This is a genomic window from Microbulbifer sp. ABH2_005, from assembly GCF_056160005.1.
This window is the reverse complement of the sequence record NZ_JBSWWI010000001.1, coordinates 634,383-692,053: the sequence shown is the minus strand read 5'-3', so window position 1 is coordinate 692,053 and position 57,671 is coordinate 634,383. Positions and strand designations below refer to the sequence as shown.

Here is a 57,671-nt window from a genome sequence, read left to right as displayed (position 1 = left end):
CACCGTGCTGGTACACGGTGAAACCGGTACCGGTAAGGAACTGGTGGCCAAGGCTATCCACGAGGAGAGCCGCCGCGCCGGCAAACCACTCATCTCAGTCAACTGTGCCGCCATTCCCGAGACATTGATCGAATCTGAATTGTTCGGTTATGAAAAAGGCGCCTTTACCGGTGCCCAGAGTGCCCGCGAAGGGCTTGTTGCCGCTGCAGATGGGGGCACACTGTTTCTGGATGAAATCGGGGAACTCCCCTTGGAGGCCCAGGCGCGACTGCTTCGTGTGATACAGGAGGGCGAAGTGCGTCCGATCGGCTCTATTGAGTCCCACAAAGTGGATGTACGCCTGGTTACCGCCACCCACCGCAATCTGCGCCAACTCGCCGCTGAACGCAAATTTCGCGAAGACCTCTACTACCGCATCAACGTGGTGCAGATGACTCTGGCCCCGCTGCGCGAACGCGGTCGCGATGTCCTTGCACTAGCAGAGCACCTTCTGGAAAAGTTCTGCACCAAAATTGAGCGACCCCTGTTGCGCCTCTCTCCTGAAGCCGTCCAGGCTGTCACCACCTACACCTGGCCCGGTAACGTACGTGAACTGGAGAACGCCATACAGCGCGCGGTGATCCTCACCGACCGCGATAGCCGGGAAATCGATCATAGAACCCTGGATATCGATCTAGATTTGGTCCCTGTGGAAGAAGCCATTGGCGAACCCCGCCCACGCAGCCTGCACACAGATCCCCGCGAAGACCTGTCTCTAGAGGATTACTTCGCGCGCTTCGTTATCGAGCACCAGGACACCATGAGCGAGACAGAACTGGCGAAAAAGCTGGGAGTTAGCCGCAAATGTCTGTGGGAAAGACGTCAAAAACTGGGCATTCCCCGCAAGAAGGCCCGCCGCAGCGCCGTTGCCGAAGTCTGATTACCTTATTCTGGGGGCTAAGCCGCCCCCGATCACCTCCACCGGCCGCGCTACCCCGCCGCGGCACTTGAATCCCAAAAAACGCCTCCCCAACGGTGTGCCCTGCATGCTGGCGCCCCCGCGCCCCTTGTACACCTCCGGTAACAAGGGGAAGTGTTACCCAACACCTACCTCAAGTAACAGTTGCCGCACCTTACGTAACGCAATGGCGCTTAGAAAAGTTCCATCAATTTTCGTAAAGATTGTAACTTGTTGATTTATAAGGTTTTTTAAAAGTTGGCACACTAAGTGCTTTACTCTTAGTACAAAAATTAAAAACGGCCAACAATAAAAATAAATGACCGTTAAAAGCCCTATAACTACTCAAAATAAGTGGGCGAAACACAATAAAAATAATGGGGCGGCCGATAACAAAAGCAATGAGTGGCCAAAACCGCAAGAACAACAATAAACAATAACAATAAATTCGAAAGAAGAATAAAAATAACAACAAGCGCGTTGCAAACTGACTGATTTATACCTGGGAGAGGGTGTTTGCTTGATAGCAAATTAAGAGCGCAAGGAAGCCGCTACCTTAATACCTGTAATAATAATTCCCAAACTTTTCCCCAACTTTCCGGCACCCGCAGATTGCGGGCGCATTGCTTTGCGTGTGTTAGAATCGCGCCAGCGAGTCCTCCACACTGACAGCAGATGCCATTGCCGCCCCCTGTTTTGGACTTCGCCCCTGGGCCAGCCCAGGTTCAGAGGCCCCAGTAGTGCAACAACTTACCCTAACTTATATGGGGCAAGGAAAGCGCGGGTGTAAAGCCTGCCGCCACCGAAGATGTGGCCTCAGCACCAACAGGGCATTTTCGGTCACCAACAGATGGCAGCAGTCAAGACAGACAGCCGTATGCTCAATAATTTGATTAGTAGTATCAAACGCTGGCGCAAGCCGGCCAAGAAAGGCCCCAGGATTATCGCCCGCAGCGATCACAATATCTCCCGCCGGGACATCAGCCGCGCGGCCCTAACGGTCATGAAGCGCCTACAAGAGGCGGGTTTCCAAGCGTACATTGTCGGTGGCGGTGTTCGGGACCTAATGCTCGGCGGCCACCCCAAAGACTTCGATGTCGCCACTGACGCTACCCCAGAACAGGCCAAGACACTGTTTCGCGGTGCACGCATCGTCGGGCGGCGTTTTCGAATCCTGCACGCGCGTATCGGCCGTGAGGTCATTGAGGTCACCACTTTCCGCGGTCACCACAACGATGGCGAAGAGCACGAAGCCAAACAGTCCGAACACGGAATGCTGCTGCGTGACAATGTCTATGGCGATCTGGAAAGTGACGCCGTGCGCCGGGACTTCACGGTTAATGCGCTCTACTACACCACCGATGGCTTCGCCATCCACGATTACACCGGCGGTGTGGAGGATATAGAAAAGCGTCTTATCCGCATGATTGGCACACCGGCCACACGCTATAAAGAAGACCCAGTGCGGATGCTACGCGCGGTACGCTTCGCCGCCAAACTGGATTTTGCCATTGAAGCCGGCACCGAAGCCCCTTTGCAGGAGCTGGCCCCCCTACTGCGCAATATTGCCCCCGCGCGCCTATTCGACGAGATTCTCAAGCTGCTGATGAGCGGCCAGGGCGAGCGCACTTTCGAGTTGTTGCGCCGCTACCATCTGTGGCAACACCTGTTCCCCGATAACGCCGCCCAAATTGAAAAGAACCCTTCGGCACTGGAACTGACCCGACGCGCACTGCGCAATACCGATCAGCGTATCCAGGCCGATATGCGTGTCACCCCCGCCTTTTTGTACGCGGCCCTGTTGTGGCCGGCGGTGAATGAAGAACAGAAGAAACTCATAGAAAAAGGGGTGCCGCCGGCACCAGCATTGGCCCAGGCGGCACAAAAAATCACAAGCAACCAGCTGGCCCACACCGCGATTCCCAAGCGTTTCTCTATCCCCATGCGCGAAATCTGGGACCTGCAGCACCGCCTGCCACAGCGCGGCGGCAGCCGCGCACAGCGTCAAATGGAGCACCCCCGCTTCCGCGCCGCTTACGACTTCCTGCTATTGCGCGAAGAGTGTGGTGAGCTCGAGCCCGGCTTGGGCAACTGGTGGACCGAATTCCAGCAGGCCGACGACGAACAGCGCCAACAGATGGTACGCAAGCTCCAGCGCAGCGGTGGCGGCAACCGCCGTGGCCGCAACTCCCGCGGCGGGCGCCGGCGCAGGCCAAAGGCTGCCGAATAATGGAAAGAGTTTTTATCGGGCTCGGCAGTAACCTGGCTGAGCCCCAGAAACAGCTGCGCGGTGCCCTGAAAGCCATCGAAGAAATTCCCCACAGCCGCCTGCTGCACTGCTCCAGCTTTTATCACAGTGCCCCTATAGGCCCTGGGGAGCAACCGGATTATGTCAATGCTGTAGCGGAACTGGAGAGCGCGCTGCGACCCATCGAGCTACTTAACCAACTCCAGTTGATTGAGCAGGCCCACGGGCGCGAGCGCTCGGTGCGCTGGGGAGCACGAACCCTCGACCTGGATATCCTGCTGTTCGGCGAGCTCCAGTTAGACGAAGCACGCCTGCAGGTGCCGCACCCGCGCATGGCAGAGCGCAACTTCGTGCTGCTGCCACTGGCCGAGCTAGCCCCCAACCTGCAATTGCCAACTGGGGAATCACTGCAACAGCTGCTGCAGAATTGCCCCCAAAATCGCCTGGAGAAAATCTAACCAGCCTACAGTGCAGCGCCAAAAGTGCTCGACTGGCCGCCCCGCTTAATAGTATTTTTGCGCCTGCAGCCCATCAGGGAAGACCCCCAACCAAAGGAGTCAAACACGTGGTTATCGACAACAGCGAAACCAATCTGTGTGAATTTGACCAACCGGAAAGAACCCCACCGAAATTCATTGCTGTTGAAGGCAATATCGGTGTGGGTAAAACCACGCTGGCCAAGAAACTGGCCACCACTTTCAATTACGACACCCTCTTGGAGCTGCCCGAGGAAAACCCCTTTCTCGAGCGCTTCTACCGCGATCCCAAGAACGCCGCACTCCCAACCCAGTTACATTTTTTGTTGCAGCGCTCCCAACAAATCCAGGCCCTACGCCAGGATGATCTGTTTGAACCTGTGCGAGTGGCGGACTTCCTTATCGAGAAGGATCAGCTGTTTGCCCAGGTCACCCTGGACGCGGATGAACTCGCACTCTATCAACAGGTGTTCCAGCACCTTACCTTAGAGGCGCCTAAACCCGACTTGGTGATTTATCTGCAGGCGCCGCTGGAAGTCCTGCAGACCCGCATCCGCAATCGAGGCATCCCCGCAGAGTGCGCAATCAGCAATGAATACCTGGCCACACTCAACGATGCCTACACCCAATTTTTCCATTTCTACGACAGCTCACCGCTGCTGATTGTCAACAGTGAGGATATCGATATTGTCGATAGCCCCGAGGATTACCAGCAACTGGTGGAGTACATGCTCACAGTGACCAAGGGCCGTCATTACTACAACCCGGGAAGTTAACCGCTATGTATGCACCCTCAGAATTAGAAAAGCTCGTTACCGTGCAAACCCTGCGCAAAATGAAAGCGAACGGCGAGAAATTTATTACCGTCGCTCTCTACGATGCGCCCATGGCAGCTATGGCGCAGAAAACCGGCGTAGAAACCGTATTGGTGGGTGACTCTCTCGGCATGACCGTGCTGGGTTACGACAGCACAGTACCGGTCACTATGGAGCAGATGATCTACCACGTGGAAGCGGTGGCGCGGGGCAATAAAAAATCCCTGATCATGGGTGATATGCCATTCATGACATACGCCACACCGGAGCAAGCACTCACAAACGCCACCCGTATCATGCAGGCCGGTGCCCATATGGTGAAGATTGAGGGTGGTGCCTGGCTTGCCGACACAGTCAAAATGCTCACAGATCGCGGTATCCCTGTCTGTGCCCACTTGGGGCTCACCCCCCAGTCCGTTCATAAGCTCGGCGGCTACCGGGTTCAGGGGCGCGACGAAAAACACGCCGAGCAAATGCTGGAAGATGCGATCCTGCTGGATCAGGCCGGTGCCGACCTTTTGGTGCTGGAATGTGTACCCAGCGCCCTGGCCAAGCGCATTACCGAGTCCGTGTCCATGCCGACTATCGGCATCGGCGCGGGGCGTGATACCGATGCCCAGGTTCTGGTCATCAACGATATCCTCGGCCTTACCGAGCAACCACCGAAGTTCTCCAAAAACTTCCTGGTGGAAGCCGGCGATATCCCCGGCGCCCTGCGTAAGTACGCAGCAGACGTCAAACTCGGCGTATTCCCCGAAGACAGCCACACTTTCAATTAGTCTTCTATTTGGGGCCAGTTAACACCAGCTAAATGGCCCCGACATCTCCTCGGCGGACTGCACAACGTCCGCCTGTCCAGCGGTAACACTATGACCTTTGATGAACTTCTCCTTGAGTGGCGCAACAACCAGGGCGCAAATACAGTCCCCACAGGCTGGAGCCAGGGTCGAGCCACTTTTGGCGGCTTGGTTGCGGCCATGCTCTACGAAAAAATGGCCACGGAGGTTGCTGAGGTAGCAAGGGAAAGCAGCCTGCGCTCGCTAACCCTCTCCTTTGTCGGCCCGGTTAGCGCCGATGCCTTAGAGGTTAATGCGCAAGTATTACGCGCTGGCCGCTCAGTAACACAAGCACAAGGCCAGCTGCTGCAGAGCGAATCAGTCATGCTCGCGGCGCTCGGCAGTTTTGGCAACGGCAGGGACTCCTCCGTAAAAGCTGCCCCCCCTGCCGCCCCCGAATTTACCGAACCGGAGAAATGCATCGCCCTGCCGTATATTGAGGGTGTCGTTCCGGAGTTCACGCAAAAATATGACTACCGCATTGCCCGTGGCCAAATGCCTTTCAGTGGCACCTCGGAGCGGCAACTGGGCGGTTGGGTACGCTTTAAGGACGGCAGTGAAAATACTGTAGGTATCAGCCATCTGCTCGCACTGATCGACGCCTGGCCTCCAGCCACTTTACCGATGCTAAAAGCGCCAGCACCGGCCAGCTCTCTCACCTGGACGGTGGAGCTCATGGAGCCCCTACCCGAGCGCAGCGCGTCGGATTGGTGGCAATACCTGGCTGAAGTGGAGCAAGCGGAAGATGGCTATGCCGTGATTCAGGCGCGCCTTTGGGACAGCGGGGGCAGACTCGTCGCTTTATCCCGGCAGATGGTGACTATTTTTGGTTGAGTAGAATAACGGCCGCTCTTTTTTCAAAGCATCCGAAATATATCCACAGTACTCATTTTTTACTCCTTAGCCCATCCACCCACAGAGTCATACCCAAGTAATACAGTGGATATGGCTCTACCATTCGGCTCACCTTAACAAGCCGCCAAAAGATAAAATAAAACGTAAAAATAACCTGCAATTAAGTCAGCGGCTTTTACTTGATAAAAGTCAGGATAATCTCAACTGACTGACAGCTAAATAATTTTCCTATCATCAAAGGCTGATATCCCCAGCTAAACACACAAGCCCACACCATTTACTAAAAAAATAAAATAAAAAAAATCTTTCTTACTCCAATTTGTAATCTACGCTATCCATCATCCCAACCTCAAAAATAAAAAGTCCAAACATAAGAGGCTTGCTATTTCTGACCCCCTGCACCCACCAGTGATAAAACTATGGAGAATAAAAAAATGATAAAAAGAATCTGTATTTCCCTTGCCCTATTGATCAGCCATCCCGCCAGCGCTGCAGACTTCGAAGATGTCTGGGACGCTATTACCTCATGCAACTGGTTCGAATTTATCGATGATGTGGATGAGAGCGGATCAAAAGATCTGGATGGTTACGAATATGGTGACACTAGCTTTGAAGATGCCAACTCAGGCAGCTTTGACATGATGGTGTACAACATGGATGGTTTTTTACAATGTATCGGCGGCAACAGTAAGTCAGACTTCAAACAGATTATTCGCACTTTCAATGAAGACCCCAAGGATCTCTGGCTGATGCAGGAGGTTTGGAATAAAACCAAGGCCAATTATCTGGATGATGATGACAAACTCAGTAACGATACTGTCCCCTATCGCTCAAAACACTGGAAGGGAGGTGGTACCTCTTTTGGTAATGGTCTACTCACTTTTTCCAAATTTCCTTTTGACCGGGACAATCGCAATGATAACGACTATTCCTTTGCCACTTATGAAGAGGAAACCTTTAATAAATGCTCAGGTAATGATTGTGATACCGAGAAAGGCTTTACCGTAGCAAAAGTTGAAGTGACTGAAAATTATCATGTGCATATCTATAACACCCATATGGATGCGGGCCACAAGGACGCGGACCTGACAGCCAAAGCAAAGCAACTAGATCAAATCGCCGATATGATTGTCTCCCACTCAAACAATGCCACCGTTATTTTGGCGGGCGACTTCAATATGGCATTTGATGAAAATGATGACGACTGGCGCGGCGTTAATTACCAAACCTGGAAAGCCTTCTTCGAGAAAACCGGTGGTAAGCACGCCTGCCAATATATGCTTTCTGGCAACGATACCAGCCTCGAGGCCTGTGCCGATGAGCTACAGAATGACACAGACCATGTAGTGGTGATTAACAACAACCCCAACTACACACTGGAGGTCACCAATTATTTTATCGGCTCTCCAAGTTACTCTGGGTTAAGCGACCACGATCCAGTTTTTGTGGATTTCTCCTGGGTTAAACACTAAATCCACTCAACGGTTCCTTCCAGGGCATATGGTGGGATATGGAAGGAGCCCTATAACCACTTTTTCCAAAAGAAAAATGCAATCTGCCCGCCAAGCGCAATAATTAGCAGCGCGCAGAATGTTAGAAAACCCTCTTGCGATTGGGCCCAGGGCATACCACCGACATTGATACCAAATAAGCCAGTCAAAAAACTAAGTGGCAAAAATACTGCGGCCACCACCGACAACATATACATACGGCTATTCAGCTGCTCGGAGTTATAACTCAATAACTCCTCCTGGGTGACTGAAGCACGCTCTCGCACCACATCAATATCTTCAATATGCCGTTGCAGGCGATCGCTGACTTCGCGCAAATGCAATATATTGGTTTCGTGAAACCAAGGCATTTCTGCAGCCATAATGCCAGATAGGGCCTCCCGTTGCGGGGATAAATAACGCCGTAGGGTAATAGCCTGCTTGCGAAGATGCGCCAGCTCTGAACGCAACTCCCCACCAGATTCATCCAAAGCCAGGCTCTCCAACTCGTCAATTTTTTCCTCGAGCTGATCCACGGTATCGCTCATACGGCGCACCAACAAATCCACCAGGGAGACGATAAAGTTTGAAGGGCCGCTGGGGCCACGACCAGCGCGTAGACGTCCGAGTAGATCCTCTACCGACAACAAGCGGCGCTTACGGGTGCTGATAATACGATCTGCCTCTATCCACAGGCGGATCGAAACCATATCTTCAGGCTGCGAGGCCGGGTTTAAATTCACACCACGCAGGGCAATCAACAAGTTATCGCCTATCGGCGTGGTGCGGGGACGGGACTCCTCTGATAGAAGAGCCTCCACCACCAAGCGATCCAAACCGCTCTCTGTACGCAACCATTGGGCCGCGGTCTCATCGGTATAATCCATGTGTAACCACAACACGCCCTGCCCGGGTTGCCAGCCACCTACCTCTGCCCAGCTCAGCTCCCTGCCGCCACCACGGTGATCGAGAAGATAGGCGTGAATCAGCCCAGATTGCATTTTCCCACTCCCTCGCCGGCTGCGGACAAAGCACCAATAATCCGGCATTCAAAAACTGAAAGAAAAAAGACTGGCGCAGATACGCGAGTCTATAGGTCTATAGATATCCCACCTGCCCCCTCTTTGGAATCCCAGCAACCATTCACTGGCCGGTTAGGTAAGGATTATTACTCTGCGGCGCTCAGGTGTGCCAAGCCCGCAGCATTCTGCTCCCAGTTTTGCCCGTCGAATGGCTTAACCTCCAACTCCGGTGGAACGCTATCAAAGCAACGCACATTAAGGCTGTAACCATCGGGATTGGAGCGGGGTATGTAGAAAGGCTTAACGCCGCAATGACGACAAAAATAGTGTTTCGCCACTCCACTGTTAAAGGTGTAACAGCTGAGATCCCCCTCACCCTGCTCCAACTGAAAGTTTGCCGCCGGTATAATCAGGTGTAAGTAGCCAACCTTCTCGCACATAGAGCAATTACAGGCGTGTGCCACCAATGGCTCATCATTGTGACGTTGATGCACTGCGCTAAAGCGCACGGCACCGCAGTGGCAGCCGCCCTGCAGTTTGGTGGTTATTTTATTCATTTGCGATTCGATCCAGATTGAATAGTGGGCGAGCCCACAATAGGGAAAAAACAGAGAGCGCGAGGAGCAGGTGGAACCAATTTGTACGGGCCAGGCCCAGCAGCCGTGAAGCACCGGTGCCAATAAATAGCCCGTTGATCACCACTAACAGCGCACCCGCACCAATGATCAGGGCCTGGTTTCGCTGGAGGCGTCTCGGTGCTATCAACTCCAGCAAGGCCACCGACAGCCACAATAAAATCCCCACAGTAGAAAAGAGGTCAACTACAGTCTGGGTAGACATCCAGCTACTCTGCGCGAGTCCAATCGCTCCTGCCAATAACAATACAAGGACCAGGTACGCCGGTGTACGATTATCCTGCCCCCAAGGTAGCTCCAGCCGCGCCCATATAAGGGCTATACCGATCAACAGGAAAGAGACAAAACCGGAAATCTGCGTAAGTGCCCGGTGCAGATCAGTTACTCCGGGATCGATCCCATAGCGATAGGCTCCCACCAGGGCGGCCAGGGCCATAATCATCAGGGCGGCCACGATGATTAGAGCCGCCGATTGAAAGCGCGCGCGGGTGAGATACCAGTACTGGTTGGCGACGAGCAGACAGGTTAGCCCGAGGAGCGTCTCGAGAAGCCAGTAATTGTGCAAAATTTTCCCTCTTTTCGCAGAATTCTAACCGAAAAAACGCCGGCAAAAATGCCTTTGTGCACTTAGCAACAGCCAATATAAGCCATAAAAAAACCCGGCACTTGGCCGGGTTTTTTCAGGCTTGATCAGCTCGAGAGGTTTAGGCCTCTTCGGAACCTTGTTTCGCCTCTTCGGAAGCGGCTTGCTCAGCCTTTACTTCCTTAATGGACAGCTTGATGCGTCCGCGCTGGTCAACGTCGAGCACCTTAACCTTAACCTTCTCACCTTCGCTCAGGTAATCGGTCACGGCATTTACGCGTTCTTCCGCGATCTGGGAGATGTGCACCAGACCATCTTTACCCGGCAGGAAGTTTACAAATGCACCGAAGTCTACGATGCGCACCACAGTGCCCTCGTAGATAGCGCCGATCTCGGCTTCTGCGGTGATTTCCTCGATACGGGTAACCGCCGCTTCGAGGCTCTCGCCATCTTCCCCAAAGACTTTGATAGTGCCGTCATCTTCGATATCGATGGAGGCGCCGGTCTCTTCAGTGATGGAACGGATAGTCGCACCGCCCTTACCGATCACGTCGCGGATCTTATCCGGATGGATCTTCAGGGTCGCATAGCGCGGTGCGTTCTCGTTCACAGTGGTGCGCGAGGAATCGATCACCTTGTTCATTTCCGCCAGGATGTGCAGACGCGCGTGCAGGGCCTGCTCCAGAGCGGTTTCCATGATCTCTTCGGTAATACCCTCGATCTTGATGTCCATCTGCAGCGCGGTTACACCAGAGGCAGTACCCGCTACTTTGAAGTCCATATCGCCGAGATGGTCTTCGTCACCGAGGATATCGGTCAGAACCGCATAGCCTTCGTCTTCCTTCACCAGGCCCATAGCGATACCGGCAACCGGCGACTTCAGCGGAACACCCGCATCCATCAGCGCCAGGCTGGAACCACATACGGAAGCCATGGAGCTGGAACCGTTGGACTCAGTGATCTCGGAGACCACACGCACGGTGTAGGGGAAGCTGTCCGGGCTCGGCAGAACTGCCGCGATACCGCGACGCGCCAGGCGGCCGTGACCGATTTCGCGACGACCAGTTGCACCTACACGACCCGCTTCACCGACAGAGTAGGGAGGGAAGTTGTAGTGCAGCATAAAGTAGTCTTTACGCTCGCCTTCCAGGGCGTCGATGATCTGCGCATCGCCAGTGGAACCGAGGGTAGCCACTACCAGGGCCTGGGTCTCACCGCGGGTGAACAGCGCAGAGCCGTGGGACTTGGGCAGAGCGCCAACTTCCACAGCGATCGAACGTACAGTTTTGCTGTCACGACCGTCGATACGGGGCTCGCCACGCACTACAGCGCCGCGCACCAGCTTCTTCTCCAGCTTGCCGAAGTAGCTTTTTACCAGATCGGCGCTAATTTCTTCAGTAGCCAGGGCTTCAGCGGCTTCGCTGCGCAGTTCCGCCAGGCGGGTACTGCGCTCCTGCTTGTTGGTAATACGGTAGGCTTCTGCAACTTTCTCGCCGAACTGACCTTCCAGAGCCGATTTCAGCTCGGTGTTTTCCGCCGGTGCCTGCCAATCCCACTGGGGCTTGCCAGCTTCGGCTTTCAGCTCTTCGCACACTTTGATGATCGCTTGCATTTCCTGGTGCGCGTACAGCACGGCGCCCAGCATGATGTCCTCCGGCAGCTCTTGCGCTTCGGATTCCACCATCAGTACGGCGTCTTTGGTACCGGCAACGACCATGTCCAGCTCGGAGGTCTTCAGAGCCTGGTAGCCCGGATTCAGCAGGTAACCGTCTTGCTGGGTGTAACCCACACGTGCGGCGCCGATGGGGCCTGCGAAGGGAATACCGGAAACAGACAATGCTGCGGAGGTACCGATCATGGCAGCGATATCCGGGTCCATATCCTTCTCGGCAGAAAGTACAGTACACATTACCTGTACTTCATTCATAAAGCCGTTGGGGAAAAGAGGACGGATCGGGCGATCGATCAGACGGGAAGTCAGAGTTTCTTTTTCAGACGGGCGGCCTTCACGCTTGAAGAAGCCACCGGGAATTTTGCCAGCCGCGTAGGCTTTTTCCTGATAGTGCACGGACAGCGGGAAGAAGCCTTGATCGGGCTTGGCTTCCTTGGCACCGACAACGGTACACAGAACAACGGTCTCACCCATGGTAACCAGAGCGGAGCCCGTCGCCTGACGTGCGATGCGGCCGGTTTCGATGGTGACTTGGTGTTGTCCGTATTGGAAGGTTTTGCTTACTGGATTCACTAGTTTTTTTCCTATTTCCTTACGGTTACTGGCCCATTCCAGTAACCCCTACAGTGGTTGCCCGGGAGAGAAATCCAAACGCCTCTCTCAGGGCGGCACGGGGATGTGCCGCCACCGACCAGGGGTGGCCGGTGCAAACACTGCACATCCAGGTCGGGTTCTTTTCCGCTGGCCTGTGCAGTGCAACTTCTGAAAAATGACAGCATGGCCACTTTTCAGCAAGCATTAAAAAAGAATGCCCGCCAGAGGCGGGCATTCCAGGGTCTTAGCGACGCAGGCCGAGCTTAGCGATCAGCTGTGCGTAGCGGTTCAGATCCTTGCGCTTGAGGTAGTCCAGCAGCTTGCGGCGCTGGTTTACCATGCGGATCAGACCACGACGGGAGTGGTGATCCTGCTTGTGCGCAGAGAAGTGACCCTGCAGTTTGTTGATGTTGGCGGTCAGCAGGGCTACCTGGACTTCCGGAGAACCGGTATCGCCTTCGGTTTGGCCGTGCTCTTTCAGGATGGCTGCTTTTTCAACGGCAGTCAGTGCCATAACGAATTACCTCGTCGTAATATGCTTTAAAAGATTCGGCTGGCCCGTGCATATTTACAGACCAGCTAATCGTGAATGCGGCTGTGCCGCGCGGGCACTTTCAAGTTCACCTTATATTAGCTTTCACCAATATTGCGGTTTCCACTCAAGTGCCACTTACCAGACGCCGCGGTGCTACGCACCCCTCGTCGGTAATTTCTCCTACGCCCAGAAAATCACCATTTTCCAGGAAGAGGCGCACCATATCACCTTCCGCACCGATACGATAGACCTGCAAATCCATTACCGACTGTCCCTGACGCACATAGTAACCAGAGTCATCCGGCAGGACGAGTTTGGGCAAAGATGACGCCGGAGAGTCCATCGGCAACAAGTGGTGATCCAGTACTTCCGCCTTGTCCTCTCCGCGCTCTTCGGTGAGTTCATCCAGAGTGACCGAGTCCGCTTCATCGAAGGGGCCGGCGGCGCTGCGGTGCAATACTTCCACATAGGCGCCCACACCCAGGGCTTGTCCCAGGTCTTCGGCGATACTGCGAATATAGGTGCCCTTGGAGCAGTGCACCTCAACTTCCGCACGGGGTTGTGGGCCCGGCGTAAAGCTCAGCAGTTCAAATTCAAAAATTTCCACTTCGCGCGCTTCGCGCTCCACTTCCAAGCCCTGGCGCGCCAACTTATAGAGCGGCTGCCCCTTGTGCTTGAGAGCGGAGTACATGGAGGGCACCTGCTTGATGCGGCCACGGAAGGCTTCCATCGCTTTCAGCACCGCTTTTTCAGTCAAACCGGAAGCATCTTTAGTTTCCAGTACATCGCCATCGGCATCACCACTGGCTGTAGTCATGCCGAACACGAAAGTGCTGCGGTAACGCTTGTCGGCATCGAGCAGGTACTGGGAAAACTTGGTGGCCTCACCGAAACAGATCGGCAGAACACCGGTCGCCAGCGGGTCCAGGGCGCCGGTGTGTCCCGCGCGATTGGCAAAAAAGAGGCGTTTGGCTTTTTGCAGGGCGTCGTTGGCGGTAATGCCGGCGGGCTTGTTCAATAACAGCACGCCGTGAACCGGCCGGCCCCATTTTGGTCTGCGGCCCATAGATCAATCTTCGTCAGAGTCGCTGTCGTCTTGGTGCTTGCGATCGGCACGCACCGCTTTGTCGATCAATGCGGAAAGCTCCTGGCCGCGCACCGAGGTCTCGTCGTAGCGGAAATACAGACGCGGGATGGTGCGTATCTGAATCGCACGGGCCAGCTGGCTGCGCAGAAAACCGGCGGCCTTGTTTAGCACTTCCATCGAGGTATTAATCTTGCTGCGGTCATCTTCACCCACAAAGGTGACAAACACTTTTGCAGTGGTCAGATCGCGGCTGACTTCAACATCGTTGATATTGACCATGCCCAAGCGCGGGTCTCGCACTTCCTGCTGAATCAGCTGGGCCAGTTCGCGGCGCATGGCGTCGGCGACGCGGTCGGCGCGGTGGAATTCTCTTGCCATTGTTTACCTATTGAGAATGGCGGTTTAAAGACAGGAAAACCCGCACGGCCAAGCCGCGCGGGTTTCTCCTTTACCCGGTCCGGAACGCTTTACAGTTCGCGGGCAACTTTGACGATATCGTAAACTTCAATCTGGTCACCGGGCTTCACATCGTTGTAGTCCTTCACCCCGATACCACACTCCATGCCGTTGCGCACGTCCTGCACATCATCTTTGAAGCGACGCAGGGATTCCAGTTCACCCTGATAGATTACAACGTTGTCGCGCAGTACGCGGATCGGCTTGTTGCGGTATACGGTACCCTCGGTAACCATACAGCCGGCAATAGCGCCAAACTTCGGCGAGCGGAAAACATCGCGCACCTGGGCGATACCCACAATCTCTTCGCGCACTTCCGGGTCCAGCATGCCGGACAGGGCCTTCTTCACTTCGTCGAGCAGGTTGTAGATCACGCTGTAGTAGCGAATCTCCACCCCTTCGGTCTCAGCGGTCTTGCGTGCAGCAACATCCGCACGAGTATTGAAGCCTAATACGATCGCACCGGAAGTCAGTGCCAGGTTGATATCGTTTTCGGCAATACCACCGACACCGCTGGATACTACGTTGACGGAAACTTCTTCGTTGCCGATATCCGCCAGCGCACCCAGGATAGCTTCCAGGGAGCCGCGCACGTCGGCCTTGATGACAACCGGCAGCACCTTGCGCTCACCAGCTTCCATATCCGCAAACATGTTTTCCAGCTTGGCGGCCTGCTGACGCTGCATACGCTCGCGACGCTCACTATCAGCGCGCTGCTCAGCAACTTCACGGGCCTTGCGCTCATCGGCAACCACCATGAACTCATCACCGGCGTTCGGCGTGGAGTCCAGACCCAGCAACTCTACCGGAGTAGACGGGCCGGCTTCTTTAACTTGCTTACCGTGCTCGTTGGTCATGGCACGCACGCGGCCATAGCTCTGGCCAGCCAGGATAATATCGCCGCGCTTCAGTTCGCCATTCTGCACCAGCAGGGTGGCAACTACGCCGCGACCTTTTTCCAGACGGGACTCAATCACAACGCCGGTGGCCGGTACATTCACTTTGGCCTTCAGTTCAAGCATTTCCGCCTGCAGGGAAACTGCTTCCAGCAACTCATCGATACCCTGGCCAGTGTGCGCAGATACGTTGATGAACTGAGTATCACCACCCCAATCCTCCGGGATCACATCTTTTGCGGCCAGCTCATTTTTCACGCGATCGGGATCAGCGGCTTCTTTGTCGCACTTGTTCACAGCGACAACCAGCGGCACACCAGCAGCGCGAGCGTGATTCACAGCTTCTTCAGTCTGCGGCATCACACCGTCATCGGCAGCCACTACCAGAATAACGACGTCGGTAGCTTGGGCACCGCGGGCACGCATGGCGGTAAAGGCGGCGTGTCCCGGAGTATCCAGGAAAGCAATCTCGCCCTGGCTGGTTTTCACTCGATAGGCACCGATGTGCTGGGTAATACCACCAGCCTCGCCAGAGGCGACTTTGGTCTTGCGGATATAGTCGAGCAGAGAGGTTTTACCGTGGTCAACGTGACCCATCACGGTTACTACCGGCGCGCGGGAAACCTCGGTGCCCTCTTGAGCTTTGGATTGCGCTACCAGGCTGTCTTCCAGCTCGGTCTCAGAGCGCAATACCACCTTGTGACCCATTTCTTCGACGATCAACTGGGCAGTTTCACGATCCAGGGGCTGGTTGATGGTGGCCATCTCACCCATTTTCATTAGGCGCTTGATCAGCTCACCAGCCTTCACATTCATCTGCTTGGCCAGTTCTGCAACGGTGATGGTTTCCCCCAACTGGACTTCGTACACCTGCTTCTCCGTAGGCCGTTTAAAGACGTGTGTCGGCTTCACCTTCACATTCGGACGAGACAGGGAGCGCGTGCTGCGCTTACTGGCTTCATCTTCCTCGAATACTTCCAGCGCCTGTTCATATAGGGCTGTTTTGCTGGATTTCTTCGGGCCGGATTTGGAGCGGCGACCGCGACGTTTACGCGGCTCATCATCGTTGCGATCTTCACTCGGGGTCGTTTCCAGCTTGCGACGCAGAGAGGGTTTAACCTCTTCGGTTTTCTCTGCAGGCTTCGCGGGCTTGGCAGGCTTCGCCTTGGCTGCCTGGGCAGCTTTCTCTTTTTTCTCCTGAGCGGCGCGTCGGTCAGCTTCTAATTTAGCCTTCTTCTCTTCTAGCTCACGCTCTTCTTGCTCTGCCTGCTGCTTGCGACGTTCCATCGCGGCGATACGCATCGCCTCAATATCATCTACATACGTTGAGCGGATGGGTGCGGCGGGTTGCGCCTTTTTCGCTACATTTTCTACGGGTTTACCCTCTGCCTTTTTATCGGCTGTCTCTGCTTCTTTAGCGGCTTCTGCTGCGGCAGCTTCCGCACGAGCCTTCTCTTCCGCTTCGGCAGCGGCTTTCGCCTCTGCTTCAGCCTTTAATCGCGCTTCCTCTTCTTCAGCGGCACGACGAGCGGCCTCCGCTTCAGCTGCGGCTTTAGCCTCAGCTGCCGCTTTGGCTTCAGCTTCTGCTATTGCAGTAGCATCAACGCCTGTGCGCACTTCTTCCGCTTCGGTAGCGCTTTCGTTACCTGCTTCCGCTTCAAGCTCAGCCTGTGGACGCTTCACATAAGTGCGCTTCTTGCGTACTTCCACGTTTACAGTTTTGCGGCCGGTGCCAGAGCCGGTTTTCAGCGTGGTTGTGGTCTTGCGTTTCAAGGTGATCTTGCGCGGGCTCGCGCCCTGCTCCCCGTGACTGCTTTTCAGGAAACTGAGCAGGACCTGCTTTTCTTCATCTGACACCACTGCATTCGCAGAGGTGTGAGGCAAACCCGCTTCTTTCATCTGCTTGAGCAGACGGTCTTCGGTGGCACCAACCGATTTGGCGAGTTCGCTAACTGTTACTTCGGCCATTCTCTCTCCTAAAAGTCACTTGGTCGGAGGGGGTTACTTATACGTAATACTTGTTGCTGTGTGTTTAAGCCTGTTCGCCGCTATCATCGGCAAACCAAGGCTCACGCGCTTTCATAATCAGCGCAGCGGCGCGTTCCTGATCGAGACCCTCGATGTCGAGCAGGTCATCCACCGCCTGTTCCGCCAGGTCTTCCATAGTCGCAATACCGCGACTGGCCAGCTGGAAGGCCAGGTGGCGCTCCATACCATCCATATTCAGCAGGTCTTCCTGGGGCTCCGAGGCATCCAGCTTCTCTTCAGAAGCCAGGGCCTGGGTGAGCAGGGAGTCCTTGGCACGGGCGCGCAGCTCTTCAGCGATATCCTCGTCGAAACCCTCGATTGCGAGCATTTCTTCGATGGGCACGTAAGCGACTTCCTCCAGGGAGGTGAAGCCCTCGTCCACCAGAATGCTGGCCACATCCTCGTCGATATCCAGGCGATCGATAAACACCTGCATAATGGAGCTGGACTCGGCTTCCTGTTTATTCTGCCACTCGTCGGAGCTCATGACATTAATCTGCCACTGAGTCAGCTCTGACGCGAGACGAACATTCTGGCCACTGCGGCCAATAGCCATAGCGAGGTTCTCCTCGGCTACCGCCACGTCCATTGAGCCGGCGTCTTCATCCACAACGATGGATTCGATTTCCGCCGGCGCCATGGCATTGATCACGAACTGGGCCGGGTTCTCATCCCACAGTACGATATCCACACGCTCGCCAGACAGCTCGTTAGACACAGCCTGCACACGCGCGCCGCGCATGCCCACACAAGCTCCAACTGGATCGATACGGCCGTCGTTGGTGTTTACGGCGATCTTGGCACGCAGGCCGGGATCTCGGGCAGCGCCCTTGATTTCAATGACCTGCTCGGAGATTTCCGGCACTTCGATGCGGAACAGCTCGATAATCATTTCCGGGCAGGAGCGGCTCAACATCAACTGAGGGCCGCGAGCTTCCGGTTGAATTTCCAGCAGGATGGCACGGACGCGGTCACCGAGACGGAAAATCTCCCGGCCAACCAGTTGATCGCGGGGCAGGCGCGCCTCGGCGTTGTTGCCCAGGTCCACGGCGATAAAGTCGCGGGTAACCTTCTTAACCGTGCCGCTCACCATCTCGCCAACGCGGTCGCGGTATTCGTCGACAACCTTGGCACGCTCGGCTTCACGCACTTTTTGCACGATCACTTGTTTAGCGGTCTGTGCGGCGATACGGCCGAATTCTACATTTTCCACCTGTTCGCGGTAGATATCACCGGCTTTCAGCTCGGTGTCTTTCTCGTGGGCTTCTTCCAGGGTGAACTGAGTGCCCAGCTCCGCCAGGGTATCATCATCCACCACTTCCCAGCTGCGGAAAGTCTCGTAGTCGCCACTGCGGCGATCGATGATAACCTCAATGGTTGAATCTTCGTCGTAGCGTTTCTTCGTGGCCGTTGCCAATGCCGCTTCGATGGCCTGGAAAATAATCTCCTGGTCAACGCCCTTCTCGTTGGATACCGCCTCGGCTACCAGCAAGATTTCTTTGTTCATGCAACTGTGCCTCAAAATCGCCTGAGTTCAGGCGCCTACAGGTTACTTGGTAAATTGGGGGATAATATTTGCTTTCTCGATGCTGTCGATCGGCAGCAGGTATTCATTTTCGCCATCCACGCGCAGAACAACCTCATCCCCTTCCACGCCGGCCAGCAGGCCGCGCCATTTGCGCTGGCCGTCGAGCGGCATACGCAGGCGTACCTCTATCTGGGCGCCGACAAAACGCTCGTATTGTTCCAGCTTATACAGGGGGCGATCGAGACCTGGGGAGGAGACCTCCAGGGTATATCTACCGCTAATGGGGTCTTCCACATCCAGCACGGCACTCGCCTGGCGACTGACTTTCTCGCAGTCCTCCACGCCTATGCCATTTTCAGAATCGATATAGATGCGCAGCAGCGCGTTGCGGCCGTGGGTCTGATAATCGATCCCCCACAGCTCACACCCCAGCGATGCCACCACCGGCGCCAGAAGTTCTTCCAGCAATTCGCGTTTGCTCGCCATTTACGTCACCACATACAAAAAATGGGCCTGCGGCCCACTTCGAAAAATATCTGCAACTTTTTTTGCAGATACGAAAAAGCCCCTGACGGGGCTTTGACCGCACATCCATGCAGCCAGTATGCATGAATGCAATTTGGTAGCGAAAGCAGATAACAATCTGAGACTTTCACTCGGCAATGCCGGCCAGAGAGGAAAAGGGAGCCTAAATCATCGGGCATCGACCTAAGTATCACTGGCACCTGAATTTTGGTAGCGGGGGCAGGATTTGAACCTACGACCTTCGGGTTATGAGCCCGACGAGCTACCAGGCTGCTCCACCCCGCAACAACACATGCGCATCAAAGCTTTTACATAAAAGCAAAATTGGTAGCGGGGGCAGGATTTGAACCTACGACCTTCGGGTTATGAGCCCGACGAGCTACCAGGCTGCTCCACCCCGCAACAACAAATGCACATCAAAGTTTTTGCATAAAAGCAAAATTGGTAGCGGGGGCAGGATTTGAACCTACGACCTTCGGGTTATGAGCCCGACGAGCTACCAGGCTGCTCCACCCCGCAACAACTCCAAGAAACAAAGCCTGGTTGATCTTTGTTTCCCTGCGGTGGGACCAGCCCAACCACTCAAGAGGCTGCGCATTCTATGGTTAGCGTCCCGATGAGTCAAGCCACAATTGGCATTTGTTTTCCCTTGCGGCGGAGAACAGCTCTGAATGTACCTCGCTGATCAGTATAGAAAAGGAAGAAAATCCCGCAAACATGACTCCCCGCATATGCAGGTTTTTATCTCAATGCTTACCGCGTATCTCTCTTTAGCCCTACTTCACAGCCATATATCCCAACAGCAAGCCGCCGCTTAACGGGTAAGCTGATGCACTATGGCCCGACGCACCGGCGGGAAATGCTCACTGATACGCAATACAGCTTTGCGCAGCAATTTCGCCGGCAGACGATCATCGGTAAAGAGGTCCACCAGCCGATTGGTGCCCGTATATATTGGATGCGACTCCAGGCGATGCTGAACCTGATAGCAAGACAGGGCGCGGGAGAGCGCTGCCGACTGATATAGACGCGTTACATTGTGTAGCTGATTGGTCAGACTTTTCGCTCCGGCCAACCCCAGGTTAAACCCGTGAGCCGTGACTGGATGCATCCCCACAGCCGCATCCCCCGCCAGGGCAAAGCGTTCCGCGTAAAATCGATGGGCATAGACGGCCACCAGCGGATAGCTATGTCGCCGGCCGAACGCCTCTACAGCCCCCAGCGCCCCAGCACTCTCCCTCTGCACGTGCGCTGCAAATGCCTCATCGCCATAGGCCATAATTTCCTCGGCGCAACTTGCGGATACTGTTACCACCGCCGAGCAGGTATAAGCATCGGACATAGGCAATAGAGCCAGCGTGGAACCATAGCGGAAGCACTCGCGGGCTATGCCACCGTGCTCCCGCTCTGTACGCACCGCCCCCAGTATCGCGACCCTACCGAAATCACGCATGTCCGCACCGATCCCCGCCATGCGGCGCACCTCTGAAAAGCGGCTGTCTGCTGCCACCAACAGGGCTGCGGCAATATCCTGCCCACTATCCAGCTGCACCAGTCGCCGCGCCGTCTCGCAGCGCGTGCCAACAACCGCACTATTCGTCTGCAGCTGAATATTGCCGTCCTCACGTACCGCTTCATAGAGAGCCCGCCGGATTGCATAATTGGGCGCAATAAATCCCAGCGGCCCCCGCCCACGCGTGTCGAAATCCAGATAAGTGGGAGCGTTGCCATCCACCACCTGCGCAGAGTGCAGCGGGCCCTGCTCGCCGGACTTGAGCCGCTGCCAGACCCCCAAGGACTGCAGCAACCTTACAGACTGATGGGTGAGCGCAATTTCCCGTCCATCGTTCGCAGGACTCGCCAATATTTCTTCACCCTGACGCTCCAACAAGGTGACTCTGCAATCCCGAGCAGCCAGCATAAGCGCCAGTGCCATACCGGCGGGGCCTGCCCCCACAATCGCGACATCTGTGTGTAGCATCCCAAACTCCCTAAACCACCCCAAACCATTTACGACTCGCGATGAAAAACTCTTGTTATCCACCGCTCGACATGCACTGTATGCTGGAACAGTGGCCGCTCGACTGATACAAATCAGGAAAGCGCAAGGCAGAAAAAAGAGTAGATGCACAGACAAGGAATCGTATATGCAGCTCGAAATCGACATCATCAACGCCTTCACCGACACCCAGTTTGGCGGCAACTCCGCAGCAGTGATCATCACTAAAGAGTGGCTCAGCGAGCCCTTGATGCAGTCCATTGCCGCGCAAAACAATCTCTCGGAAACCGCATTTTTGCGCAGACGCAGCGACAGCGAATACCAAATCCGCTGGTTTTCTCCATTAACAGAAATCGATTTTTGCGGTCACGCCACCCTGGCCGCAGCTTTTGTCGTGTTTCGCAGGCATCCACACTTAAAAGGACTGAAATTCTTTGCCGAGGCAGTAGGTGATATGCACATCAGGCGCAATAGCGACGGCCTGATCTCCATGGACTTTCCCTCTCGCCCCCCACAACCACTAGCCAGTATTCCCGGTGACCTGCTCGAAGGGCTATCCATCACACCCACAGAGGTTCTGCGCAACAATCAAGCCTACTTTGCTGTTTACAGCGCAGAAGAAGATATTTTGCGGTTACAACAGGATGCTGCCAAGCTGGCTAGGCTCGCTCCCTATGATGTAGTAGTAACCGCACAATCAAAGAAGTACGATTTTATTTCCAGATATTTCTGGCCCGCTAATGGTGGCGCCGAGGACCCAGTAATCGGGTCTATCCACACTGGTCTGGCGCCCTACTGGGGAGAAAAGCTGGGCAAACCCAACTTGACCGCCTACCAAGCTTCCTGGCGCGGCGGCCTACTACACTGCCAGCTAGAGGAAGAGCGAGTGATCATCTCCGGCAACGCCATGCCATACCTTAACGGCATCATCGATGTAGCCGAATAATTTTTATAATTCGGCATGTTTGTGGCATCTCCAGCGAAACCACAACCATATGTCATATGTAGGGCCCCCAAATAACCCCGAATAAAAAAAGGAGTAGAAATGAACCACAAAGGCTCATGTCTCTGTGACGAAGTGCACTTTGAGGTAGAGGGGGAGTTTGAAAGCTTCTTTCTTTGCCACTGCGACCACTGCCGCAAAGACACCGGCTCCGCTCACGCTGCAAACCTGTTTTCTTCCTCGGCAAAACTGCAGTGGTTAAGCGGGGAAGAGTACATTAGGGTGTTTAGGCTCCCCTCGACCCGGCACGTAAAAAGCTTTTGTAGGCAGTGCGGCTCCGCACTGCCCTACGCGGATAAAGAAACAGGGCTAGTGGCCGTGCCCGCAGGCAGCCTCAACAGCCCCATCACCATCAAGCCCACAGGACATATCTTTATGGCCAGCAAAGCGGATTGGGACAAGGACCTGAGCAAAGCCCCAAAATTCGGCAGCTTTCCCCAGGAAGATAATGTTGATATTTCCTGAAAGAGACACGGTGCCGCTCACAAATAAGTAAAACTGCACCGCATGCTGTTTATAGGCTTAGCCGGGATGACCATCCACTCTGGGCTGAAATAATACTGGGGTGTAGTAAATCAGAAACAGGGAGTAGCCAAGCACCCAGGCAATAATCGCGGCGAGGAAGCCGCTGGGGGCCGGCGCCCAAAAAATACGGGCCAGAGCGGATAGGGCCAGCGCGGCAAACGCCAGCGGCATCAAACGCGGCGCCTGTAGAATACGACCGGTGTGCCCCAAACTCACTCGACTGGTCATGGCCAAAATCAAGCCACCGATGCCACCCACTGCAAAAGCGTGTAGCGCAGGACTTTGCCAGGCGGGAGCCATTCCACTCCAAGCCAGGGCGGCGAGAAAACACCCCAAAATTACCAGCCAATAGCTCAGGTGCAGAGACCAGACCATAGGCTCAGCCCAGATTTTAGTGGGGTGCCAACGCAGCACTCTTATTAGCTGCAAAACACCTAGAGACAAAGCAAGCAGTGCCCAGACTATTCTGGGTAAATCCAAGGCAACACTGAGAAGCAGCAGTACTACCGCGATATGCGTGCCCCATTCAACTAGAGGTAATTTTTCCCGGGGGCTCAAGTGGAAGCGTCGCGCAGTAAAGAATGGAATAACTCTGCCACCAATGACCAGAATGATACCAGTCACCAAAAGCAGAGCCATCAGTGCTACTCGGCTCTGTGCACCGGGCAATAGCCAATGACAGGCCGCTAGCCCGGCAAAGGCCAGCATAGCCGGCAGCACAAACAGATTGCGCCATTGTTTTGTACGCAGCACTCGTGCCCCCAGCAGGAATGCGGCCAACAGGAAGAAGGATACTTCAGCTACTACCGGCATCCACAGGGGCACTGCCGCGACCAGATACCCCAGGCGCGCTAGTAACCACAAGCCCACCAGGCTCATTAACTGGGGCCCCTTGGGCGAAGGGATTCCGGTCCAGGTTTGCATTGCAGTGCCAAGAAAACCCACCACCACCGCTGCCGCGAAGCCAAATAGCATTTCATGGGAATGCCAGGCGATCCCCACGCGCAGCGCGGGCAATTGCCAGCCGGACAAAGAAGCCTGCCAGATCAACAGAGCAACCATGCTCCACAGGGCGCCACCCCAGAAGAAAGGCCGAAAAGGCATGCGCCAAAATGGAGCGATGGATTCCGCGCTCGCGCGGTCGACAATGGGTATCACAGTCTGTTCTCCTTATAAAAAGGGAGGTTAATTCTCCCGGGACAATTGCCTGCCTTCACAATGGTTCTCTCCGCAGTTATCACTTACTGCACAATGCCAGTATCACTGCCTCGACATCGGCCATAAAAACGAACGAAGGGTCACAGGAAGCAGCACCAATAAGTCCCGCATCTACTCAATGCTCGGCATAGAGCCGACCCGATGATTCATCACAACGCGAATTAACGCCTGAGAGTCCATTCCAAGGATTGAGCATGCCGCTTATTTTCCCCCAATCAATCCCATTAGTTAATAGGAAATGATCATAGTTTTTTAATTTTATAACCCTATTTAAAAATAGGGTATTACCCGGCCCGTTAACTTAAAGTTGCACTTTAAGTTAAATTAAATTGAGCCAGATAAAATTGAGCTGCTAGATTTTTTATTAAAAAAACAAAAACTGGTTATCTATAAAACCAATAACCATTGGGACCTAATCAGTGAAACACACCCAAGCCAAAGGTTTATCCTTTCTGAACAATGCGCTCTCCACGCACAAACAAAATACACACCAGCAGTGCCAACAATGCTAGATAAGCATTTACTAAAAATGCACGATCAATTCCCGCAGATAAGCTCGGAGCCAGAGAGACAATGGTAGTATTCATTGCGAGGCCAATCGCTCCACCAATGATCTGAAACATAAAAACCAACGCTGCAGCAAGACTGGCCCTGCCAGGGCCAACTGCTGTAACGGCAGCCGTTGTGATAGTAGGAAAAAAAAGACCCAGTCCAATCCCCAGTGATATCAGACCCGGTACTAAGTGCATATAGCGTGTATGTTCCAGTAAACTCGATAACAAGAACATTCCGCCCCCAAGAAAGATGGCCGCAGCAGATAAGATCACTTTTGCCCCCAGCAAGGCATAGAGCCTACCGGCAATATAAGAGACAACCCCATAAGTCATCATAACTGGCAGCAGCCCAGCGCCTGACCAGGCTGCGGAAAACTTTAACTCTTTTATCAAAAACTGAGGGACATAGAGCAACATTGAGACAAAAATAACCGAGAGTAAAAGCGTTGTAATGCCCACGGTAAGAAAGCGCCAATTAGTAGCCACATCCGCGGGAATAAGAGGATTGCGCTCGGTGTGTGCCTCGGCCCAGGCGAACATGCAAAATGCAAGCACAGAAACAAAAAAGAGCCCAATAATTAAAGAACTCCCCAACCCCATATCCACAACAAGATCCAGCGCCAGCAATAGTGCCAACAAGCAAACAGATAGGAAAGTTATCCCTGCATAGTCCACCTGCTCATCGGCATTCTCTGGAGTGTCATCATCAATCACTCGCCAACTAATCAGCATTGCCAAAAGTGCAATGGGAAAATTAATAAAAAATATCCAGCGCCAACTTAAAAAATCTGTTAGAAAACCTCCTAGTAGAGGACCCACCGAATTAGCAAACCCGCACACTGTCATAATCAACCCCCCAGCCTGCCCAGCCCTGCTCTCAGGCATTATCTGGTAGGTCATACCAAGGATCGCTGGCCACATCAGGGCCCCACCCACCCCCATCAATGCACGGCTGCCCAACAACATCCAGGTATTGGCCGCAAAGCCACCTAGCAGGGAAAACAAAATAAATATACTGGTACCAATAAAAAAGAGCCGGCGACGCCCAAACATATCCGCCAGGCGACCGCCGGTTACAATCAATACGCCAAAGACTAAGGCATAACCATTGATCACCCACTGCATTGTGGAAATATCTGCATGAAAATGCTTCTGCATAGCCGGTATTGCCACAGAAAAGGCTGTAAAGTCATTGGCAATCAGAAATATCGCGAAAGTTAATGCGGTTAATGCAACAATCTGCTTTCGGGAAAGTGCATCTTTTGCCACCGCCATAAATACTCCAATCTTTCGACACCTGGATACACCAGCCCCATATATTCATAATTTTAGTGGGCAATCATTCCTGGCTCTGGACAATAATTGCAATTGGCAATGGTGGGCTTAGGCTAAAAATTGAGAGTTTAATACCGCATTACCAGGAAATATTTCTCATAAGCCAAGCTGTTCATCATCAAGTCAGAAAACTTTATTCCCAGGACTTTCATACTTCTTTCTCATACCGGCTCCTCCATTTATCGTCAACACTTACCAATGTAATCAAACTGAAACAGGCAAGTAACCCCTTAAAATCAAGAAGTTTACCCTTGCATAGCAGTGAGCGTAAGACTACAAAGAATTAGCATTTGCACACTAAATAATTCTGGTGAAGATGCAAATATTCTAGACTTGCAGCCATTAACGTAGTGAATACTTAATGTTGAGGATGGAAATGGTAAAATTCACTTCGTTGAAAAAATCCGCCAACGACCGGCATCCAGGTAGAGACAAGTAGTAATGCCATTAACAGTGGCTTGGAAAAGGTTCTTTGTGCAGTTCTGAAACTTATCCTCCATTCAGAGCCGATCCAATGCAGTAACCCGACTTCGGCGCCAGGCATAGGCGGAAGCAGTAGCCAGTGCTTGAAGTCGGACTTTCTATTACAGAACCAATAACAAAGAACGCTCTTCCCTCAATATACTTGAAGAATAAATACACTAGTAGCCAACCCCAATATTTCAAACAAAACCAAGCACAGTACATACTCCTTTCCAACTCTTAAGTTTCTCATGAAAGAATGGCGGAGCCGCAACCATCCTCTATAAAACAAGATCTAAAATTTAGTGAATGCCCCATCAATAATGGGGTATCTAATAGCTGATTTTCACCAGGGATTTAGCATTACCCAGAGATCTTTGTAGTAAAGGAGCATCTCATGAAAATCTCTCCTCTTGTCACCACCGCACTGGCTATCGCCATCAGCGGGGGGGCTCTCGCCGACAATAACTTTGTTATCCTCAATCAATTTGGCACCGGGAATAGCGCCACCGCTAATAATGGCGACTCCGATGTCAATAACAGTTTGATCATACAGACCCAGATTGGGGTAAATAACACCGTGGACGCCCTGCAAATTGATGGCACCAGCAACAGTGTTATCAGCCAGACGCAAGTAGGCGTGACCAACAACAGCGAAGCCGCTCAGGAAAACACCACCGCTAGCAGCATCAGCACCGAGCAAACTGGGGACAATAACCAAGTCAATGCCGGCCAGGGAACGACAAGCGATAGCAGCAACTCAGTAATTCAGCTGGGAGCAGCTAATAATGCTAATGCGCAGCAAGTAATTGTCACTGCCAGTAGCCAACAGGTACAACAGACAGGCGAGCACAATACGGCGGGATTCCTTCAGGAAAATACCAGTGACAGCAGCGGCATCCTCCGTCAGTTTGGTAGTGCCAACAGCGCTAACATCCTGCAATTCCTAAGTTCAGAGAGCAGTGCCGATATTTTTCAGGTGGGCTCCGAGAACAGCAGCCGCGTGGACCAGTTGGATAGTACTTCCGTTGTGGGCTCGATCATCCAGGTCGGCAGCAACAACTTCGCAAAAATTTTCCAACTTGACGGAAACACAGATACCTCTCGAATAGAACAGGCAGGATCGCAAAACTCTGCGGAAACCAGCCAGTGGGTGAGCAGATCCAACTCGGTTAGTATCACTCAGTTGGGCATACTTAACTCTGCCACCAGCAATCAAAACTTCTCCAGGGATGGCGTTATTAATATTAACCAAGAAGGGGGCGATAACAGCGCAATGGCAAACCAGAATGCCCTGCTAAGCAGCGCTCTTATCAGTCAGGCCGGCAATCACAACGCGGTCACTTCCACTCAGCTGGGTATCGATGTGCGTTTTTCCGCTTTCCAGGTGGGAGAGAGTAATAGTCTTACACTAGAACAAAATGGCAGCCTACTTACCATTACCTCCGCGCAGATCGGCAGCTTGAATACTGCAGAGATCAACCAAAGTGGGTCGCGCAATAACCTGGAATTACTGCAAGTCGGCAGCGCCAATTTTAATCAGGTCACACAGTCAGGAACTGATGGCAACTCTATTGTAATTCAAATTGGCAACGCCAATACCCTGCATATTTTCCAGTGAGTGAATCAGCGTAATTTTGTCAGTATTGACTCTAAAAGTTATCCACAGGTGGGGAAAACGGAAAAGCGCGAGAAAGGAGTAGTAAAAAGGTGACCCGGCGTTGGGGATGGTACCGGGTCACTTTGCAAGCGGGTAAGGGTTTGACAGGGGCGTTAACACACCCCTCTTTTTTTAATTTTGGTAATCGATTGTCATATCAAAGTTACCTTCCACACACTTGGCATAGTCGCCTTCATTCAGTGCTGAGTAGGCCGTTTGGTAGTTCACCAGCTGACAAGCGAAACTCTCATTATTGGGGTTATCGGCAGACCAGCCCCAATCTTTATCCCAGTAAATATTCAGGGAGGCAGCACCGCCCGTCTCGAACTGGCCCATATTGGCACACCCCAACTCTTCATCCGCAGGAATATCCACACCCAGGTACTCGGTGAAGCTTTGGTAGTAATCTATACGATTCTGGGAGCGGGAATCCTCTGAGCCCTTACTACACTCGATAGCGCCGTTCACAATATTGGTGGTCACACCAAAACCGGAGGTCAGGTTATTCGCCAAATCAACGCTATTGGGCTCCCAGGTACCATCAACGACATGCAACATGCTCGGCTTGGGAGGCTGTGGATATACGAAGAAGAAGATGGCACTGGCCAAGTTCAACCAGGTATCCGCAACTAGCTCCGGGTTCTCCAACAGGGTGTAAATATCACCGTACATGGCCTGAGAGAAGGGACCGTAGTTATAGTTCCAGCTCAGCTGTTTGGCGCCGCGACCAAAGTAACTCTTGTAGCCACCATCCGCATTGATGGCGCAGGGCCATACATCTGCCGCCCAGCTGCTGCTGGATTCACAGGCACCATAGCCACCAGAAGTCTCTTCGGTCCAACCGATTTCTCGAATCCAGTAAAGGCCCTGGCGCCATTCCGGCTCATCCCAGGCAGCTGCATGGGCACCGGTCTCCTGGCCGAAGTGGGCAAACATCACCGCCAGTACCTTGCGACAGATGGCATCGGAATCGCGGCCATCGGTGTACTCACCACAGAAGGCTGGAAACTTGGCCACCGCGCGCAGGAAATTGGTGTAGGTATATTCCTCGGCCCGCAACGGGAACAGATAATTCCAGGTATCTTCGGAAATAACACTTTCAACGCGCTGCACGTTTTCCGGATTGGCATTGCGACCAGGCTGAACCGCTTCCACAATACTGTTATCACGGGTCTCAACGGTATGCTTCACCTCTTGCAGAAGCGAATCGCTGGTACGGGCAGTCTCCTCCGCCTCGAGTTCACTCAGGCCCATCACATGACCACTGGCAGAGCCACAACCGGTTTGGTTGATGCTCACTTCCGCAACATCACTGGCCGCTGAGGAATCGGTAGCCGTCAACTGGAAGGTGTAAGTCACATTGCTGTACACCTCAGACAGGATCGCCTGGGTGGAACTACCCACGTAGTTGGAGAGCTTGATAGAGGGGCCACCGGTCTGGCTCCAGATATAGCTCATGCCACTGCCGCCGGTGGATTCGGAACCATCCAAAGTGATACTGCCTGAACAACCCACACTATTGGCGGAAGCGGATATCACCGCATTCACTGCCCCACCGGAGTTGTCGTTATCGGTGGAATCGTCATCATCGCCAGTATCGACAGCGAAATTCTGCACAGTAATCTGTGCCTCTTCGGTGGTCTCGCCATCACTGACTATCAGGCTGAAGACATAACCCACATCATAGGTCGTAGCCGGCAGGGTCACAGAAGTGGAGGCACTGGCACCTGAGGCAATACTCGCTTCGGGGGAGCTCGGTGAGAGCTGCGCCCAACTATAGCTAAGCGTGTTATCGCCACCGGATGCGCTGGCACTAAGTTGAACAGTACCGCCACCAGTCAGCTGCGATTGCGAGGAGGATATGTTTAGGGAGATCGGCGTGGAGCCTGAATTGCCATCGTTGCTGTCGCCGGTATCACCGTCATCGTCGTTGTCATTGCTTCCGCCATCGGCACAACCATCGGCCTCTTTGAGGATCCAGGGGGAGTCCCATGTATTTTGTGCGGTCAATGCATTAGAAGGTAAGTCGTTCCCATTGGCCCACCACTGAGCAAGGAAAACATCACCGGCATAGCAAACTTCACTGCCCTTGCGGTAGCTTTGTCCGGATTGATAAGTGGCAACATCACTGGAACCGGAGCTACCAGAGCCACCCGTACTACCGGAATTGTCGGAGTCTGAGCCTGAACTATTACTGTCATCGTTGCTGCCAGATTCACCGTTGTCGGCACTATCGCCGGAATCGCCAGTATTACCACTATCTCCCGAGTCCCCGCCGGAAGCATCACAAGCTCCCGCCTCTTCCAAAACCCAAGGGGAGTCCCAAGTATTTTGCGCAGTTAGCGCCTCGGCTGGACGCTGTTCAGCAGTAGCCCACCACTGAGCTTTAAAAAGGTCGCCGCCATAACAGACTTGACTGCCCCCTTGGTAGTGTTGGCCTTCCACATAGTCTTCAGCAGGCTGATCGGCAGCCGCGCTCTGGGCACCAATCACCAGTGCCGAAGCAATGGCAGTGCGAATAAAAAGGTGGTTCATAGAATCTCCGCTATTCGTTTTTAGGCTTCTATTAAAAACGCTGATATATGCGATGAGGTGGCTTAGCCGGCTGGCGCTATTTTAGGAACAATGAATTAAGAATTCGTAGATAAAATCTACAACGGTTTTTTTATCAATAATATATGACCCGAACGTCTCATATTTTCAGTCGAGCCTTCATTTACTGACAGGAATAATATTCCTAAACCCCGCTTACACTTATTTCGGCACAAATAGCTGCACCAGTTAATATTTTCGACAAATACTTAAAATTGTTCTGTGCCCTAGCAAAAGCCCCATACAAGCACTGCAGATTCGATTGAGGCATGATGGAATGGTTCCCATAATGAAAAACAATTCTTTACAAAACGGAAAACCTAGAAAAGCCAAAAGTACCCTAAAAGACTCCAAGTGAAGAACTTTAATACCGTTTAAAAACCCAGAAAACTGACAAATCGCCAGCCTTGCCCAAACAAAATAGAAATTTAATTTAAATAAATAAATCCAGAACCAAGAAAGCCAGCAATTTCAATAGAAAAATTTCTTGAATTAGAGCAGGAGAAAAACTTTTTCCATATTTCCTCCACATTTATAGGTTAACGGGCGTCACTTAAAGCCAATTTACAAGGGCGCGGGGTAAGGAAAGGAGCATCATAAGCTCTATCCAAGAGCAAATCCCAGTACTCATATTTAGTTCATAGAGCTAATACTTCGAAGGAAGAGCTGCCGACAAGGAACACTAAGTTTGGAAAATAAAAAAGTTTTCAGTATTAAGCTACAATAGCGGTGCTTTATTTTAGCAATACAAAAATCCAGATAGGCATCTCCTCTTCAAGCTTGCCAAAAATAAGAGATACAAAATCTAACTTTCAAACACAAAAGATTCGACCCCCAAGAAAATCTGCCTTATCTAAACAGCAACTAAGCTAGTAAATTAGCAATCAGGCAGAAAAATGAATATTAATTATCCTCCGGTACTCATTGGCAGGTCTAAGCTAAAGAAGTAAAGGTAAGTCTCTTAACTGTTGTTTTGCAAACCATACTCTACCCCCTAGCCAATAAGACATTGCATTAAAGGCTTGCCAGGGAGAGCAGCGAAAACTAGGATACAACTTCTAGTCTGCTTGAGGTTGTTACAGATGGGTGATCCACAAGAAATTGATATTCGCCAAGTGTCGAAGCTTAGCGGGCTTCCCTCTTCGACCCTTAGATATTATGAAGAAAAGGGTCTGATTCAATCCATTAGCAGACGAGGTATCGCCAGAGTCTTTCATGCTAGTGTACTTGAGCAGCTCTCCTTGATTTCCTTAGCACGCTATGCCGGCTTCTCACTTGACGAAATTGCCTGCATGTTCACTTATAGTGACAAACCCAATATCGACCGTGATCAGCTGCTTCAAAAGGTAGATGCTCTGGATAAAAATATCCAACGCCTAGTAGCTATGCGCGATGGCTTTAAGCATTTAGCCAATTGCCCCGAAGACAACCAGCTAGAGTGTTCTAACTTCCAAAATCTTGTGAAGGGGGCAATGGATCTGCAACATGAGGATGAGCAAACTGTAAATCCGGGCAGCTGTGTAAAAAAGACAAGGATAAAATAAGGCCCACGGTAAATATCACTAAATCCCAGATTTACTTCTCCCCGTCAGTCAAGCATCCTAGTTGATTAGTTATTTAGTTACTAGCGAATGAGAAGTAGAGTGATGTTTTGATAATTATATTCTTTCAAGGATATTTGCTCTAAGATCTATCCACTCCAGAGTGTATACCCTCTTAGATCGACCTTGATTAGGTACTCATAGCCACAAAAGGATTGATACAGAAACCCATTCGCACTCTTCAAGATCAATCCTACTCCCGTACAACACTATTTGACTAGGATAACGATTCTAGTCGATTCATTGCTGATTTTACGCCCCCCCACTAACCACGAATAAAGGGTCGGTGGCAGCTACCACTCCTGATTACTGTACTATTGTTGTAAATAAGAGAGAAAGCATCTGGTTTCTATGAAGGTACTAATTGTCGGTGCGGGGCCAACGGGTCTTACTCTTGCCGTGGAATTAGCACGTCGAAAAATATTCGCCAAGATTATAGATAAACGCGATAGCGCCTCGACTCTGAGCAGGGCTGTTGGAATTACCTCTAAAAGTTTGGAATTACTCTCCCATTCAGGGGTATCCAAAAAATTGATTGAAGAGGGGGTACCCATTCAAACAGCTTGCATCTATCGAGGTAGTCACCTTGCCTTGACTATGCCCCTGCACTCCAGCTCCTCTTATTTTCCAACCATCTTAGGTCTACCCCAGGATCGTACCGAAACCATCCTAGCAGAATCACTGGCTTCAAAGGGTGTGCAGGTCGAATATAAACTTGCGCTCAATACCTTTCGTGAGGAAGCGCAATACGTTGTGGCCCAGTTTTCTAACGGCGAGGAGGAAAACTTCGATCTTATTATCGGCGCCGATGGTGTTCATAGCGTAGTTCGACAGAATGCCAACATCCCCTATCCCGGATTCGATTTAAAAGAACCCTGGTCAATAGCCGATGTAGAGATTGATGATTGGCCTCACCCTCAAACATTCACGTTAGCCCAGATTAAGTCTGGAGTTGTAGTAGTTTCAGTACCTATAGGCAAAAATCGATACCGCTTTGTAGCTAGCTGCGAAAAGGCATTGGAGGCATTTCCCCTCCCTCTAAGGATCCACAAAGTACGGCGGGAGGGCATTTTCAAAATCTCTATCCGCCAAGCAAGGAGCTACTCCAAAGGAAGAGTGCACCTAGCAGGCGATGCAGCACACTGCCATTCTCCAGTTGGGGGGCGGGGCATGAATCTGGGGATTGCGGATGCGGCCGAGTTAGCCCGGTGTATCACAGAAGGTCAACTGGATGGATATTCTGCGCTTCGTCATCGAGAAGATAGGAAGGTCATCGATATCACTGAACATGGAAGAAAAATTGTCACTGAGCAATCTTTCCTCAGCAAAATTGAATTTAGCGCCCTCTTGGCTGCCGCCAATCATCTGCCTTTTATTAAAAGGAGAATTAGCAGGTTTGTGGTGGAGTTTTAATAAAAGGAAATTCTCCCCAAACAAACTCACCTCAAGTCACACTAAATTCTGTCATCATGCCAGAATCCTCATGCTCGAGAACGTGGCAGTGCACCATGTAGGGCATATCCGGCATTGCCTCAAGGGGAAAGCGAACATAGATCTCCGCACTGGCAGCATTGGATATGGGTACCGTATCTTTCCAGCCACGCATATATGGGGGCGGAGTGGCGTCGTTAAGCTTGATCAGGCGAAACTGGCAACCATGAATATGTACAGGGTGCAGCATTGTGTCGCTGCCTTCTGAAATACGCCAGCGCAAATCCTTGTTAATGGGGACCTTAAAGCCCGGCTCAGTAAATGAAAAGGAAACACCACTGACCGCATTGGCTGTCAGCTGGGCTTTCAGTGGCAAAGCCGGTGCCTCAGTTATCAATTTGAGAACCTTAGCTACCACTGCAGGATCAGTTTTCCCTGAGTCAACCATTTTCTCCAGGCCTGTGGCATCAATCAGCTTATCGGAGATCTTTCGGCGGTTCATCTGCATAACCAACTGCTGACTGACCGGAGGCAATGTTGTGGGTATGTCTGGCATTGAGACCAACTGCTCAGGCAGGGTTCCCTGCCCCTCCGAATTACTAGGCAAGACACTGAGAAACACCACTGGTCCATCGAATGGAGGCAGGCGCATCACCTGCTGTGGCACCGGCAAGGTTAAAAAATCAAAAGGCTGGCCATTGCGGGCATCCACCATCACCTCATAGCGCTCCCCAGCAGCAATTGGTAGTTCTTTCACCTCTACCGGTTCCGGCAAAAATCCACCATCAGTGGCAATCACATATAGGGGCCGTTGATCACTAGTGGAAAGCCGGTAGTTGCGACCATTTGAGCCATCCAGGATTCTGAAACGCAGCCACCCTTTGGGAGGTTTAACCACCGGATTGATCACGCCATTAGTGAGTAGGTGGTCACCACAATAACCGGCGGCAACAGTAATTTCATTAAAGCGATGAAAGAAACTGCCATCTTTATTGAAGCGTCGATCCTGGATAATCACGGGGATATCATCCACGCCCCAGCGCTTAGGTAGAGGCAACGCATCACTATTTTCATCATCGATAATAATAAGCCCTGCCAATCCCTTGAGTACGAGCTCGGCAGTAGTGGGATAGAGATGGGGATGAAACCAAAGTGTCGCCGCCTGCTGGATAATAGGCAGTTTTGCAGTCCAAGTCTGACCTGGCTTGATGGGCATATAGGGGCCACCATCGGCATGACCAGGTACAATTAACCCGTGCCAGTGTGCAGTTACATTTTGAGTTAGCAGGTTATGTACATTAGCAATCACCGTTTCACCTTTGCGTAAGCGCAAAGCCGGCCCCAAAAAGGGCCCATTAAATCCATAGGTTGGCGTTGTTACTCCTTTCAGGAAAGTCTGCTTGGCTGGCTTAGCCACTAGATCAATTTTGCCCGATGAGTCAGCTCTCAATTCAGGGGGAATTGGCAGCAAGGGCCTTGTAGAAGAGTCTGCGGGGCCAGTGGATTGGGCCTTCGTATGGGCTCCAGTCAATAGAGAAGCCGCCAAGGTACCTAAACAGAAGTCCCGACGCGATAAACGAGACACGAATAACACCTCCTTGTAAACCCGGCATTAGCAGTTAGATCTTTTATAGTGCTGCTTGAACAGTTTGTTTACAGTAACCGCATCAAGCCTTAAGGCAGCATAGACCTTAAAAAACAACCAGTGAAATGGAAAATGAAATCGAAGCGCCAGATACTAAAGAAGCAAATGCAAAATCCAAAATCCAAAATCCAAAATCCAAAATTGACACTACGAAAAAACCATTGAGGTAGGCAATATATTTTCATCTCTAGCGAGCGAAGAAACCACATAACTAAAAGGATTATACGGAATCCAATTTACTGGATATCCTGCAGTTTTCCTACAAGCAAAGATATCTAGCCCCTTAGATAAAAACGGCTCTATATTGATGAAGACAAACATAAAACATGAGAAATTTTTCTCGTATGCGAATCTCTTAAATTATCGATACTGGCAGGGAAAACTTCTGTGTAATCTTAATTAAATGATCAGAACTTTCACTTTGATGCAGGTGGCAATCCCAAAGATGGCACACAAGAAAACAATAAAAATGGTTTGGCCGCCGACCTATCATTTATCACAGTTTCTCAATCTACCAACTACCCAAATTAAAAAATCGATGTCAATGAAGGACCTTCGTGAAAACGGATGCCAACACCATACTTTCTTCTCATATAATTAGTACTTATCTCTTATGGCGTGAAATCTGGCCTACTCTGATACTTTATGAGAAGTTTTACCCACATGCATGAAGGGGACTCAAAGTGAAGAATCTGGCCTCACAACATCTGGTTACTCAATAAATGGTTGAGTGCAATTAGTCCTTCAACACAAAGCCTCTATCTTTTTTGGATTTTTACAACCTGTTAAATAAGGTCATAGGTTTCCAAAAGCCGACCTCGGGTACTGACGATTTCCTTAGATTTAAGCAGTAAAGGAGACACTAATGCCCCCGTATATCAATTTTATTCCTGGGGTGCTTATTTTTCTCAGCGCCACGACTCTTGCGGTAGACAACTCTATTCCACGGAACCAATTAGTCTCGAAAAACAGCCTTAACAGTAATCAATTATCACTGGAAATCAACAACTCTATCGAGGAAATTCAGTCAGGTCATAACAATAAGACCATTATTGAACAAAAACCTGAAACTATTGATAGCAGTATTCAAACCACCCAAACTGGCCAGAGAAACCAAGCCACCATTTACCAGATTGGCAGTATCTCATCGTCTATTACAGCCCAACAATTTGGTAACGCCAACATAGTATCTGCTAGCCAGAATAATAGCCTCGATAGCAAAATATCCATATTACAGATAGGCAACCAAAACTCATCTAATGCCACTCAAAATGCAGGGGAAAACAATAGAGTCACAAACATTCAAGAAGGAGATGACAATATATTTATTTCCAATCAAGAATCCAGCACTTCCAGTAATATAGAAGCTACTCAAAATGGGTATAAACATCAAATTGTTGTAAAGGAAAATGAAACGAGTTTCTCCAACACCATATCGTTCCTTCAATATAACAAAGAAAACTTTGCCTCTATTTATTTGGCTGATGTTAACAATAGCAACATTGACCTACTCCAGGATGGCAGTAAGAATTTCATTGAGATATCTCAATCTTTGTCTACCGAAAGCAGGTTAGAAGTCCGGCAGTATGATGGATTTAACCGCGTACTGATTAGTCAGGAAAAAAGCTTTTTTAGCAATATTACGATGTTGCAAAGGGGCGAAGCCAACCAGGCCTCAGTTATGCAGTCTGGGACATACAATACCATTGAGCTCAACCAGAGGGGGAAAGATAACGATGCCCTCCTAAAGCAAGATTCTGATCAAAGTACAATGAAAATCCAGCAATCCAAATTGGGGAATCAGATCACCGCTAACCAACTCACTACAGAGCTAAGCACACTAAAATCTAACCAATTTGGCTCAGACAATATACTCACAGCGAATCAGAGTGGTCTCTCCATCAACATCTCCAGCGAACAGCTTGGTGCTAAAAATACTAGCGAAATTGAACAAGCTGGAGGATATCTTAGTATTATCACACACCAGATAGGCTCTAAAAATTTTGCAAATATTATCCAGATAGGGGAAGATCTGAGCATATCTGCTAGTCAAGTTGATGACCGAAATAACCTCTCTATTACCCAAAAAGGAACTTCAAATTATATAAAAAGCAAACAAATCGGCCATGAAAACAGACAGGATATCGTGCAAAACAGCCAAAACAATTACATCATGGTTATTCAGGTTGGCCAAAATAATAGCAGCGTGATACGACAATAAATTATTGATAAACTCAAATTCTAATACTGCGAAATACGTTAAATAAATCATCAATAAAATTAGCATTATGTATCAACCACAAATATAATACTATTATTTAAGTGAACTTTTAGAGTCAAATAATTCCAGACTATCACCATAAGCAAAACACGTTTACCTACCAGAAATTCCAGTGGACCAATGAAAATTGGCCCTTCACTGATAAAGCATTCATACGAAATACCTCATCATCAATAAGAATCTTTAGCACCTTGCTAATTTTCACTCCTTTCATAAAGGAATGTTTTAAAAAATTTTGGTTTCGGATAATAAATGCAATTGGTAATAGATCGCCTGAACAACAGGCCTAGAGCTAGCCGAAGAGAAAGCTTATCGAATGAATTTATTAAGGGCTGCAAGACAAACTATCTGCAAAATAAGAGAACTCCAGTTATTACTTGGAGCCAAAGGAGCTATAAGATGGCCTCTTTGCAGCATAAGGGATTTGCAGCTATTACTCAAAACCAATCGACGCTGATTAACCAGAGATAAACCCTTTATCTATTAATGTAGCCACTCACTATTTAATAGCAAAACTAGCACCTCGTAGAGTTCTGGCTAATTATTCTAGCAAGCATAAAGATTGAGAAACGTGGTGATCTAATGTTTTAGGACTCACTTTTATATAGATATGTAGATCGACTAAAGTAGTGCCGATAATTTTTACCGACACCACCACGCTACTAACTAAAACTTTTCGTAAGTAAAGACTTTTAAATCCACATCGTTAATCACACCCAAGTCACCTTGGATATCGATGGTTAAGGTTTCACACTTTTCGCCAGAAATTGATGCGTTGTCTATAGTTAAGACCACCTCACTACGAAAATCTGAAATAGGTACATTGGTGTAAACATTCTTATTATCCCTATCAGCTCCTATTGCCGTTCTACTACCATCTTTAGCAAGACAGTTTGCGGTGACCCTAACATCATAAACAAAATCGAAAATCCTGGGATGATTTCTAGTGTAGCAATTATCCCTTCCGTATGTATAACGACAAATAACATCGGAGTTAAGCCGACCTAAACCTGAAATGATTGCGGTAATATCAAAGATAATTTCCTGCCCCTCATCACCTAGGATATCAATATCAGCAACTCGCTGAGTATCTGAACTATGAGAATAATCTGTGACACTATGCTTAACTCCGCTAATAAAAACCATTTCAGCAAACGATTGACTCACGAACAGTAAAGCCAGTGCGGGTAGCATATACTTCAAAAACTTCATTTTTCATCCTTAAAAAAATATATACGAGTAGGCAGTATAAATACTCTATTATTAACTAACAAGAAACACCAAACTCACTCAGAAAAACTGTTAAGATTCCCTAGCCACAAGAATCCCTGCACCGCAGTCATTTTAGGAGGCTGTAAATATACTTCGAGCTTTAAAACAGCCAACATGCTTCTGAGAATGTACCAAGGTGCCACTAGCTGACAAAAAAATTGAGTAGCGATAGGTCTAGCAGATAAGCTTCTTATATGAAGCTCGAAAACCCTTCTCAAGGGACCAAGAACATCGACAATTCCTCTTTCTATTTCGAGAGTAGCTTTAGGCTTCGCACATCAATTTTGTACTCTTATGCTGAATTGTAAAGTGTAATGTTCTACTAAATCCGGACACCAATTTCGATGGTAAAGTTGCCACCGAAGATAGAGGTGTTAAATTAGCAAGCAACTTCGATTTTTTTCTCCTGAATTTACACTAGCTAATCGTAGAAGAAAGCTATTCGGCCCTGGAACCAGCCCCATCAACGGGTGTTGTGCAACGGATATCCGGCATTGGGTGAAGCAACTAGAGGCTGAGCGTCGTGGATAGACGCCTACAAGTAAAGTGCTGATCACCAAGTAACAGAAAATTAAGGAGCATGAAGCTCGTATCAGTCGCTTAGAAAAGGAGAAAGAAATCCGAAAAAAGGCTACCGCATCTTGGTGTCTGACGAGATGAGTCGTATGTGTTGATTGACCAATTAAGTAAACAGGAGTTCGTGGAACTGGTCCGCGAAGCGTTTGAAATATTTCAACCAAGTTACCACGAATATAGGAAACAAAAGAACCCCGCTGATTTACCCAGAGTGTAACTCTGCTCCAAAATCATTGAGGCCTTCGAGCGCGGTCGTAGCTCTGCCAGAAACCGTACAATCGTAGCTTTACTCTGCGAGCAGGGGTACCAATCGGGCACTTTAAAGCTCGAAGGCTCATGTATGAAACGAACTTTGTGTGTAAGTTAAGCAACCTGGTCCTCATAAGTAAAAGAGAGCAATCGTAGAGCGCTTAGATATACCAAATAAACTTGACCGTCAGTTAATCGTAGATAAGCCCATCCAATTTTGATGAGGTGATATTACCTATAATCAAGCTGGTGTTATCTAGCTACGGTTATAGCGCCGTATCGTTGGGTAAGCCTTCTCCGGGCAACCAAATGGATCATTAGCTATAAAAGGCCTGGAAGCAGTGAGGAAAGCCCGATGGAGTTATGCTCCACCCGGATCATGATAGCCAGTATGCCAGCCATCCGTTCCGCCAACGGCTGTGACGCTACCGAATGATTCAGAGTATGAGCCGGCATAGAAATTACTGGGATAATGCACCAACGGAAAGACTGTTTCGGAGCCTAAAAAGTGAATGGATACCGTCTCTCGGTTACACATCCATCACAGAAGCAAGGCGAGACATCAGTATTACCTGATGACTTACTACAATTGGGAGCGTCCCTACCAACACAATGACGGAATACCGCCTGCGAAAGCGGAAGAAAACCTTAACAAATTATCCGGAAATAGTTGATCACTATAAGTGATCGCTTTACTTCTTCCCTCTTGAGAGTCATCCCACCCCATTTTAAAAATTGCCCTACGCATAGTGTTATCAGCCCTTTCCCGCTCAGAGGGGAAAAGAAGAGAGTACTGGCCAGTTATAGACTTTAACTCTTCAAGTGCACCAAGAGCTTGTGAAGACAGCGGGACAATATGATCCGTGCCCATCTTCATACGCTCACCGGGGATTCGCCAAAGAGAGGATTCAAAGTCAAACTGTTCCGAACGTGCAGAACGTAATTCGCCCGGTCGAACAAAGGTGAGTAACAATAACTGGATAGCGAGCTTGGTTAATATCCGCCCTCGCTCCTAATAAAGCTCTAACTCTTTCAGGAAGCAAGGTAACTCTTCTCGTGGGAGGGAAGCCCGGTGGTTACTTTTTCGGCCACGCAAAATACCCGTTAACTCAATCGCTGGATTGTGAGTAAGTTTGCCAACCTGAACGGCATTGCGACAAACGCGGCGAATATCCTGTAAAACCCGTTGCGCAACATCCATCGCATCCCGCTCCTCAATATCGCGGACAATGGCTATTACATCTTGGGGATGAAGATCGGCAATGGGCCTTTGGCCAATTCGAAGGAAGGTATTATCTCGTAACCTAGTCCATACACGGTTGGCATGGTCCTCTGTCCAAGTTCCTTTCTGGTGGTTCCACCACTCTTCAGCAACAGCAGCAAAACTCAGGTCAATATTGACTCTGGCTTGGTGCTTCTCAACTCGTTTCTGTGCTGAAGGGTCGCGGTCCTCTGCTAGCAGCTGTTTTGCTTCAGTTACTTTTTGCCTCGCCTGTTTGAGACTTACAGAGGGGTAAACTCCCAAGGCCAGCGTTTTCTGCCTTCCTTTGAATCGGTACTTTAGCCGCCAATACTTGGAACCATTGGGTTTGATCAATAGGCGTAATCCCTGCTGATCTGTAAGCCACTGATCCTTGTCGCTTGGTTTGGCCTGTTTGATTTGTATATCTGTAAGGGCCATTGGTGGTGCTACCTGTTTCTAAATTGAACCGAGGTAGCACCAAATGTAGCACCGGATGACAATGAACTAGAGCGGAGGACTGTGTAACGTCCAGATAGCAAAAAGCCCCGATTTACGAGGCTTTCTGGATGATTCCGAACTTCTTCGGATCTTGATGTGGTGCCCAGGGCGGGACTTGAACCCGCACGAGCATAGCTCACTACCCCCTCAAGATAGCGTGTCTACCAATTCCACCACCTGGGCTAAAACTTTACTGTTGTTCCTCGTCACCATCTTGACCAGCGGCTGGCTCTTGAGATTCGCCGCTTTCTGCTGGAGCCTGAGGAACATCACCGGCTTCCAGATCTGTTTCAAGTTGCGGTATATCGCTTTCGATTTGTGGCAACTCATTGGCCGGTCCATCTTGCTCTACTGCAGCAGGTACTTGCGGCAAATTAGGGTCGATGTTGGCATCTGCGTTTTGGCGAGCCAGGAAGGCCAGCCCCAAACTGGTGACGAAGAATACCGTCGCCAAAATTGCTGTCAAGCGGGAAAAGAAATTTCCGCCACCTTGACTGCCAAAAACAGTCTGAGAAGCTCCTGCACCAAAGGAAGCACCAGCCTCAGCACCTTTACCCTGCTGCAATAAAATCAGGCCAATGATACCTAATGCAACCAGAACATGTATACCTAAAACAATTTTTTCCATTTTCTGGAAACTCTCTGCCGGGGTTATACTAACCCGTTTTCAGTATTCCCTAATTCGCTCGCTGAATATTATCCAGCAGCGCGACAAATTGCGGCGAACTCTTTCGCATCAAGCGAAGCGCCACCCACAAGGGCGCCGTCAATATCAGCCTGCGCAAATAACGCGCTGGCATTAGCGGATTTTACACTACCGCCATATAAAATCTGTACTTCATCGCCCACATCTCCGAGTTCTCCTCGAATAAACTGGTGGACGTCCTGAGCCTCTTCAGGAGTTGCGGTCTCACCGGTGCCAATGGCCCAAACTGGTTCATAGGCCACAACCGAACGCTTCCAGACATCACTCCCTGTGATATCGCCGACAGCTTTAAGCTGGCCTGCGACTACCTCGAGAGTTCGCCCTTGCTCGCGCTCTTGCAAGGTTTCCCCCACACAGAGGATCGGAATCAAACCCGCCTCTTGAGCAGCCACAAATTTCTTGGCTACCAGCTCGCTTGTCTCCCCATAGAGACTGCGGCGTTCGGAATGCCCGACAATGACATAGCGGACATTCCAGTCGAGCAACATTTCAGCAGATATTTCACCGGTGTAAGCACCACTGGACTTCTGACTGAGGTTTTGCGCACCGACACTAAAGCGTTCCTTATTCTCTCCAACCTGGGAAACCAAGGGGATATAAGGAAACGGTGGACATACAACAACCTGAGCGGCAATAGCCTGCAAGTCGAAGTCAGAAAAAAAACGCTCGGCAAATGCTTTACTGCCGTTCATTTTCCAGTTTGCTGCTACCAGCGGTATTCGCATGTGTGCTCCTTCAAGGGGCGCAAATCTTAGCGACATTGCCGCCAACATACAACCAAAAATATACGAGTTTGTTTAAGTCTCTGGTGGCGCCCTATAGAACACAGCAAAGGCGACCCGAATAAAGGGCTCAGCCGCCCCCAACCCTTTGCACTACAGAGGAAATTTGCTGTGCCAGTTGCTCTACTTGAGCGCTATCACGACCTTCCACCATCACGCGAATCAGGGGCTCCGTGCCTGAGGGGCGCAACAACACGCGACCATTCTCAGCGAGCTGAAGCTCCGCATCGCTGACTGCGGCCACCACCTCTGGGTGATCGAGTATACCATCGCGATGCCCAAGTCGCACATTGATCATGTGCTGGGGAAGCATCTGCATACGCGCCTTGAGTTGGTGCAGTGGTTGATCAAACTCTGATAGGGCACGAAGTACCTGGAGGGCAGCAACAATACCATCTCCAGTTGTGGAGGCATCAGCACAGATAATATGACCGGAAGACTCGCCCCCCAGCATCCAGCCATTTGCCTTCATTTTTTCAAGCACATAGCGGTCGCCAACTTTCGCTCGCTCAAATGGGATCTTGCGCTCGCGCAGAGCCAGCTCAAAGCCATAATTGCTCATCAGGGTGCCGACAATGCCTTTACAACCGCCGAGATGCTCCTGTTGATATAAGCCGATGATAAAGAGCAGTTGGTCACCATCGACAAGCTCACCATTGCGGTCAACAAACAAGACTCTGTCGCCATCACCATCAAAGGCAATTCCCAGGTCAGCACCCTGCTCCACTACCGCGCGCTGTAGCTGCTTGGGTTTGGTGGAACCGCACTCCAGGTTGATATTCAGTCCGTCGGGGCTTGCGCTCAGGGCTGTAACTTCCGCCCCCAACTCGCGAAAGACCTTCGGCGCTATGTGATAAGTGGCCCCATTTGCACAATCAAGGACAACCTTCAACCCACCCAGGGAGAAGTTCCAGGGTGTCGACGCTTTGCTAAATTCGATATAGCGTGAGGCAGCATCGTCGACTCGATAAGCCTTGCCAAGGTTTTCAGCCGCTTCCATAGGAAGCTCCAGAGCGGCTTCGATCTCGCGCTCTACTTCGTCGGGAAGTTTATAACCTTCGTCACAAAAGAACTTGATGCCATTATCATGGAAAGGATTATGGGAGGCACTGATAACTATTCCCGCTCGAGCATGGAAAGTGCGGGTGAGGTAGGCAATAGCGGGGGTAGGCATGGGGCCAAGTAAACCCACATCGACTCCGGAATAGATCAACCCCGCCTCCAGGGCCGCTTCAAACATATAACCGGAAACACGAGTGTCCTTCCCAATTAAAATGTAGGGGCGATTGGACCGTTTTCCCGCAGACATTTTCCCTAGCACTTTACCGGTGGCGTATCCCAACCGCAGCATAAAGTCTGGGGTAATTACCCCCTCTCCCACATGACCACGAATTCCGTCAGTGCCAAAGTACTTTCTTTCCATATCTTTTCTCTATAGACGTTAGTTGCACCGCATTATTTGAATGGTATAGGGCAGATTGCGCCCATAACTTGAAATCGTTAAAGATTGTGAGAGTTAAGCGTTAAAACCATCAATGATTTGCTGCAAACGCAAAACATCTACCGTCTCGGCAACATCGTGCACCCGTAAAATCTTTGCCCCTCGTTGGGCTGCCAGCACAGCCAGTGCCAGACTGCCAGGCAATCGATCTTCGACCTCTCGCTGCAAAAGACGCCCGATCAACGACTTGCGCGATAAGCCAGCCAGTATAGGGATTTCCGCTGGTCCCAGTTGGGGCAAAGCCCTCAAGAGCGCCAGATTATGGGCGTCAGTCTTCCCAAAACCAAAACCTGGATCCAATAGGAGGTGTTCTCGGCTAATACCCGCAGCCTCGCAGGCCTCGATGCGCCCTGCCAGGTAATTTGCGACTTCTGCAACGACATCTCCATAAGCGGGAGCGCTTTGCATAGTATTGGGCTGTCCCTGCATATGCATCAGGCATACTGGCAGACCTGTTTGAGCAGCAGCCTCAAGAGCTCCATCTCGCTCTAGCGCGCGAACATCATTAATAAGCCCTGCGCCCACTACAGCAGCTTCACGCATAACCGCTGGTGTACTGGTATCGACCGAGACGACAACATCCAGCCTAGCGCAAATAGCATCCACTACAGGCAGTACCCTGTCGAGTTCCTCCTGCTCGGAAACGGGATCGGCTCCGGGGCGAGTGGACTCACCGCCTACATCAATAATTGCGGCTCCCTCTAATAGCATTTGCTCGGCCCGATGCAAGACAAGGGATAGATCTAGCATGCCGGCCTGATAGTAACTACCGCCATCAGAAAAGGAATCAGGGGTGGTATTTAGAACCCCCATCACCACAGGTGAGGAGAGATCCAGGATGTGCTTTCCACAGGTAATTTTCATATACAGAGATAAAAAAACGGAATGTCGAATCGGGTTGGATTGACACCATCCCGATCCACATTCCGTTTATGTCCTTTGAACTTTTGCTGAGAATCAGTGCTCGTTTAACGGGCCACCAACCGAGTTACTTTTGTCAGCCTCGGTGGAAGCTTCAGAAGTATCGGTTTTATCCGTTTCGTCGGTTGAACTGTTGCCACCGGAGCCGAAGTTGTTGTCTTCCCAGTCTTTAGGTGGGCGCACCTTGCGGCGAGCCATCAGGTCGTCCACCTGTTCCGCATCCAAGGTTTCGTATTCCATTAAGGCATCTTTCATTGCCTCGAGAATATCGCGGTTTTCCTCCAGCAACTTACTAGCACGCTCGTAGCAGCTATCAATGATACGGCGAACTTCCTCATCGATATCATTAGAGGTCTTGCCGGAAACCGGGTTACCTTGCCCCGGCTGACCACTCTCATCTTCCCCATAGTGTAAGGGGCCTAGCTTTTCAGAGAGTCCCCATTTGGTCACCATACTACGTGCCAGGTCGGTAGCGCGCTCGATATCGTTGGACGCACCAGTTGTCACACCATCTATACCCAGGGTCATCTCTTCGGCAATGCGACCACCAAACAGTGAGCACAACTGGGATTCAATCGCACGTTTGGAAAGGCTGTACTTATCCTCTTCCGGCAAGAACTGGGTGACACCCAGAGCCCGGCCACGAGGGATAATGGTAACCTTGTGCACCGGGTCATGCTCAGGCACCAAGCGGCCAATAATCGCGTGGCCAGCCTCGTGATAAGCGGTATTCACCTTCTCCTTCTCATTCATCACCATGGACTTGCGCTCGGCACCCATCATGATCTTGTCACGGGCGCGTTCAAACTCTTCCATGGTCACCGTACGTTTGTTGGCACGGGCAGCAAACAATGCGGCTTCATTGACCAGGTTGGCCAAATCGGCACCGGAGAAACCTGGCGTGCCCCGAGCAATGGTCTGGGCATTAACCTTGTCATCCAGCGGTACTTTGCGCATATGCACAGTCAGAATCTGCTCGCGCCCACGGATATCCGGCAGGCCGACAAATACCTGGCGGTCGAAACGCCCCGGGCGTAGTAAAGCGTGATCGAGCACATCCGGGCGGTTAGTGGCGGCGATCACGATCACCCCTTCACTGCCTTCAAAACCATCCATCTCTACCAATAACTGGTTGAGGGTCTGTTCACGCTCGTCGTGACCACCGCCAACACCGGCGCCACGATGACGGCCTACGGCATCGATCTCATCAATAAAGATAATGCAGGGAGCTTGTTTCTTGGCCTGATCAAACATGTCACGCACGCGGGAAGCACCCACGCCGACAAACATCTCTACGAAGTCGGAACCTGAAATAGAGAAGAAAGGTACTTTTGCCTCACCAGCAATGGCCTTAGCCAGCAGGGTCTTACCTGTTCCGGGAGGACCACACATCAGCACACCGCGGGGGATATTCCCCCCTAGGCGCTGGAACTTGGTGGGATCTCTTAGAAACTCTACCAGCTCCTGTACTTCTTCCTTTGCTTCATCCACACCCGCAACATCGGCGAAAGTGGTTTTGATCTGGTCTTCGCCCAGCAGGCGCGCCTTGCTCTTGCCAAAGGCCATAGGCCCGGAGCGACCACCAGCACCACCCTGCATCTGGCGCATGAAAAACATAAAGACGGCAATAATAATGAGGATCGGGAAGCTCGCTACCAGCAGCTGCTGCCAGATACTGGGGGACTCAGGTTCACGGCCAACGAACTGGGTATTACTGCGCACCAGCTCATTAGTGAGCTCATCGTCAATAATCTGTGGCTGGATAGTCTTGAAGCGGCTGCCATCGGCTTTTTCACCAGTGATCACCAGACCGTCCACAACGACACTTTTCACCTGTCCCGACTGCACATCCTGAACAAAGTCGGAATAACTGAGAGCCTCATCCCGTGTCTGCGGCTTAAAGTTCTGAAACACCATCAGCAGCACTGCCGCGATGATCAACCACAGTACCAGGTTCTTTGCCATATCATTCAAAGGGATAGCCCTCTCGCTTTCGCACTCAAAATCCGTTCATTTTGCTGTGCCGATCCTATCTATACCCATCAAATCAGTATAGGTGTAGGAGACAACAGCCCTGCCGCCTTATGGAATAATGCTTATACCATATCCAGCCGACAGACTAGAAATACGCCGCGGCGCTTAACCGCCCTTAAAGCCCCTGGCCACCAGGTAGACTTCGCGAGAGCGAGGCCTGGATGCGCCCGGCTTTCGAGTCACAACACTGTTGTAACTCGCGCGCAAGTCGCGGATCAGCTCGTCGAACCCTTCGCCCTGGAAGACTTTGGCCACAAAGGCACCGCCGGGCTTTAAAACCTGCCGGGCCATGTCTACCGCCAGCTCTACCAAATACATGGAGGCGGGCTGATCAACATCGCGTATCCCACTCATATTGGGGGCCATATCGGAAATCACAAGGTCTGCCATCTCATCGCCTAGATGTTGCAGCAGCTCATTGAGCACTGACTCCTCAGTAAAGTCACCTTGCACAAAGTCCACACCGGCCAGGGGGTCCATCGGCAATATATCTGACGCCAAAACCCGGCCTTTGTGCCCTACCAGCTCCATCGCCACCTGAGACCAGCCTCCCGGTGCTGCGCCCAGATCGACCACGGTCATGCCCGGTTTGAACAGACGGTCCTTATCCTGCAACTCCTGCAGCTTATAGCTGGCACGGGAGCGATAGCCCTCTTTTTGGGACTGTTTGACGTAATGGTCATTAAAATGTTCACGCAGCCAGCGGTGGCTGCTCTTAGATCGGCCCATCGGGTACAATGCCTACAATCACTACAGCTTAATTGTAAGAGCGACCATAGGCCGCGATCGAACACGCCGAACAACTAATAAGTGTTGGCTACGATCACGGCTAGCTTGCCGCTCCCATATCGATATCCACAAAGTGGTAATGGAGTATTGTATGCCTTTAACCGCCGACCGCAAAAAAGCACTTCGCTCTCTCGGTCACAATCTCAAACCTGTCGTGACCGTAGCGGGCAATGGGCTCAGCGAGGGCGTGATGGAAGAGCTGGAACGTGCACTGGAGGATCACGAGCTGATCAAGGTGAAGCTTATGATCGCCGACCGTGAAGTCCGCCACCAGGTTGTGGCGGAGCTCTGTGAGAAATCTTCCTCGGAGCTGATCCAGGAGATCGGCAAGATTGCTTTGATTTATCGGGCAGCGCAGAAGCCGGATGTGCGCAAGTCCAACTTGCTACGTTGAAGCCATGACAAGAAGCGGCCTTAGCCGCTTCTTGTCAACTCCGTCAGCCGTCTGTATCAGCAGCAAACTTACAAGGCACAGGTAGTTCCCAAGACTCACCACTAGACAATCTAGTGAGCCAACACCTCTTCCCATCAGTAAGCAGCTGGAACTTGATTGGCTTCGCTATATTTCGCCCAATTAATGCCATATGCTGCCGATCACTCTCTACTACCAAAAGACTCTTTTCCAAAAATACATCAGGGCCTAGAGTAATTTTAATTCCACCCATAGCTTCTGATACCAAGGCTCGAATCTTCTCCCTAACTTCCGGACTAGTATCTTCTAGCAGCGCCGGCTGAGCACTTTGAATATTTGACTGAGAAGCGCAGCCAAGACATATCAATGCGAGACAACACAAACCTATCAGGGCTGCAGTTTTCATTCTATCTCACCATTATCCTATTGCTGCGAGAAATTTCCTTTGGCACTTGAGCATTCGATAATGGAATACGTGTATTGACCCCAGATTCAGAAAATGCACTCACCGCAATTTCTCCACAATCCCCAGTTTCAATATAGTTAAGAGCCGTAGCAAAACGCGCCTCGTTAACATCGCCCAGTACATGATTAAAATCATCGCCGATGTTACAACCTGGCAAATCAGCTTCTGTGCCGTAGGTGCCATTTGGTACAAAGCCATCAGAATAATCGCCAAATCCTTTGGCATTTACACCAGAAAACTGAATTGTGAAATAAGTAGTACCGCAATTATCCAGTGGATAAAAACCATAGGGCTTACCGCAAGTTGTTTCACCAATCTGAATAACCTCTACATCTATTCCACGCAAACCATTAATAATAGCTTCACTGGCCGAGCAAGTATTTTCACTGGTCAAAACAAATACGCGTGGAAGATTTAGTGTAGGTAGAGAAAATCCTTTCAAAGACTCATCTATAAGGCCGAGAGCAGAAGTATGGAACGGAGTTGGATCAATTGGCTCACCCGTAATTGGATTTGTTTCTGGGTGCTTGTCATTGAACTCAGCTCGTTCGAAGGGCTGGCCAATTGAAGCTGAACCAGCAATCATATAAGCCAACTCCGCAGCGATATCCAAATAGCCACCACCGTTGTAGCGTAAATCCAGCACCAAATCTTCAACTGCAGCAGATTCCAGCTGGGTAACGGCATTAATTAGTTCCGCCTCTGCTGTTGCAATATGATCATTGAAAAGCATATAGCCAACTTTACGACCAGAGTCTGTCACCTCAGCTTTTACATACTGAACAGGGTCAGATTTCACTGCCGAGGCAACAAGAGTAACTTTTTCAATGGTAGATGAGCCCAATGGCCTAATTTCAAAGGTGTGGGATTCACCTTCATTCTCAGGCCACATGCCATAGTTTAAAGTGTCTACATCTTCGCCATTGGCCAAGTCGACACCATCCACGCTGATTACCTCAGCACCTCTGGTAATAATACCCGGCAGATTTCCTCCATCTTCTTCATCCAGATAGGCAACTACCGCTTTTCGCGGCGGCTTACTCGACAGAAGCGCCCATTGCAGGCCATAGCCAACGTATACTCCAGACTCAGTTTGTGAAAGCCACTCATTAGTCGGGACTGTGTAGTGAAAACGGTCCTTATCCTGGCCGGAAGGTGTTTTCGCAAAGGTTTTTAGCTCATCAAAATAAGCCAATGAGTCATCAAAGCTTGCTGGGTTCTTATCTGTGATTTCATCGTACCAAAGATAGATCTCATTACTCATTGAGCGAAGCCAGTTGTTCTCATCTTCTCGCGTCCCTAGCTGATCGATATATTCATAACCGGTTGCTGGGTCAGTACCAGTTCTTGGAGAAACACATCTGCCAATAAAAGTTGAGGATAAAAGGAAATTATTCTCTACCCAATTACCTCCAACTGGAGACGGCTTCTCGGTATCACCGGAGCCGCCATCCGCATTCGCGCTTTCAGGCGTATCACCGTTACTGCCACCGCCACCGCCACCGCATGCAGCCAAGCTGAACACACTAAGCGCAATCAATCCCCGAAGGACAAGCTCACGAAAATGGGTCCCCATCCCCCAACTCCTTTAATTTTATTAAAAACTGTAAAGGCCGGGAGATTATCACTATTGACAAAGGCGAGCGACAGTCAATTAAGCTTGAAAAGAATTATACCTACCGAAAAATAAACGGGCCTGGAGTGTTTAATGCCAATCTGGCACCAACGCCCCAAGCCCGAACGAAGCTACCTGACAATTCATTGTCAGGTATTGTTTAATCAGTCGCACACTTTACCAAGTACACCCTGCAAACTATCTTTGGCATCGCCAAATAGCATACGCGCGTTCTCCTTATAGAAAAGGGGGTTTGCCACACCCGCATAACCGGAAGCCATGGAACGTTTAAGCACCACTACTCTACGCGCTTTCCAAACCTCCAATACTGGCATTCCGGCAATTGGCGAGCCCGGCTTTTCTACGGCATCGGGGTTAACCGTGTCATTGGCTCCGATCACCAGTACCAGGTCTGTACTGGGAAAGTCGGGATTGATTTCATCCATCTCCAGAACAATGTCGTAAGGCACATTGGCTTCGGCTAACAAGACATTCATATGGCCTGGCAGCCGTCCCGCAACAGGATGGATACCAAAACGCACCGTTTTACCCATACCGCGCAGGCGATCGGTCAAGTCACTGACCGCTTGTTGGGCATGGGCAACAGCCATTCCGAATCCAGGCACAATGATAATACTATCCGCAGCCTTGAGATCATCGGCCAGCTCCTGCTGGTCAATAGCAATAGCCTCACCATCAACTTCCTCATCGGAGACCTCTCCACCGTCGGAGCCAAAACCACCGAGAATCACGCTAACAAATGACCGGTTCATGCCACGACACATGATATAGCTAAGGATCGCACCAGAAGAACCGACCAGTGCACCCACGACAATAAGCAGATCGTTACCCAGCATAAACCCGGTTGCCGCCGCGGCCCATCCTGAGTAGCTATTTAACATGGAAATAACCACCGGCATATCGGCACCGCCAATTGCAGCCACCAGGTGAATGCCGAGCAATAACGCAATAGCTGTCATTACTAACAAATTGAGAACCGTGTCCGCATTTACTTGCGCAGGCACAAAGAGCACACCCAATACAATACAGGCCAAAATAGCAATCAGGTTGAGCCAGTGGCGGGCCGGCAACATCAGCGGCTTACCGGAAACCAGTCCCTGCAACTTACAGAAAGCGACTAAAGAACCCGTTAACGTAATGGCCCCAATAAAAACGCCGAGGTAAATTTCGGTGCTGTGTACAACATGCGCTGAGCCATGCAAATTCACTCGGGGATCAAGAAATCCACCCCAACCAATGAGTACTGCAGCCAAGCCCACGAAGCTATGCAGCAGTGCCACCATTTGAGGCATCTGGGTCATAGCCACGCGTTTCGCCAAGGATAGGCCTATTACAGCACCAACCACCATAGCAATGATGACCATCCAATAGGCACCGGAGGTAATACCGGCAATGGTAGCAATTATGGCAACCGCCATACCGACCATGCCGTAGATATTTCCACGTCGCGCAGTTTCATGGCTGGACAAACCGCCCAGACTCAAAATAAACATTACTGCGGAAAAAAGATAAGCCATTGCAATCATACCGTTCATCACTTATCTCCTTTCTTACCGGCGAAACATTTTCAGCATTCGGTAGGTAACAAAAAAACCACCGAATATATTAATACTGGCTACAAGAACTCCTACAAAGGCGAGCAAGGTAACAAGCCCCGAGCCAGTAGCCCCCAACTGCAACAGCGCCCCAACGACCACAATCCCTGAAATTGCATTCGTAACACTCATTAAGGGTGTATGCAGGGCATGGGTGACATTCCAAATCACCTGCCAACCAATGAAGATAGCCAATACAAAAACCGTAAAGTGAGAAACAAAATCTGGCGGAGCCACTCGACCTAGCCACAATAGCAAAACAGCAGCGATTGCCCAGAAAACAAAAATTGACAGCGGCGACTTGCGCTTATCTTTCTTTTCTTCAACTTTAACCCTGGCTTCTTCAGCCGCTTTAGGTGATTTCTTAGGCTGAGCAGAAACTTTGGGAGCGGGGGGTGGCCAGGTAACTTCTCCAGACTTCACCACAGTCGCCCCACGAATAACTTCATCGTCAAAATTCAGGTCTATTTCACCGTCCTTTTCTGGAGTCAGCTCGCTGAGTAAATGAGCAAGGTTGGTAGAGTACAATCTTGAAGATTGTGTGGCCGCACGACTGGGTAAATTGGTATAGCCGATGATTGTCACATCACTGTGCGCAGTTTTTTGGTGGGGCACAGTGTAATCACAATTACCCCCCATTTCCGCCGCCAGGTCTACCACCACAGAGCCCGGTGCCATACTATCGACCATATCGGCAAGCCATAGTTTTGGCGCAGGCTTACCGGGTATAAGTGCCGTAGTAATAACAATATCGACTTCCTTGGCCTGCTCACGGAACAGAGCCATTTCAGCATCAATAAATTCCTGGGACATTTCCTTGGCATAACCGCCAGAACCGGAACCCTCTTCCTCTACCTCTACAGTGAGGAACTCAGCTCCCATGGATTCAACCTGTTCCCGCACCTCGGCACGGGTATCGAATGCCCGCACAATGGCACCCATACTTTTGGCCGTACCTATCGCCGAGAGTCCAGCGACACCGGCTCCGATAACAAGTACTTTGGCTGGTGGAATCTTTCCTGCCGCGGTGATCTGCCCAGTAAAAAATCGGCCAAAATTATGTGCGGCTTCGATAACGGCACGATAGCCAGCAATATTAGCCATGGAGCTGAGCGCATCCATTTTCTGGGCACGGGAAATTCTGGGGATGGATTCAACTGCAAGCGCGTTAATATTGTTTTCAGCAAGCTTTTGCAGGAGCTCGGCATTTTGTGCCGGCTTTAAAAAGGCGATCAGCGTTGCTCCTTTAGGAATCAATGCCAACTCTTCATCCGTGGGTGACTGTACTTTTAGAACAACATCCGCCCCCTCAAAGCAAGTCGCCATGTCTTCACGAATCTCAGCTCCAGCTTGCCGATAAGAATCATCATTGAAACTAGCCCTGTCACCAGCCCCTGCCTGCACAACAACAGAAAAACCCAAATCAAGTAAACGTTTAACGCTATCTGGAGTTGCCGCAACACGCGCCTCCCCCTCTGCGGTCTCTCTAGGTATGGCTATTATCACCGCCGTGCCCCTCATAGTTAATATTATGAATTTACAACTACATCTACCTCAAAAAGGTCTGGGTTGCCCAATTTATAAACAGGCCGAGTGTAAACGCCGAAAAGAGGGATTGAAAGAGAAGACACCTAATAGCCACAATTGGTGAAATTTATAAGGCTAACGATCCTGTTTCAAATGAAACCACAATTCATATACGTCGAAAGGTTACAACAGCAACAGGAAATCGCTAAAAAAATGGAGAGAATCTCATTTAGCCGCAGATTATTGGATACCCAATATCAAATTTTAAAGATTAATGTTTTTCAATATTAAAATTCTTACTCTTACCTCACCTCCCTTAGCTAAATAGACCTCGCAGTGAGATTGCCATAACAAAATTTGACACAAAAATAGGACCATCCAACTTTAACAGTCAAAATTTAGTGTGAAATATTTTTTCCATAGGCCCCCAAAGTTTTTTCGAAATAGAATTTCTACAGGATTTTCTACTAATCAATAACTCAAAGCCTCTATAAATTTCGCACTTGTACTAAAGATCCAATAGTCGCAAAATAGCGCGGCAAGAAACAATTTGGAACTCTCGCACACTTCATGGAACTAGAAGAATTTATTTTATTTGATCCCTATCGCACTTTTGGCACAAATTTTGATTAACTCTTGATAAATAGTATCAAGCCCTTGAACGAGTGCCATATCAAGCCGTGTCAAACATTAGCCCCGCAATCATGTTGGTTGACGACAACCACGAGCGTGCTCATTCGGTCCGTGAGCGTTTACAAGCTGCCGGATACACAATTGTTGCGCAAATAAGTAGCGCAGAAGGGCTTCTTTTCCAAGTGGAAAAGTATCGACCCGACATTGTACTAATCGATATCGAATCTCCCGATAGAGATATTTTAGAGAGTCTCGCTGTAGTTAATCGCGAAGCCCCTACACCGGTCGCTATGTTCTCCAGTCACAATAGTGCGGACTTTATTAGTCGCGCGGTCGAGTCTGGCGTGAGCGCTTATATGGCTGAAGGGATGACACCGGAGCGCGTTGCACCGGCGATAGAAATTGCCATGGCTCAGTTCAAGAGCTTCCAGCAACTGCGCCAATCTCTTGAGAGGACCCAACAGCAACTCAGCGACAGAAAAACCATTGAGCGAGCCAAGGGACTATTAATGGCAAAGAAAAATCTCACAGAGAAAGATGCCCACAAGATTTTGCGCAATCTTGCTATGAGTAGTAATGCAACCATGTGCGCAGTAGCCGAGCAACTTATCCACTATTTCCAAAGCGAGCATTGAATCACCGATGTCTTCTTTACTATGCCCGGAAAAAAAATTGATCAAACTGCTGTATCTGCGACTCACCGACAGTGCCCCTCTAATAGTCGCTCAGGAGAAAGGGTACTTTCACCGATTTGGTCTAGAAGTGCAGCTGCAAAGGGAGACTTCCTGGGCAACCCTGCGTGACAAATTGATTGCTCGCAAGGCCGACGCAGCAGCCATGCTGGCCCCAATGCCATTAACCTTGTCGCAAGCCTTGCCTGGCTGCAAAGAACGGTTCATCAGTGGTTTGATACTCAGCTGCAATGGCAACGCTATAACTCTTTCGGAAGACCTCTATCAACGCCTGCAACACTACACATCCCAAGAAACTCAACTCGATATTGCCTCAGCGTTAAAAGCTTACCTGCAAAAGAATACGGGGACTGCACCAACAAGACTCGCTACGGTGTATCCATTCTCCAGTCACACCTTACAATTGCGTCATTGGTTACAGGCTGCAGGTATCAACCCCGATCAGGATTTACAACTTATTGTCCTTCCCCCCGAGCAAATGCTAGAGAACCTCCACAGAGGAGTGATTGATGGTTATTGCGTTGGAGAGCCATGGAATAGTCTCGCGGCCTACAAAGGAACCGGTGTAATAGCCACCGCCTGCAATACCCTACTACCAGCAATGCCGGAAAAGGTATTGGCAGTCACTCAAAGTTGGCATGAAGCCAATCCAGCCAGTCATTTGGCGCTTCGCGCCGCATTGCTACAAGCTTGCTCATGGTTGTCCGCCCGGGAAAACCGCCACGAAGCAGCTGGAATACTCTCGCAAAGGCATTATCTGGATTTACCAAAATCAGTATTACAAGGTTCCCTCAATGACCAAATCCTCTACCGTCGGAGCTCTGACATCATAGCTAATCCGGGCTGGCATTTGTTCGCTCATACGGATAATGACAACGGTCACCCCAATGAAGCAAAAGCCCAGCAATTGATAGAAATGTGCAGCGACTTTAGCGAGACCGACTCAGCGAACAATCAGAACTTTAGATCGGACCTCTACCGTCAGACTCTGGATTATCTCTGCACTAAAAAATAATGGCACATTAATTGAATGGAAATATATCGATGGTGCAATGTCCTGCCGCAAGGCGCATACGCACAGTCAATCCCTCTTTCACCAAAGATACCGGGCAATGAAGTCCATTGACTGCGACCCAAAAAAGGGCGCGGCGGTGGGCTTTTTTTGTGCCTGCGGAGTTTGCAAATAAAGGAAATGCACATGTCCAGTGAATCCCTCAATCTTTTTTCTTTTCGAGGAAAGATAAAAATCCTACACCTAACCTGGGTAGCTTTCTTCATTACGTTTTTTGCCTGGTTTAACCATGCCCCATTATTGATGGCTATATCAGAGAGCCTGTCACTCACGCCCGATCAGGTAAAAACGCTTCTTATTTTAAATGTCGCCCTAACCATTCCCGCACGTATTGTGATCGGAATGCTCACCGATAAGTACGGCCCAAGGCTCACTTACTCCCTGCTGCTTGCAATCGGCAGTGTTCCCTGCTTTATCTTTGCCTTAGCGGAAAACTTTACCCAGGCAGCAATTGGGCGCTTTCTGCTCGGTTTCATTGGTGCGGGCTTTGTTGTCGGCATACGCATGGTTTCGGAGTGGTTCCCCGCTCGCCAGCTGGGTACCGCTGAAGGCATTTATGGGGGCTGGGGTAATTTCGGATCGGCCGCTGCCGCTATGAGCCTGCCCACCATCGCACTGTTTTTTGGTGGCGATAATGGCTGGCGCTATGCGATTGGTATCACTGGGGTTATTGCACTGGTCTACAGTGTGATTTACTACTTCTCCGTGACCGATACACCCAAGGGTTCCACATATTTCAAGCCGAAAAAAATTGGAGCAATGGAGGTCACCAGTTCAGGAGACTTCGCCCTGTTACTGATTATGAAGGTACCAATGTATGCAGCCCTGGCATTGTTAACCTGGAAACTTTCAAGTGGTGTCGGTTTAATCTCTAGCCTCGCTGCAGCCTTGATTTATTGTGGGCTCGGCTTACTTTACCTGCTGGATGCGCGCAAGACATTTAGTATCAACCGCGAAGTTTTCACTAATCCCCCAGCTCCTGTACACCGCTACAAATTCAAGCAAGTGGCCGTACTCAATTTACTCTACTTCGCCACTTTTGGTTCCGAACTGGCCGTGGTCTCTATGTTGCCACTGTTTTTCTCTGAGACCTTTACCCTGGACCCAGTAAAAGCGGGCTTGCTTGCCTCCGCCTATGCATTTATGAATCTGATGTCCCGTCCAGCGGGTGGCTTGATTAGTGATCGCTGGGGACGGAAGCCCACCCTGCTGGTACTCACTGCGGGCTTGGCATTGGGTTACTTCACTATGAGCTTAATCGATGCCGAATGGCCACTCTACCTGGCCGTTGCCGCTGCCATGGCGTGCTCTTTCTTTGTGCAGGCCGGTGAAGGGGCGGTATTTGCTGTAGTCCCCCTAATTAAGCGACGCCTTACCGGGCAGATCGCAGGTATGACGGGTGCTTATGGCAATGTAGGTGCAGTGTTTTATCTCACCGTGTTGAGTTTGGTTTCCTACCAAACATTTTTTATGGTTATCGGCATCACTGCACTTCTCGGCTTTGTCGCACTGTTATTATTAGAGGAACCCGAGGGGCAAATGG

At 50.5% G+C, this 57,671-nt stretch carries 45 protein-coding genes, 4 tRNA genes and 1 pseudogene (2 of these 50 cut by a window edge); 18 read left to right on the top strand and 32 right to left on the bottom strand.

Features of this window, described 5'->3' with window-relative positions:
- From ACXAFI_RS02940 to ACXAFI_RS02910, 7 genes are all read left to right on the top strand, one after another.
- Positions 1–919: the 3' portion of a sigma-54-dependent transcriptional regulator gene (locus tag ACXAFI_RS02940; RefSeq protein WP_475107617.1), read on the top strand. Its footprint begins 473 nt before the window's first position; 919 of the gene's 1,392 nt are visible here — the last part of the coding sequence; its start codon lies beyond the left edge, outside the window; the stop codon is at positions 917–919.
- Between the two features lie 868 nt (positions 920–1,787).
- On the top strand, positions 1,788–3,167 hold the full coding sequence (pcnB, locus tag ACXAFI_RS02935; protein WP_475107616.1) for a polynucleotide adenylyltransferase PcnB: 1,380 nt from the start codon (positions 1,788–1,790) through the stop codon (positions 3,165–3,167).
- Entirely contained in the window at positions 3,167–3,643 is a 477-nt protein-coding gene (gene folK / locus ACXAFI_RS02930; RefSeq protein ID WP_475107615.1) for a 2-amino-4-hydroxy-6-hydroxymethyldihydropteridine diphosphokinase, read from the top strand. The genes pcnB and folK overlap by 1 nt, the downstream gene beginning before the upstream one ends.
- A 107-nt stretch (positions 3,644–3,750) precedes the next feature.
- Positions 3,751–4,437 (top strand): deoxynucleoside kinase, encoded by a 687-nt coding sequence (locus ACXAFI_RS02925; RefSeq protein WP_152456425.1) that lies wholly within the window; start codon positions 3,751–3,753, stop codon positions 4,435–4,437.
- Between the two features lie 5 nt (positions 4,438–4,442).
- Positions 4,443–5,255: a 3-methyl-2-oxobutanoate hydroxymethyltransferase gene (gene panB, locus ACXAFI_RS02920; protein WP_152454727.1), complete on the top strand. Its 813-nt coding sequence runs from the start codon at positions 4,443–4,445 to the stop codon at positions 5,253–5,255.
- Between the two features lie 90 nt (positions 5,256–5,345).
- Positions 5,346–6,146: an acyl-CoA thioesterase gene (locus ACXAFI_RS02915; protein ID WP_475107614.1), complete on the top strand. Its 801-nt coding sequence runs from the start codon at positions 5,346–5,348 to the stop codon at positions 6,144–6,146.
- 455 nt (positions 6,147–6,601) lie between these two features.
- Entirely contained in the window at positions 6,602–7,639 is a 1,038-nt protein-coding gene (locus ACXAFI_RS02910; protein WP_475107613.1) for an endonuclease/exonuclease/phosphatase family protein, read from the top strand.
- 50 nt (positions 7,640–7,689) lie between these two features.
- Here ACXAFI_RS02910 and ACXAFI_RS02905 read toward each other — a convergent pair whose 3' ends face one another.
- From ACXAFI_RS02905 to ubiM, 14 genes are all read right to left on the bottom strand, one after another.
- Positions 7,690–8,658 (bottom strand): zinc transporter ZntB, encoded by a 969-nt coding sequence (locus tag ACXAFI_RS02905; RefSeq protein WP_475107612.1) that lies wholly within the window; start codon positions 8,656–8,658, stop codon positions 7,690–7,692.
- A 167-nt stretch (positions 8,659–8,825) separates the two neighbouring features.
- A complete protein-coding gene (locus tag ACXAFI_RS02900; protein ID WP_475107611.1) occupies positions 8,826–9,236 on the bottom strand; it encodes a GFA family protein in 411 nt (136 codons plus the stop codon).
- Positions 9,229–9,879, bottom strand: a complete 651-nt coding sequence (locus ACXAFI_RS02895) for a hypothetical protein (RefSeq protein ID WP_475107610.1) — start codon at positions 9,877–9,879, stop codon at positions 9,229–9,231. Before ACXAFI_RS02895 ends, ACXAFI_RS02900 begins: the two co-directional genes overlap by 8 nt.
- Positions 9,880–10,018: 139 nt before the next feature.
- The gene (gene pnp / locus ACXAFI_RS02890) at positions 10,019–12,142 is read right to left on the bottom strand and encodes a polyribonucleotide nucleotidyltransferase (protein WP_475107609.1); all 2,124 of its coding nucleotides are present in this window, start codon (positions 12,140–12,142) and stop codon (positions 10,019–10,021) included.
- Positions 12,143–12,407: 265 nt separating this feature from the next.
- Positions 12,408–12,677 (bottom strand): 30S ribosomal protein S15, encoded by a 270-nt coding sequence (gene rpsO / locus ACXAFI_RS02885; protein WP_152454735.1) that lies wholly within the window; start codon positions 12,675–12,677, stop codon positions 12,408–12,410.
- A gap of 145 nt (positions 12,678–12,822) precedes the next feature.
- Positions 12,823–13,764 (bottom strand): tRNA pseudouridine(55) synthase TruB, encoded by a 942-nt coding sequence (gene truB, locus ACXAFI_RS02880; RefSeq protein ID WP_475107608.1) that lies wholly within the window; start codon positions 13,762–13,764, stop codon positions 12,823–12,825.
- Between the two features lie 3 nt (positions 13,765–13,767).
- Positions 13,768–14,163, bottom strand: coding sequence for a 30S ribosome-binding factor RbfA (rbfA, locus tag ACXAFI_RS02875; RefSeq protein WP_444919923.1), 396 nt, complete (start codon positions 14,161–14,163; stop codon positions 13,768–13,770).
- An 89-nt stretch (positions 14,164–14,252) separates the two neighbouring features.
- Positions 14,253–17,105 carry a translation initiation factor IF-2 gene (gene infB / locus ACXAFI_RS02870; RefSeq protein ID WP_444919924.1) on the bottom strand — a complete coding sequence of 951 codons (2,853 nt, stop codon included), beginning with the start codon at positions 17,103–17,105 and terminating at the stop codon, positions 14,253–14,255.
- A gap of 64 nt (positions 17,106–17,169) precedes the next feature.
- Positions 17,170–18,672 carry a transcription termination factor NusA gene (gene nusA / locus ACXAFI_RS02865; protein ID WP_152454739.1) on the bottom strand — a complete coding sequence of 501 codons (1,503 nt, stop codon included), beginning with the start codon at positions 18,670–18,672 and terminating at the stop codon, positions 17,170–17,172.
- A gap of 42 nt (positions 18,673–18,714) precedes the next feature.
- The gene (rimP, locus tag ACXAFI_RS02860; protein WP_152454740.1) at positions 18,715–19,179 is read right to left on the bottom strand and encodes a ribosome maturation factor RimP; all 465 of its coding nucleotides are present in this window, start codon (positions 19,177–19,179) and stop codon (positions 18,715–18,717) included.
- Between the two features lie 247 nt (positions 19,180–19,426).
- Positions 19,427–19,503, bottom strand: a tRNA-Met gene (locus tag ACXAFI_RS02855).
- A 40-nt stretch (positions 19,504–19,543) separates the two neighbouring features.
- Positions 19,544–19,620 (bottom strand) — tRNA-Met (locus tag ACXAFI_RS02850).
- 40 nt (positions 19,621–19,660) lie between these two features.
- Positions 19,661–19,737 (bottom strand) — tRNA-Met (locus ACXAFI_RS02845).
- 295 nt (positions 19,738–20,032) lie between these two features.
- Positions 20,033–21,199, bottom strand: a complete 1,167-nt coding sequence (ubiM, locus tag ACXAFI_RS02840; protein ID WP_475107607.1) for a 5-demethoxyubiquinol-8 5-hydroxylase UbiM — start codon at positions 21,197–21,199, stop codon at positions 20,033–20,035.
- A gap of 166 nt (positions 21,200–21,365) precedes the next feature.
- Between ubiM and ACXAFI_RS02835 the strand changes: the two genes are divergently transcribed.
- A complete protein-coding gene (locus ACXAFI_RS02835) occupies positions 21,366–22,163 on the top strand; it encodes a PhzF family phenazine biosynthesis protein (protein WP_475107606.1) in 798 nt (265 codons plus the stop codon).
- 99 nt (positions 22,164–22,262) lie between these two features.
- Positions 22,263–22,685 carry a GFA family protein gene (locus tag ACXAFI_RS02830; RefSeq protein WP_475107605.1) on the top strand — a complete coding sequence of 141 codons (423 nt, stop codon included), beginning with the start codon at positions 22,263–22,265 and terminating at the stop codon, positions 22,683–22,685.
- Positions 22,686–22,742: 57 nt separating this feature from the next.
- Here the strand turns inward: ACXAFI_RS02830 and ACXAFI_RS02825 are convergent, their stop codons facing one another.
- Positions 22,743–23,903, bottom strand: a complete 1,161-nt coding sequence (locus ACXAFI_RS02825; RefSeq protein WP_475107604.1) for an NnrS family protein — start codon at positions 23,901–23,903, stop codon at positions 22,743–22,745.
- 503 nt (positions 23,904–24,406) lie between these two features.
- Positions 24,407–25,792 carry an MFS transporter gene (locus ACXAFI_RS02820; protein WP_475107603.1) on the bottom strand — a complete coding sequence of 462 codons (1,386 nt, stop codon included), beginning with the start codon at positions 25,790–25,792 and terminating at the stop codon, positions 24,407–24,409.
- Between the two features lie 919 nt (positions 25,793–26,711).
- On the opposite strand from ACXAFI_RS02820, the gene ACXAFI_RS02815 reads away from it, so the two are divergent.
- Positions 26,712–27,935 carry a hypothetical protein gene (locus ACXAFI_RS02815; protein WP_475107602.1) on the top strand — a complete coding sequence of 408 codons (1,224 nt, stop codon included), beginning with the start codon at positions 26,712–26,714 and terminating at the stop codon, positions 27,933–27,935.
- 171 nt (positions 27,936–28,106) lie between these two features.
- Here ACXAFI_RS02815 and ACXAFI_RS02810 read toward each other — a convergent pair whose 3' ends face one another.
- Positions 28,107–30,509 carry a chitinase gene (locus ACXAFI_RS02810; protein ID WP_475107601.1) on the bottom strand — a complete coding sequence of 801 codons (2,403 nt, stop codon included), beginning with the start codon at positions 30,507–30,509 and terminating at the stop codon, positions 28,107–28,109.
- Positions 30,510–31,648: 1,139 nt separating this feature from the next.
- Between ACXAFI_RS02810 and ACXAFI_RS02805 the strand changes: the two genes are divergently transcribed.
- Both ACXAFI_RS02805 and ACXAFI_RS02800 read left to right on the top strand, forming a co-directional pair.
- Positions 31,649–32,110 carry a helix-turn-helix domain-containing protein gene (locus ACXAFI_RS02805; protein ID WP_475107600.1) on the top strand — a complete coding sequence of 154 codons (462 nt, stop codon included), beginning with the start codon at positions 31,649–31,651 and terminating at the stop codon, positions 32,108–32,110.
- Positions 32,111–32,518: 408 nt separating this feature from the next.
- Positions 32,519–33,580, top strand: a complete 1,062-nt coding sequence (locus ACXAFI_RS02800; protein WP_475107599.1) for an FAD-dependent oxidoreductase — start codon at positions 32,519–32,521, stop codon at positions 33,578–33,580.
- A gap of 31 nt (positions 33,581–33,611) precedes the next feature.
- On the opposite strand, the gene cueO is transcribed toward ACXAFI_RS02800, so the two are convergent.
- Positions 33,612–35,183 carry a multicopper oxidase CueO gene (cueO, locus tag ACXAFI_RS02795; RefSeq protein ID WP_475107598.1) on the bottom strand — a complete coding sequence of 524 codons (1,572 nt, stop codon included), beginning with the start codon at positions 35,181–35,183 and terminating at the stop codon, positions 33,612–33,614.
- 925 nt (positions 35,184–36,108) lie between these two features.
- Between cueO and ACXAFI_RS02790 the strand changes: the two genes are divergently transcribed.
- The gene (locus ACXAFI_RS02790) at positions 36,109–37,464 is read left to right on the top strand and encodes a hypothetical protein (RefSeq protein WP_475107597.1); all 1,356 of its coding nucleotides are present in this window, start codon (positions 36,109–36,111) and stop codon (positions 37,462–37,464) included.
- Between the two features lie 726 nt (positions 37,465–38,190).
- Here the strand turns inward: ACXAFI_RS02790 and ACXAFI_RS02785 are convergent.
- Positions 38,191–38,736, bottom strand: coding sequence for a hypothetical protein (locus ACXAFI_RS02785; RefSeq protein WP_475107596.1), 546 nt, complete (start codon positions 38,734–38,736; stop codon positions 38,191–38,193).
- 484 nt (positions 38,737–39,220) lie between these two features.
- On the opposite strand from ACXAFI_RS02785, the pseudogene ACXAFI_RS02780 reads away from it, so the two are divergent.
- Positions 39,221–40,295, top strand: a pseudogene (locus ACXAFI_RS02780) (IS3 family transposase).
- Here the strand turns inward: ACXAFI_RS02780 and ACXAFI_RS02775 are convergent.
- The 9 genes from ACXAFI_RS02775 to rlmE form a co-directional block, all read right to left on the bottom strand.
- On the bottom strand, positions 40,223–40,621 hold the full coding sequence (locus ACXAFI_RS02775) for a tyrosine-type recombinase/integrase (RefSeq protein WP_475109792.1): 399 nt from the start codon (positions 40,619–40,621) through the stop codon (positions 40,223–40,225). The pseudogene ACXAFI_RS02780 and the gene ACXAFI_RS02775 overlap by 73 nt on opposite strands.
- A gap of 12 nt (positions 40,622–40,633) precedes the next feature.
- Complete coding sequence (locus tag ACXAFI_RS02770) at positions 40,634–41,302, bottom strand: tyrosine-type recombinase/integrase (RefSeq protein ID WP_475107595.1); 669 nt, start codon at positions 41,300–41,302, stop codon at positions 40,634–40,636.
- A 157-nt stretch (positions 41,303–41,459) separates the two neighbouring features.
- Positions 41,460–41,545, bottom strand: a tRNA-Leu gene (locus tag ACXAFI_RS02765).
- A gap of 7 nt (positions 41,546–41,552) precedes the next feature.
- Positions 41,553–41,990, bottom strand: coding sequence for a preprotein translocase subunit SecG (gene secG / locus ACXAFI_RS02760; protein ID WP_475107594.1), 438 nt, complete (start codon positions 41,988–41,990; stop codon positions 41,553–41,555).
- A gap of 68 nt (positions 41,991–42,058) precedes the next feature.
- Complete coding sequence (gene tpiA, locus ACXAFI_RS02755; RefSeq protein ID WP_475107593.1) at positions 42,059–42,793, bottom strand: triose-phosphate isomerase; 735 nt, start codon at positions 42,791–42,793, stop codon at positions 42,059–42,061.
- A 127-nt stretch (positions 42,794–42,920) separates the two neighbouring features.
- The gene (gene glmM, locus ACXAFI_RS02750; RefSeq protein ID WP_475107592.1) at positions 42,921–44,273 is read right to left on the bottom strand and encodes a phosphoglucosamine mutase; all 1,353 of its coding nucleotides are present in this window, start codon (positions 44,271–44,273) and stop codon (positions 42,921–42,923) included.
- A gap of 93 nt (positions 44,274–44,366) precedes the next feature.
- Positions 44,367–45,215, bottom strand: a complete 849-nt coding sequence (gene folP, locus ACXAFI_RS02745) for a dihydropteroate synthase (RefSeq protein ID WP_475107591.1) — start codon at positions 45,213–45,215, stop codon at positions 44,367–44,369.
- Between the two features lie 93 nt (positions 45,216–45,308).
- Positions 45,309–47,237: an ATP-dependent zinc metalloprotease FtsH gene (gene ftsH, locus ACXAFI_RS02740; RefSeq protein WP_444922635.1), complete on the bottom strand. Its 1,929-nt coding sequence runs from the start codon at positions 47,235–47,237 to the stop codon at positions 45,309–45,311.
- Between the two features lie 174 nt (positions 47,238–47,411).
- Entirely contained in the window at positions 47,412–48,035 is a 624-nt protein-coding gene (gene rlmE, locus ACXAFI_RS02735) for a 23S rRNA (uridine(2552)-2'-O)-methyltransferase RlmE (RefSeq protein ID WP_444919941.1), read from the bottom strand.
- Between the two features lie 151 nt (positions 48,036–48,186).
- On the opposite strand from rlmE, the gene yhbY reads away from it, so the two are divergent.
- Positions 48,187–48,489 (top strand): ribosome assembly RNA-binding protein YhbY, encoded by a 303-nt coding sequence (gene yhbY / locus ACXAFI_RS02730; protein WP_475107590.1) that lies wholly within the window; start codon positions 48,187–48,189, stop codon positions 48,487–48,489.
- A gap of 43 nt (positions 48,490–48,532) precedes the next feature.
- On the opposite strand, the gene ACXAFI_RS02725 is transcribed toward yhbY, so the two are convergent.
- The 4 genes from ACXAFI_RS02725 to ACXAFI_RS02710 all read right to left on the bottom strand — a co-directional run bounded on the left by ACXAFI_RS02725 (position 48,533) and on the right by ACXAFI_RS02710 (position 53,710).
- Positions 48,533–48,913 (bottom strand): hypothetical protein, encoded by a 381-nt coding sequence (locus tag ACXAFI_RS02725; protein ID WP_475107589.1) that lies wholly within the window; start codon positions 48,911–48,913, stop codon positions 48,533–48,535.
- A gap of 1 nt (position 48,914) precedes the next feature.
- The gene (locus ACXAFI_RS02720) at positions 48,915–50,549 is read right to left on the bottom strand and encodes a S41 family peptidase (RefSeq protein ID WP_475107588.1); all 1,635 of its coding nucleotides are present in this window, start codon (positions 50,547–50,549) and stop codon (positions 48,915–48,917) included.
- Between the two features lie 203 nt (positions 50,550–50,752).
- Positions 50,753–52,144 carry a Re/Si-specific NAD(P)(+) transhydrogenase subunit beta gene (gene pntB / locus ACXAFI_RS02715; protein WP_475107587.1) on the bottom strand — a complete coding sequence of 464 codons (1,392 nt, stop codon included), beginning with the start codon at positions 52,142–52,144 and terminating at the stop codon, positions 50,753–50,755.
- 15 nt (positions 52,145–52,159) lie between these two features.
- The gene (locus ACXAFI_RS02710) at positions 52,160–53,710 is read right to left on the bottom strand and encodes a Re/Si-specific NAD(P)(+) transhydrogenase subunit alpha (RefSeq protein ID WP_475107586.1); all 1,551 of its coding nucleotides are present in this window, start codon (positions 53,708–53,710) and stop codon (positions 52,160–52,162) included.
- A gap of 701 nt (positions 53,711–54,411) precedes the next feature.
- Here ACXAFI_RS02710 and ACXAFI_RS02705 point away from each other — a divergent pair.
- From ACXAFI_RS02705 to ACXAFI_RS02695, 3 genes are all read left to right on the top strand, one after another.
- Positions 54,412–54,999, top strand: a complete 588-nt coding sequence (locus tag ACXAFI_RS02705) for an ANTAR domain-containing response regulator (RefSeq protein WP_475107585.1) — start codon at positions 54,412–54,414, stop codon at positions 54,997–54,999.
- A 37-nt stretch (positions 55,000–55,036) separates the two neighbouring features.
- Positions 55,037–56,071 carry a CmpA/NrtA family ABC transporter substrate-binding protein gene (locus ACXAFI_RS02700; RefSeq protein ID WP_475107584.1) on the top strand — a complete coding sequence of 345 codons (1,035 nt, stop codon included), beginning with the start codon at positions 55,037–55,039 and terminating at the stop codon, positions 56,069–56,071.
- A 183-nt stretch (positions 56,072–56,254) separates the two neighbouring features.
- Positions 56,255–57,671, top strand: the 5' portion of a protein-coding gene (locus tag ACXAFI_RS02695; RefSeq protein WP_475107583.1) for a NarK family nitrate/nitrite MFS transporter. 47 nt of this gene lie beyond the right edge of the window; the window shows 1,417 of its 1,464 coding nt (coding positions 1–1,417); its start codon is at positions 56,255–56,257; its stop codon lies off the right edge, out of view.

What these genes read in the sequence shown, in the direction of transcription:
- pcnB (WP_475107616.1), top strand. Translation starts at nt 1,788, where the DNA reads ATGGCAGCAGTCAAGACAGACAGCCGTATGCTCAATAATTTGATTAGT.
- folK (WP_475107615.1), top strand. Translation starts at nt 3,167, where the DNA reads ATGGAAAGAGTTTTTATCGGGCTCGGCAGTAACCTGGCTGAGCCCCAG.
- panB (WP_152454727.1), top strand. Translation starts at nt 4,443, where the DNA reads ATGTATGCACCCTCAGAATTAGAAAAGCTCGTTACCGTGCAAACCCTG.
- ACXAFI_RS02915 (WP_475107614.1), top strand. Translation starts at nt 5,346, where the DNA reads ATGACCTTTGATGAACTTCTCCTTGAGTGGCGCAACAACCAGGGCGCA.
- ACXAFI_RS02910 (WP_475107613.1), top strand. Translation starts at nt 6,602, where the DNA reads ATGATAAAAAGAATCTGTATTTCCCTTGCCCTATTGATCAGCCATCCC.
- ACXAFI_RS02905 (WP_475107612.1), bottom strand. Translation starts at nt 8,658, where the DNA reads ATGCAATCTGGGCTGATTCACGCCTATCTTCTCGATCACCGTGGTGGC.
- ACXAFI_RS02900 (WP_475107611.1), bottom strand. Translation starts at nt 9,236, where the DNA reads ATGAATAAAATAACCACCAAACTGCAGGGCGGCTGCCACTGCGGTGCC.
- rpsO (WP_152454735.1), bottom strand. Translation starts at nt 12,677, where the DNA reads ATGGCACTGACTGCCGTTGAAAAAGCAGCCATCCTGAAAGAGCACGGC.
- truB (WP_475107608.1), bottom strand. Translation starts at nt 13,764, where the DNA reads ATGGGCCGCAGACCAAAATGGGGCCGGCCGGTTCACGGCGTGCTGTTA.
- rbfA (WP_444919923.1), bottom strand. Translation starts at nt 14,163, where the DNA reads ATGGCAAGAGAATTCCACCGCGCCGACCGCGTCGCCGACGCCATGCGC.
- infB (WP_444919924.1), bottom strand. Translation starts at nt 17,105, where the DNA reads ATGGCCGAAGTAACAGTTAGCGAACTCGCCAAATCGGTTGGTGCCACC.
- nusA (WP_152454739.1), bottom strand. Translation starts at nt 18,672, where the DNA reads ATGAACAAAGAAATCTTGCTGGTAGCCGAGGCGGTATCCAACGAGAAG.
- rimP (WP_152454740.1), bottom strand. Translation starts at nt 19,179, where the DNA reads ATGGCGAGCAAACGCGAATTGCTGGAAGAACTTCTGGCGCCGGTGGTG.
- ubiM (WP_475107607.1), bottom strand. Translation starts at nt 21,199, where the DNA reads ATGCTACACACAGATGTCGCGATTGTGGGGGCAGGCCCCGCCGGTATG.
- ACXAFI_RS02835 (WP_475107606.1), top strand. Translation starts at nt 21,366, where the DNA reads ATGCAGCTCGAAATCGACATCATCAACGCCTTCACCGACACCCAGTTT.
- ACXAFI_RS02830 (WP_475107605.1), top strand. Translation starts at nt 22,263, where the DNA reads ATGAACCACAAAGGCTCATGTCTCTGTGACGAAGTGCACTTTGAGGTA.
- ACXAFI_RS02820 (WP_475107603.1), bottom strand. Translation starts at nt 25,792, where the DNA reads ATGGCGGTGGCAAAAGATGCACTTTCCCGAAAGCAGATTGTTGCATTA.
- ACXAFI_RS02815 (WP_475107602.1), top strand. Translation starts at nt 26,712, where the DNA reads ATGAAAATCTCTCCTCTTGTCACCACCGCACTGGCTATCGCCATCAGC.
- ACXAFI_RS02810 (WP_475107601.1), bottom strand. Translation starts at nt 30,509, where the DNA reads ATGAACCACCTTTTTATTCGCACTGCCATTGCTTCGGCACTGGTGATT.
- ACXAFI_RS02805 (WP_475107600.1), top strand. Translation starts at nt 31,649, where the DNA reads ATGGGTGATCCACAAGAAATTGATATTCGCCAAGTGTCGAAGCTTAGC.
- ACXAFI_RS02800 (WP_475107599.1), top strand. Translation starts at nt 32,519, where the DNA reads ATGAAGGTACTAATTGTCGGTGCGGGGCCAACGGGTCTTACTCTTGCC.
- ACXAFI_RS02790 (WP_475107597.1), top strand. Translation starts at nt 36,109, where the DNA reads ATGCCCCCGTATATCAATTTTATTCCTGGGGTGCTTATTTTTCTCAGC.
- ACXAFI_RS02785 (WP_475107596.1), bottom strand. Translation starts at nt 38,736, where the DNA reads ATGAAGTTTTTGAAGTATATGCTACCCGCACTGGCTTTACTGTTCGTG.
- ACXAFI_RS02770 (WP_475107595.1), bottom strand. Translation starts at nt 41,302, where the DNA reads ATGGCCCTTACAGATATACAAATCAAACAGGCCAAACCAAGCGACAAG.
- secG (WP_475107594.1), bottom strand. Translation starts at nt 41,990, where the DNA reads ATGGAAAAAATTGTTTTAGGTATACATGTTCTGGTTGCATTAGGTATC.
- tpiA (WP_475107593.1), bottom strand. Translation starts at nt 42,793, where the DNA reads ATGCGAATACCGCTGGTAGCAGCAAACTGGAAAATGAACGGCAGTAAA.
- glmM (WP_475107592.1), bottom strand. Translation starts at nt 44,273, where the DNA reads ATGGAAAGAAAGTACTTTGGCACTGACGGAATTCGTGGTCATGTGGGA.
- folP (WP_475107591.1), bottom strand. Translation starts at nt 45,215, where the DNA reads ATGAAAATTACCTGTGGAAAGCACATCCTGGATCTCTCCTCACCTGTG.
- ftsH (WP_444922635.1), bottom strand. Translation starts at nt 47,237, where the DNA reads ATGGCAAAGAACCTGGTACTGTGGTTGATCATCGCGGCAGTGCTGCTG.
- rlmE (WP_444919941.1), bottom strand. Translation starts at nt 48,035, where the DNA reads ATGGGCCGATCTAAGAGCAGCCACCGCTGGCTGCGTGAACATTTTAAT.
- yhbY (WP_475107590.1), top strand. Translation starts at nt 48,187, where the DNA reads ATGCCTTTAACCGCCGACCGCAAAAAAGCACTTCGCTCTCTCGGTCAC.
- ACXAFI_RS02725 (WP_475107589.1), bottom strand. Translation starts at nt 48,913, where the DNA reads ATGAAAACTGCAGCCCTGATAGGTTTGTGTTGTCTCGCATTGATATGT.
- ACXAFI_RS02720 (WP_475107588.1), bottom strand. Translation starts at nt 50,549, where the DNA reads ATGGGGACCCATTTTCGTGAGCTTGTCCTTCGGGGATTGATTGCGCTT.
- pntB (WP_475107587.1), bottom strand. Translation starts at nt 52,144, where the DNA reads ATGAACGGTATGATTGCAATGGCTTATCTTTTTTCCGCAGTAATGTTT.